At 74.5% G+C, this 56,149-nt stretch carries 50 protein-coding genes and 7 tRNA genes (1 of these 57 running past the window's edge); 31 read left to right on the top strand and 26 right to left on the bottom strand.

Translation table 11 applies throughout. The features are described 5' to 3' along the window. A protein-coding gene (dxs, locus tag ABRQ22_RS09820) for a 1-deoxy-D-xylulose-5-phosphate synthase (RefSeq protein ID WP_353709383.1) crosses the window boundary here: on the top strand, positions 1-326 show its end. 1,588 nt of this gene lie to the left of the window's left edge; only the last 326 of its 1,914 coding nucleotides appear in the window; its start codon lies beyond the left edge, outside the window; the stop codon is at positions 324-326. A 70-nt stretch (positions 327-396) separates the two neighbouring features. Then, positions 397-1,059: an HAD family hydrolase gene (locus ABRQ22_RS09815; RefSeq protein WP_353709382.1), complete on the top strand. Its 663-nt coding sequence runs from the start codon at positions 397-399 to the stop codon at positions 1,057-1,059. A 40-nt stretch (positions 1,060-1,099) separates the two neighbouring features. Here the strand turns inward: ABRQ22_RS09815 and ABRQ22_RS09810 are convergent, their stop codons facing one another. Beyond that, on the bottom strand, positions 1,100-2,197 hold the full coding sequence (locus ABRQ22_RS09810) for a glutamate--cysteine ligase (protein WP_253049152.1): 1,098 nt from the start codon (positions 2,195-2,197) through the stop codon (positions 1,100-1,102). A 380-nt stretch (positions 2,198-2,577) separates the two neighbouring features. Here ABRQ22_RS09810 and pflB point away from each other — a divergent pair, with 380 nt between their 5' ends. From pflB to ABRQ22_RS09780, 6 genes are all read left to right on the top strand, one after another. Beyond that, on the top strand, positions 2,578-4,890 hold the full coding sequence (gene pflB / locus ABRQ22_RS09805; protein ID WP_353709381.1) for a formate C-acetyltransferase: 2,313 nt from the start codon (positions 2,578-2,580) through the stop codon (positions 4,888-4,890). 20 nt (positions 4,891-4,910) lie between these two features. Beyond that, positions 4,911-5,903 (top strand): pyruvate formate-lyase-activating protein, encoded by a 993-nt coding sequence (gene pflA, locus ABRQ22_RS09800; protein ID WP_353709380.1) that lies wholly within the window; start codon positions 4,911-4,913, stop codon positions 5,901-5,903. A gap of 170 nt (positions 5,904-6,073) precedes the next feature. Next, positions 6,074-6,277 carry a ribbon-helix-helix protein, CopG family gene (locus ABRQ22_RS09795; protein ID WP_087471916.1) on the top strand — a complete coding sequence of 68 codons (204 nt, stop codon included), beginning with the start codon at positions 6,074-6,076 and terminating at the stop codon, positions 6,275-6,277. A gap of 1 nt (position 6,278) precedes the next feature. Next, positions 6,279-6,668 carry a type II toxin-antitoxin system death-on-curing family toxin gene (locus ABRQ22_RS09790; protein WP_353709379.1) on the top strand — a complete coding sequence of 130 codons (390 nt, stop codon included), beginning with the start codon at positions 6,279-6,281 and terminating at the stop codon, positions 6,666-6,668. Further along, positions 6,665-8,878 carry a DEAD/DEAH box helicase gene (locus tag ABRQ22_RS09785; protein WP_353709378.1) on the top strand — a complete coding sequence of 738 codons (2,214 nt, stop codon included), beginning with the start codon at positions 6,665-6,667 and terminating at the stop codon, positions 8,876-8,878. The genes ABRQ22_RS09790 and ABRQ22_RS09785 overlap by 4 nt, the downstream gene beginning before the upstream one ends. Before the next feature lie 48 nt (positions 8,879-8,926). Next, positions 8,927-9,697, top strand: a complete 771-nt coding sequence (locus ABRQ22_RS09780) for a PIG-L deacetylase family protein (RefSeq protein WP_353709377.1) — start codon at positions 8,927-8,929, stop codon at positions 9,695-9,697. Between the two features lies 1 nt (position 9,698). On the opposite strand, the gene ABRQ22_RS09775 is transcribed toward ABRQ22_RS09780, so the two are convergent. The 6 genes from ABRQ22_RS09775 to ABRQ22_RS09750 form a co-directional block, all read right to left on the bottom strand. After that, the gene (locus tag ABRQ22_RS09775; protein WP_353709376.1) at positions 9,699-10,271 is read right to left on the bottom strand and encodes a hypothetical protein; all 573 of its coding nucleotides are present in this window, start codon (positions 10,269-10,271) and stop codon (positions 9,699-9,701) included. Between the two features lie 116 nt (positions 10,272-10,387). Continuing rightward, the gene (locus ABRQ22_RS09770) at positions 10,388-12,550 is read right to left on the bottom strand and encodes a 3-hydroxyacyl-CoA dehydrogenase NAD-binding domain-containing protein (protein ID WP_353709375.1); all 2,163 of its coding nucleotides are present in this window, start codon (positions 12,548-12,550) and stop codon (positions 10,388-10,390) included. Between the two features lie 2 nt (positions 12,551-12,552). Next, positions 12,553-13,848 (bottom strand): thiolase family protein, encoded by a 1,296-nt coding sequence (locus ABRQ22_RS09765; RefSeq protein WP_353709374.1) that lies wholly within the window; start codon positions 13,846-13,848, stop codon positions 12,553-12,555. A 190-nt stretch (positions 13,849-14,038) separates the two neighbouring features. Further along, positions 14,039-15,082, bottom strand: coding sequence for a peptidoglycan bridge formation glycyltransferase FemA/FemB family protein (locus ABRQ22_RS09760; protein ID WP_353709373.1), 1,044 nt, complete (start codon positions 15,080-15,082; stop codon positions 14,039-14,041). Positions 15,083-15,103: 21 nt separating this feature from the next. Then, a complete protein-coding gene (locus tag ABRQ22_RS09755) occupies positions 15,104-16,390 on the bottom strand; it encodes a ribonuclease D (RefSeq protein ID WP_353709372.1) in 1,287 nt (428 codons plus the stop codon). Then, positions 16,387-17,010 (bottom strand): DUF3000 domain-containing protein, encoded by a 624-nt coding sequence (locus ABRQ22_RS09750; protein ID WP_308202237.1) that lies wholly within the window; start codon positions 17,008-17,010, stop codon positions 16,387-16,389. Before ABRQ22_RS09750 ends, ABRQ22_RS09755 begins: the two co-directional genes overlap by 4 nt. Before the next feature lie 264 nt (positions 17,011-17,274). Here ABRQ22_RS09750 and gndA point away from each other — a divergent pair, with 264 nt between their 5' ends. Both gndA and ABRQ22_RS09740 read left to right on the top strand, forming a co-directional pair. Continuing rightward, positions 17,275-18,711 (top strand): NADP-dependent phosphogluconate dehydrogenase, encoded by a 1,437-nt coding sequence (gene gndA, locus ABRQ22_RS09745; RefSeq protein ID WP_353709371.1) that lies wholly within the window; start codon positions 17,275-17,277, stop codon positions 18,709-18,711. A gap of 202 nt (positions 18,712-18,913) precedes the next feature. Next, a complete protein-coding gene (locus tag ABRQ22_RS09740; protein WP_353709370.1) occupies positions 18,914-20,083 on the top strand; it encodes a DegT/DnrJ/EryC1/StrS family aminotransferase in 1,170 nt (389 codons plus the stop codon). A gap of 93 nt (positions 20,084-20,176) precedes the next feature. Here ABRQ22_RS09740 and ABRQ22_RS09735 read toward each other — a convergent pair whose 3' ends face one another. Both ABRQ22_RS09735 and ABRQ22_RS09730 read right to left on the bottom strand, forming a co-directional pair. Continuing rightward, positions 20,177-21,409, bottom strand: coding sequence for a hypothetical protein (locus ABRQ22_RS09735; protein ID WP_353709369.1), 1,233 nt, complete (start codon positions 21,407-21,409; stop codon positions 20,177-20,179). A 48-nt stretch (positions 21,410-21,457) separates the two neighbouring features. Next, positions 21,458-22,144 (bottom strand): HAD family phosphatase, encoded by a 687-nt coding sequence (locus ABRQ22_RS09730; RefSeq protein WP_353709368.1) that lies wholly within the window; start codon positions 22,142-22,144, stop codon positions 21,458-21,460. A gap of 83 nt (positions 22,145-22,227) precedes the next feature. On the opposite strand from ABRQ22_RS09730, the gene ABRQ22_RS09725 reads away from it, so the two are divergent. Next, positions 22,228-22,968: an amino acid racemase gene (locus ABRQ22_RS09725; RefSeq protein WP_353709367.1), complete on the top strand. Its 741-nt coding sequence runs from the start codon at positions 22,228-22,230 to the stop codon at positions 22,966-22,968. Between the two features lie 60 nt (positions 22,969-23,028). On the opposite strand, the gene ABRQ22_RS09720 is transcribed toward ABRQ22_RS09725, so the two are convergent. Both ABRQ22_RS09720 and ABRQ22_RS09715 read right to left on the bottom strand, forming a co-directional pair. After that, entirely contained in the window at positions 23,029-23,514 is a 486-nt protein-coding gene (locus ABRQ22_RS09720; protein WP_253049193.1) for a hypothetical protein, read from the bottom strand. Positions 23,515-23,519: 5 nt separating this feature from the next. Next, the gene (locus ABRQ22_RS09715) at positions 23,520-24,398 is read right to left on the bottom strand and encodes a dihydrofolate reductase family protein (protein WP_353709366.1); all 879 of its coding nucleotides are present in this window, start codon (positions 24,396-24,398) and stop codon (positions 23,520-23,522) included. 37 nt (positions 24,399-24,435) lie between these two features. Here ABRQ22_RS09715 and zapE point away from each other — a divergent pair, with 37 nt between their 5' ends. Beyond that, a complete protein-coding gene (gene zapE / locus ABRQ22_RS09710; RefSeq protein ID WP_353709365.1) occupies positions 24,436-25,563 on the top strand; it encodes a cell division protein ZapE in 1,128 nt (375 codons plus the stop codon). A 37-nt stretch (positions 25,564-25,600) separates the two neighbouring features. Here the strand turns inward: zapE and ABRQ22_RS09705 are convergent, their stop codons facing one another. The 4 genes from ABRQ22_RS09705 to glgX all read right to left on the bottom strand — a co-directional run bounded on the left by ABRQ22_RS09705 (position 25,601) and on the right by glgX (position 33,277). Continuing rightward, on the bottom strand, positions 25,601-26,527 hold the full coding sequence (locus ABRQ22_RS09705; RefSeq protein WP_353709364.1) for a PPK2 family polyphosphate kinase: 927 nt from the start codon (positions 26,525-26,527) through the stop codon (positions 25,601-25,603). 14 nt (positions 26,528-26,541) lie between these two features. Then, positions 26,542-28,380 carry a malto-oligosyltrehalose trehalohydrolase gene (gene treZ / locus ABRQ22_RS09700; RefSeq protein WP_353709363.1) on the bottom strand — a complete coding sequence of 613 codons (1,839 nt, stop codon included), beginning with the start codon at positions 28,378-28,380 and terminating at the stop codon, positions 26,542-26,544. A gap of 68 nt (positions 28,381-28,448) precedes the next feature. Beyond that, positions 28,449-31,085 (bottom strand): malto-oligosyltrehalose synthase, encoded by a 2,637-nt coding sequence (gene treY, locus ABRQ22_RS09695; RefSeq protein ID WP_353709362.1) that lies wholly within the window; start codon positions 31,083-31,085, stop codon positions 28,449-28,451. Next, positions 31,082-33,277 carry a glycogen debranching protein GlgX gene (glgX, locus tag ABRQ22_RS09690; RefSeq protein WP_353709361.1) on the bottom strand — a complete coding sequence of 732 codons (2,196 nt, stop codon included), beginning with the start codon at positions 33,275-33,277 and terminating at the stop codon, positions 31,082-31,084. The genes treY and glgX overlap by 4 nt, the downstream gene beginning before the upstream one ends. A gap of 218 nt (positions 33,278-33,495) precedes the next feature. Between glgX and ABRQ22_RS09685 the strand changes: the two genes are divergently transcribed. After that, the gene (locus ABRQ22_RS09685) at positions 33,496-33,711 is read left to right on the top strand and encodes a hypothetical protein (protein WP_087471935.1); all 216 of its coding nucleotides are present in this window, start codon (positions 33,496-33,498) and stop codon (positions 33,709-33,711) included. Positions 33,712-33,714: 3 nt separating this feature from the next. Here the strand turns inward: ABRQ22_RS09685 and ABRQ22_RS09680 are convergent, their stop codons facing one another. From ABRQ22_RS09680 to ABRQ22_RS09640, 9 genes are all read right to left on the bottom strand, one after another. Then, positions 33,715-34,032, bottom strand: a complete 318-nt coding sequence (locus tag ABRQ22_RS09680; protein ID WP_253049208.1) for a hypothetical protein — start codon at positions 34,030-34,032, stop codon at positions 33,715-33,717. A gap of 87 nt (positions 34,033-34,119) precedes the next feature. Continuing rightward, positions 34,120-34,443 (bottom strand): DUF2277 domain-containing protein, encoded by a 324-nt coding sequence (locus ABRQ22_RS09675; RefSeq protein WP_253049210.1) that lies wholly within the window; start codon positions 34,441-34,443, stop codon positions 34,120-34,122. A 47-nt stretch (positions 34,444-34,490) separates the two neighbouring features. Beyond that, positions 34,491-35,384, bottom strand: a complete 894-nt coding sequence (locus ABRQ22_RS09670; RefSeq protein WP_353709360.1) for a hypothetical protein — start codon at positions 35,382-35,384, stop codon at positions 34,491-34,493. Between the two features lie 60 nt (positions 35,385-35,444). Continuing rightward, a tRNA-Val gene (locus ABRQ22_RS09665) sits at positions 35,445-35,516 on the bottom strand. A gap of 19 nt (positions 35,517-35,535) precedes the next feature. Further along, a tRNA-Cys gene (locus ABRQ22_RS09660) sits at positions 35,536-35,606 on the bottom strand. A gap of 54 nt (positions 35,607-35,660) precedes the next feature. Further along, a tRNA-Gly gene (locus ABRQ22_RS09655) sits at positions 35,661-35,733 on the bottom strand. Positions 35,734-35,892: 159 nt separating this feature from the next. Beyond that, positions 35,893-35,964: transfer RNA gene (locus tag ABRQ22_RS09650), tRNA-Val, on the bottom strand. 19 nt (positions 35,965-35,983) lie between these two features. After that, a tRNA-Cys gene (locus tag ABRQ22_RS09645) sits at positions 35,984-36,054 on the bottom strand. 48 nt (positions 36,055-36,102) lie between these two features. Next, positions 36,103-36,175 (bottom strand) — tRNA-Gly (locus ABRQ22_RS09640). Between the two features lie 176 nt (positions 36,176-36,351). Between ABRQ22_RS09640 and ABRQ22_RS09635 the strand changes: the two genes are divergently transcribed. The 6 genes from ABRQ22_RS09635 (at position 36,352) to ABRQ22_RS09610 (ending at position 39,911) form a co-directional block, all read left to right on the top strand. Next, entirely contained in the window at positions 36,352-37,449 is a 1,098-nt protein-coding gene (locus tag ABRQ22_RS09635) for an anthranilate synthase component I family protein (RefSeq protein ID WP_253049214.1), read from the top strand. Beyond that, entirely contained in the window at positions 37,446-38,366 is a 921-nt protein-coding gene (locus ABRQ22_RS09630; protein ID WP_253049215.1) for an aminotransferase class IV, read from the top strand. Before ABRQ22_RS09635 ends, ABRQ22_RS09630 begins: the two co-directional genes overlap by 4 nt. A 54-nt stretch (positions 38,367-38,420) precedes the next feature. Beyond that, positions 38,421-38,492 (top strand) — tRNA-Val (locus tag ABRQ22_RS09625). A gap of 204 nt (positions 38,493-38,696) precedes the next feature. Continuing rightward, positions 38,697-39,215 carry a TrmH family RNA methyltransferase gene (locus ABRQ22_RS09620; protein ID WP_253049216.1) on the top strand — a complete coding sequence of 173 codons (519 nt, stop codon included), beginning with the start codon at positions 38,697-38,699 and terminating at the stop codon, positions 39,213-39,215. Positions 39,216-39,266: 51 nt separating this feature from the next. Beyond that, positions 39,267-39,557, top strand: coding sequence for a helix-turn-helix domain-containing protein (locus tag ABRQ22_RS09615; protein WP_253049218.1), 291 nt, complete (start codon positions 39,267-39,269; stop codon positions 39,555-39,557). 168 nt (positions 39,558-39,725) lie between these two features. Then, positions 39,726-39,911, top strand: coding sequence for a hypothetical protein (locus ABRQ22_RS09610; protein WP_253049220.1), 186 nt, complete (start codon positions 39,726-39,728; stop codon positions 39,909-39,911). 47 nt (positions 39,912-39,958) lie between these two features. Here ABRQ22_RS09610 and ABRQ22_RS09605 read toward each other — a convergent pair whose 3' ends face one another. Further along, a complete protein-coding gene (locus tag ABRQ22_RS09605; protein WP_253049222.1) occupies positions 39,959-40,504 on the bottom strand; it encodes a low molecular weight phosphatase family protein in 546 nt (181 codons plus the stop codon). Positions 40,505-40,748: 244 nt separating this feature from the next. On the opposite strand from ABRQ22_RS09605, the gene ABRQ22_RS09600 reads away from it, so the two are divergent. The 8 genes from ABRQ22_RS09600 (at position 40,749) to ABRQ22_RS09565 (ending at position 50,334) form a co-directional block, all read left to right on the top strand. Next, the gene (locus tag ABRQ22_RS09600) at positions 40,749-42,509 is read left to right on the top strand and encodes a DUF4012 domain-containing protein (RefSeq protein WP_353709359.1); all 1,761 of its coding nucleotides are present in this window, start codon (positions 40,749-40,751) and stop codon (positions 42,507-42,509) included. A 95-nt stretch (positions 42,510-42,604) separates the two neighbouring features. Next, entirely contained in the window at positions 42,605-43,159 is a 555-nt protein-coding gene (locus ABRQ22_RS09595) for a peptidase (protein ID WP_353709358.1), read from the top strand. A 202-nt stretch (positions 43,160-43,361) separates the two neighbouring features. Beyond that, positions 43,362-44,885, top strand: a complete 1,524-nt coding sequence (locus tag ABRQ22_RS09590; RefSeq protein WP_353709357.1) for a sugar transferase — start codon at positions 43,362-43,364, stop codon at positions 44,883-44,885. A 12-nt stretch (positions 44,886-44,897) separates the two neighbouring features. After that, a complete protein-coding gene (locus ABRQ22_RS09585) occupies positions 44,898-46,154 on the top strand; it encodes a lipopolysaccharide biosynthesis protein (RefSeq protein WP_353709356.1) in 1,257 nt (418 codons plus the stop codon). Beyond that, positions 46,151-47,191: a polysaccharide pyruvyl transferase family protein gene (locus ABRQ22_RS09580; RefSeq protein ID WP_353709355.1), complete on the top strand. Its 1,041-nt coding sequence runs from the start codon at positions 46,151-46,153 to the stop codon at positions 47,189-47,191. The genes ABRQ22_RS09585 and ABRQ22_RS09580 overlap by 4 nt, the downstream gene beginning before the upstream one ends. 19 nt (positions 47,192-47,210) lie before the next feature. Then, on the top strand, positions 47,211-48,656 hold the full coding sequence (locus ABRQ22_RS09575; RefSeq protein ID WP_353709354.1) for a hypothetical protein: 1,446 nt from the start codon (positions 47,211-47,213) through the stop codon (positions 48,654-48,656). After that, a complete protein-coding gene (locus ABRQ22_RS09570) occupies positions 48,653-49,750 on the top strand; it encodes a glycosyltransferase family 4 protein (protein ID WP_353709353.1) in 1,098 nt (365 codons plus the stop codon). The genes ABRQ22_RS09575 and ABRQ22_RS09570 overlap by 4 nt, the downstream gene beginning before the upstream one ends. Then, positions 49,747-50,334, top strand: a complete 588-nt coding sequence (locus tag ABRQ22_RS09565; protein WP_353709352.1) for a DapH/DapD/GlmU-related protein — start codon at positions 49,747-49,749, stop codon at positions 50,332-50,334. The genes ABRQ22_RS09570 and ABRQ22_RS09565 overlap by 4 nt, the downstream gene beginning before the upstream one ends. Positions 50,335-50,351: 17 nt before the next feature. On the opposite strand, the gene ABRQ22_RS09560 is transcribed toward ABRQ22_RS09565, so the two are convergent. Further along, complete coding sequence (locus ABRQ22_RS09560; protein ID WP_353709351.1) at positions 50,352-50,921, bottom strand: acetyltransferase; 570 nt, start codon at positions 50,919-50,921, stop codon at positions 50,352-50,354. A 54-nt stretch (positions 50,922-50,975) separates the two neighbouring features. On the opposite strand from ABRQ22_RS09560, the gene ABRQ22_RS09555 reads away from it, so the two are divergent. The 4 genes from ABRQ22_RS09555 to ABRQ22_RS09540 all read left to right on the top strand — a co-directional run bounded on the left by ABRQ22_RS09555 (position 50,976) and on the right by ABRQ22_RS09540 (position 56,086). Next, the gene (locus tag ABRQ22_RS09555) at positions 50,976-52,301 is read left to right on the top strand and encodes a glycosyltransferase (protein WP_353709350.1); all 1,326 of its coding nucleotides are present in this window, start codon (positions 50,976-50,978) and stop codon (positions 52,299-52,301) included. Further along, the gene (gene gmd, locus ABRQ22_RS09550; protein WP_353709349.1) at positions 52,298-53,329 is read left to right on the top strand and encodes a GDP-mannose 4,6-dehydratase; all 1,032 of its coding nucleotides are present in this window, start codon (positions 52,298-52,300) and stop codon (positions 53,327-53,329) included. The genes ABRQ22_RS09555 and gmd overlap by 4 nt, the downstream gene beginning before the upstream one ends. After that, positions 53,326-54,315 (top strand): GDP-L-fucose synthase, encoded by a 990-nt coding sequence (locus ABRQ22_RS09545; protein WP_253049249.1) that lies wholly within the window; start codon positions 53,326-53,328, stop codon positions 54,313-54,315. Before gmd ends, ABRQ22_RS09545 begins: the two co-directional genes overlap by 4 nt. Positions 54,316-54,424: 109 nt before the next feature. Then, positions 54,425-56,086, top strand: coding sequence for a polysaccharide biosynthesis tyrosine autokinase (locus ABRQ22_RS09540; RefSeq protein WP_253049252.1), 1,662 nt, complete (start codon positions 54,425-54,427; stop codon positions 56,084-56,086). Positions 56,087-56,149 lie beyond the last annotated feature (63 nt).

Below are 56,149 nucleotides of genomic sequence, written 5' to 3'. Positions count from 1 at the left end.
CGCAGACGCTCACGGCCCACGGCGTCGACGTCACCGTCGCGTCCCCCACGTGGGTCCTGCCGATGCCGAGCGCGCTCGTCAAGCTCGCCGGCGAGCACGACCTCGTCGTGAGCGTCGAGGACGGCGTCGCCGACGGCGGCGTGGGCGCGCTCCTCGCGCAGCGCTCGCTCGAGGGCGGCGTCCGCACGCCCGTGCACGCGCTCGGCCTGCCCGCGCAGTTCCTCGACCACGCGACGCGGGACCAGGTGGCCTCGGCGTACCGGCTCACGCCGGCCGACGTCGCGCGCGACGTGCTGGACGCGCTCGCGGCACTCACCCGCGGCTGAGCCGTCGGAGCGAGGGCGCTCGTCGCGGACGCCTCAGCGGTGCGGGGGTCGTCCGGGCTAGGGTCCAGGCGTGATCTGGCTCCTCGACCTCGACAACACGCTCGTCGGCCGCGACGACGCGTTCGCCGCCTGGGCGGCCGACGCCGTCGCCCACGCCGGTCGTGACGCGTCCGACCTCGCGGCGATCGTCGCGGCCGACCAGGGCGGGTTCGCCGTCAAGACCGACGTGGCGCGCGTCATCGTCGACCGCCTCGGCTGGGACGAGGACCTGCCCGCCGCGGTCGACCGCTTCCGCGCCGGCATCCTCGACCACGTGCGCGCGTACGACGGCGTGCTCGACCTCCTCGACGCCCTGCGCGCCGACGGCGACCTGGTGGTCGTGGTGACGAACGGGACGTCCCCCCAGCAGCGCGGCAAGCTCGCCCGCTGCGGGGTCGGGGCGCACGTCGACGCCGTCGTCGTGTCCGGCGAGGAGGGCGTCGACAAGCCCGACCCGCGGCTCCTCGAGATCGCGCTGGACCGCGTCGGTGCGGCCGACGCGGACCGCGCACAGGTCTGGATGGTCGGGGACGCGGCGCACGCCGACGTCGCCGCCGGCCGGGCCGCCGGCACGCGCACCGGCTGGGTCTCCCACGGGCGCCCATGGACGGACGGGCCGCTGCCGGACGTCCTGGGGGCGACGGTGCACGACGTCGTCGCCCGCGCCCGCGCGGCGGCCCTCACCGCACCGTAGCGAGCGCCGGGCACCCGGCCACCGGCGCCGCGGCGGGGCGTCAGGAGTGCGTGACCTCGACCGCCTGCTCGACGACCGCACGCAGGTCCCCGCCGGACGCCGCGTGCCACGCGCGCTGGCGCTGGGCGCCGTTCCCGCCGGACCAGAGGCGTCCGAGGAGCTCCGTCACGGCGTCGAGATCGCCCGCGTCGACGAGGGCGTCCCGCACGTGCGCGACGAGCTGTCCGACGACGTCGTGCGCCGGGGCGGGACGCCAGGTGAGCGGCGAGACGAGGTCCTCCTCGAGGCCCGAGCGCCCGGCGCGCCACGACGCGGTCCGCAGGATCTCGGGGCGGAGCTCCGGGGGCGCGACGCCGTCCGCGGCCTCGCGCGCCGCGGTCTCGACGAGGCCGCGGCTGAGGGCCGCGAGGAGCGTCGCCGTGTCGGGGTCGAGGCACACGTCGGCGACGCGGATCTCGACGGTCGGGTAGCGCGACGAGAGCCGCGCGTCGAAGTAGACCATGTTCTCGTCGAGGATCGTCCCGGTCGCGACGAGGCCGTCGACCGCCGCGCGGTACGCCTCGGGCGTCCCGAACGCGCGGGTCGGGCCCGACGTCGGCCAGCGGGACCAGACCTGGGACCGGAAGCTCGCGTACCCGCTGTCCTGGCCCTGCCAGAACGGGGAGTTGGTGCTCAGCGCGAGGAGCGTGGAGAGCCACGGCCCGATGCGGTCGAGGACGGTGACCCCCTCGGCGTCGTCCGCGACGGCGACGTGCACGTGGCACCCGCTCGTGAGCTGCTCGCGCGCCGTGAGGCCGAACGCGGCGCGGGCCTCGAGATAGCGCAGGCGGGAGACGGTGGTGCCCTCGAAGGGCAGGGGCGAGGTGGAGAGCGCCGCGACCCGGGCGCCGACGCGGTCCGCGGCCTCCTGGGCGCGCTGCCGTCCCGCGCGGATCTCCGTCGCGAGGTCGTCGAGCTCGCGACGCGGGTGGGTCGCGGTCTCGAGCTGCTCCTCCATGAACTCCGACTCGAGCGAGCCGGTCCCGCCGCCCTTCTCGTCGGTGCCCGACGCCTCCAGGGCCTCCGCGGCCCGGGCGACCGGATGGCCGTCGTCGCCGACGAGCAGGAACTCTTCCTCGACCCCTACGGTGCGCTTCACCCGGGCAGTCTCACACGGAAGCCGCGAGCACGTCGGGCGGGCGTGTGACGTGCGTCCGTGTCGTGCGTCACGGGCGCGTGCCGCCTCGGTCGCGCCCGGGTCCCGAGGGCTTGTGAAGGTCATCACAAGGGGTGGTTCCGACAGGGTGCGAGGGGCGAGAGAACCGCGAGATCCCGCGGTTCCTGCGGGGTCCCGCCCGGCTCGGGACCTAGGTCCCCGGACGGCCCGAAACCCCTCCGCGCGACGCCGCGCGAACCTAGCCTGGAGGTGGCGAAGGAGCCCGTCGGAACCTCGACCGAGGGCCTCCACCCGAGGCCCCCGCGAGGCCGGCGGGTCCGGCCGGCGCGCGGACCCGCGCGTCAGGCACGAGGGAGGTCCAGATGACCAGCGTTTCCGAGGCACCCGGCACGACGAGCGGCGGCCGTGCGGTGGAGGGCGGCGTCGACCCGCAGCACGACACCGCGCACGTCCCCGCGTGGGAGGGCTTCACCGACGGCCCGTGGCGCGACACGGTCGACGTGCGCGACTTCATCCAGCGCAACTACCGCCCGTACACGGGCGACGCGTCGTTCCTCGCCGGGCCCACGGAGCGCACGACGGGGATCTGGGACACGCTGTCCGCGATGTTCCCCGAGGAGCGCGAGATGGGGATCTACGACGTCGACCCCCACACGCCCGCGGGGATCACGGCGCACGCCCCGGGCTACATCGACAAGGCGCACGAGGTGATCGTCGGCCTGCAGACCGACGCCCCGCTCAAGCGCGCGATCATGCCGAACGGGGGCTGGCGCATGGTCGAGGGCGCGCTCCAGACCTACGGCTACGAGGTCGACGAGACGCTGAAGAAGGTCTTCACCGAGTACCGCAAGACGCACAACCAGGGCGTGTTCGACGTCTACCCGCCGAACGTGCGCGCGGCCCGCAGCTCGCACATCATCACGGGCCTGCCCGACGCCTACGGCCGCGGCCGGATCATCGGCGACTACCGCCGCGTCGCGCTCTACGGCGTCGACGCCCTGATCGCCGCGAAGAAGCTCGACAAGCTCGGTCTCGACACGCAGCCGTTCAGCGAGCAGGTCGTGCGCGAGCGCGAGGAGCACGCCGAGCAGATCCGCGCGCTGGGCGAGCTCAAGGAGATGGCGGCCGAGTACGGCTACGACATCTCCGGCCCCGCGACGTCGGCGCGCGAGGCCGTCCAGTGGCTCTACTTCGCCTACCTCGCCGCGGTGAAGGAGCAGAACGGCGCCGCGATGTCGCTCGGCCGCACGTCGACCTTCCTCGACGTGTTCATCGACCGCGACCTCGAGGCCGGACGCATCACGGAGTCCGAGGCGCAGGAGATCATCGACGACTTCGTCATCAAGCTGCGCATCGTGCGGTTCCTGCGCACGCCCGAGTACGACTCCCTGTTCTCCGGCGACCCGACGTGGGTCACCGAGACGATCGGCGGCATGGGCGAGGACGGGCGCCCGCTCGTCACGAAGAACTCGTTCCGGTTCCTCCAGACGCTCTACAACCTCGGCCCGGCCCCCGAGCCGAACATGACGGTCTTCTGGAGCCCGGCGCTGCCGCAGGGCTTCAAGGACTACTGCGCGCAGGTGTCGATCGACACCTCGGCCGTGCAGTACGAGTCGGACGAGCTCATCCGCCAGCACTGGGGCGACGACGCGGCGATCGCGTGCTGCGTGTCCCCGATGCGCGTCGGCAAGCAGATGCAGTTCTTCGGCGCTCGCGTGAACCTCGCCAAGACGCTGCTCTACGCGATCAACGGCGGGCGCGACGAGATCTCCGGCAAGCAGGTCTCGCCGGTGGCGGCTCCCGTCGAGGGCGACGTGCTCGACTTCGACGACGTCATGGCGAAGTTCGACGCGACGATGGACTGGCTCGCCGAGACGTACGTCGAGGCGCTCAACTGCATCCACTGGTCGCACGACAAGTACGCGTACGAGCGCATCGAGATGGCGCTGCACGACAAGGACGTGCTGCGGACCATGGCGTGCGGCATCGCGGGCCTGTCCGTCGCGGCGGACTCGCTGTCGGCGATCAAGCACGCGAAGGTCTCCGTCGTCCGCGACGAGCGCGGCCTCGTCGTCGACTACGTGACCGAGGGCGAGTACCCCACGTACGGCAACGACGACGACCGGGCCGACGCGATCGCCGTCGACCTCGTCGAGCGGTTCATGGCGAAGGTGCGCACGCACCCGACGTACCGCGACGCCGTGCCGACGCAGTCGGTCCTGACGATCACGTCGAACGTCGTGTACGGGAAGGCGACGGGCAACACGCCCGACGGCCGCCGCGCCGGCGAGCCGTTCGCCCCGGGTGCCAACCCGATGAACGGGCGCGACACGCACGGCATGCTCGCCTCGGCGCTGTCGGTGGCCAAGCTGCCGTACGACGAGGCGCAGGACGGCATCTCGCTGACCAACACGGTCGTACCGAGCGGCCTCGGGCGCACCCAGGAGGAGCAGGTGACCAACCTCGCCGGCCTCCTGGACGCCTACATCGGGTCCGAGGGGTACCACATGAACGTCAACGTGCTGAACCGCGAGACGCTCCTGGACGCCATGGACCACCCGGAGAACTACCCGCAGCTGACGATCCGCGTGTCCGGGTACGCGGTGAACTTCGTCCGCCTCACGCGCGAGCAGCAGCTGGACGTGCTCTCGCGCACCTTCCACGGCGCGCTCTGACGAGCGCTGAGGAGCCAGCCATGACCGTCACCCTTCCCGGCCCCGCCGTCCGCCCGTCGCGCGGGTGCGGCGTCGCCGGGGGCACCCTGCCCGACGACGCCACGCGCCTCGACGTCCCGGGCGTCCCGACCTCCGCGGCCGAGCCCGCGGCGTCGGGCACGCCCGTGGGCCACGCGCGCCGGGCCGGCGCGGGCCTGGACGGGCTGACGGTCGCGGACGTGGACCGGGCCGACAAGCTCGCGGCGATGCGTGCGGGCGAGCTCGGCTCGGTCCACTCCTGGGAGCTCGTCACCGCCGTGGACGGGCCGGGGACCCGGCTCACCGTGTTCCTCAACGGGTGCCCGCTGCGGTGCCTGTACTGCCACAACCCCGACACGTTCGCGATGAAGGACGGCAGGCCCGTTACCGCGGACGAGCTCCTCGGGCGCGTCCGGCGCTACCTGCCCGTCTTCCGGGCCACCCACGGCGGGCTCACGCTCTCCGGCGGCGAGGTGCTCATGCAGCCTGCGTTCGCCGCCCGCGTGCTGCGCGGGGCCAAGGCGATGGACGTGCACACCGCGCTTGACACGTCGGGCTTCCTCGGCGCGAACGCCACCGACGCGATGCTCGACGACACGGACCTCGTGCTGCTCGACGTGAAGTCGGGCGACCCCGACACGTACACGAAGGTCACGAGCCGCGACCTCGAGCCGACGCTGCGGTTCGGGCGGCGGATCGCCGAGCGCGGCCTCACCGGCCACGCGCCCGAGGTGTGGGTGCGCTTCGTGCTCGTCCCGGGCCTCACCGACGACGTGGACAACGTGGAGAAGGTTGCGGAGTACGCGGCCTCGCTCAACGCGATCCGCCCCGGCACGGTGACGCGCGTCGAGGTGCTGCCCTTCCACCAGATGGGCCGCGACAAGTGGGACGCCCTCGGGCGCACCTACGAGCTCGACGACACGCCCGCGCCGTCGGCCGAGCTCACCGAGCGCGTGCGCGACCAGTTCCGCGCCCACGGCCTGACGACGTACTGACGGGCGACCACGCGCCGAGACGAGAGAAGTGGCCCCGGACCGACGTGTTGCTGGGGCCACTTCTCACGTCTCGACGGGACTGCCCCCGAGGCGGATCTCGGTGCCCGCGACGGCGGGACCTAGGCTCCCGGGAGCGATACTGTGGTGATACCACGACGGGAGGTGCGGGGATGAGCGGCAAGCAGATGGTCGTGCGTTTCACCGAGGACGAGAAGCGGGTTCTCGAGGCGGCCGCGGAGCGCGAGGGACGGTCCCAGAACGAGATCGTTCGCGACGCCGTGCGGCGGTACGGCGCTGAACGCGACGCACTGCGTGACCGGCTGATCGCCGATGCGATCCGCGAGTACGGTCCCGTGCTCGACAAGCTCGCCTGACGTGACCGCGTCGCGAGACGTCGAGTACCTCGAGGTCGGCGATCTGCTCGCGGCGGCGCGCGCGCTGCTCGGGGCGGAGCCGGTCGTCCGCGACTGGGGAGCGCTCGACTCGGCCGTGCACCGTCCGCGCGCCTCGATGTTCGGCGAGGAGGCGTATCCGTCGCTCGACCTGAAGGCGGCCGCGCTGATGCTCTCCGTCGTCCAGAACCACGCGCTCGTCGACGGCAACAAGCGGCTCGGTCTGGTCGCCGTCGTCGTGTTCTACGGCATGAACGGTGTCGCGCTGCGTGCTCCCCACGACGACGTGTACGAGCTGACGATGTCGATCGCCGACGGCTCGACGCAGGACGTCGCGCACGTCGCCGAGAGTCTCGCCCTCTGGCACACGTGATCGAGCCGCGCCCGGTGCGACCCGACGCCGCTACGGCCCGGGCGGTCGTCGCGGAGGGGGACGCCCTCGCTGGGCTGCTCGCGGCGTTCGCGGCTGCACCCGGGACGGCGCGCGAGCAGGTGCGTGGTGCGTTCGGCGACAGCCGCGAGGAGAAGGTCCTGGCGCGCCTCGACACCGTCGACGTCGCGTCGCTGCGCGACGTCACGCGCGAGCGCCTACGGCTCGGGGCGCTCGCGGACGCGGGCGTGCGGACGGTCGGGGCGGTCGCGCGGCTCGGGCGCGACGGTCTGGAGCGGGTCCCGGACATCGGCCCGCAGACGGCGACGCATCTGCTCGCGGCCGCCGAGCAGGTGGCGCGTGCCGTGCGCGAGAGCCTGCGCTTCCGGATCGACCTCACGCCGACCGACCCGGTCGCGACCGCGCTCGTCCAGGCGCTGCACACGCTCGACCAGGCCGACGCCGCCGTCGCGCGGTACGGCGACCAGGTGCGCGCCGCGCTCGCCGAGCACGAGCGCGTGCGCGACGACGCGCGGGTCGCCGCGAGCGGAGCGCGTCGCCTCCTCGCCTGGGGCGAGCGCCGGCGTCGGGCGTTCGCGGCGGTGACGACGCTCGCCGGGGTCGCGGAGCGGGCGCGGGAGACAGGGCTGGGCGAGGAGGCCCGGCGCGTCACCGCGCTGCTCGTGGAGCCCGCGCGCCCCTACGACGCCTGGGCGGACTTCCGGCGCCGGTCCGCGGCGTACTACGCGCTGCTCGACGGCGTGGCCCCCACCGGGCGCGACGTCGTCGCTGCCGCCGGCCACCTGCCCGCGGAGCTCGTCGACCGCGTGCAGACGCAGGCGCTCGACGAGACCCTGCTGCGGGTGTCGTTGCGCGGGTACCAGGCGTTCGGGGCGCGCTTCGCGCTCGCCCAGCGGCGCGTCGTCCTCGGCGACGAGATGGGGCTCGGCAAGACCGTGCAGGCGATCGCCGTCGTCGCGCACCTCCTCGCGCGCGGCGCGACGCACGCGCTCGTCGTGTGCCCCGCGAGCGTCCTGGAGAACTGGGTGCGCGAGCTGCGGACGCACGCGGACGTCGCCGTGCACGTCGTCCACGGCGAGGAACGGGACGACGCGGCGGAGGCGTGGCGTGCGTCCGGTGGTGTCGCCGTCGTGACGTTCGCGGGCCTGCGCCGCGCGGGGACCGAGGCGTTCGCGGCGGCGGCACCGGCCGTGCTCGTCGTGGACGAGGCCCACTACGTGAAGAACCCGCTCGCGAAGCGGTCCGCGGCCGTCGCGGCCCTCGCGCGGGGGACCGAGCACGTGCTCCTGCTCACGGGCACGCCCATGGAGAACCGGGTCGAGGAGTTCCGCACCCTGCTGGGCTACCTCCAGCCCGCGCTCGCCGCACGCCTTGACGCGGCCCACGGCGCGGCGGGCCCCGACGCGTTCCGGCACGCCGTCGCGCCCGCCTACCTGCGGCGCAACGCCGAGGACGTGCTCGAGGAGCTGCCGGAGCTCGTGCAGGTCGACGAGTGGGAACGGCTCGGGGCGGTCGACGGCGCGGCGTACCGCGAGGCGGTCGCGGCGGGGTCGTTCATGGCGATGCGACGAGCGGCGTTCGCGGTCGACCACCCGGAGGACTCGGCGAAGCTCCGCCGACTCGTGGAGCTCGCGCGCGAGGCGGCCGAGAACGGACGCAAGGTCGTGGTGTTCTCGTACTTCCGCGACGTGGTGGACACGGTCGTGCGCGCGCTCGGCGACCTCGCGCTCGCTCCGCTGACCGGCTCCGTGCCCGCCCGGACGCGCCAGACGATCGTCGACGACTTCACGGCGGCCGAGGTCCCGCGCGTGCTCGTGAGCCAGATCGACGTCGGGGGAGTGGGCCTCAACCTCCAGGCGGCCTCCGTGGTCATCCTGTGCGAGCCCCAGACCAAGCCCACGACCGAGGCGCAGGCCGTCGCGCGCGCCCACCGCATGGGGCAGGTCGAGACCGTCCAGGTGCACCGCCTGCTCACGGTCGACAGCGTCGACGAGCACCTCGTGCGCCTGCTCGGGACGAAGGCGCGGCTGTTCGACGCGTACGCGCGGCGCAGCGCGCTCGCCGAGGAGGTCGCGGGCGCGGTCGACGTGTCCGAGGCGTCGCTCGCGCGCGCCGTGGTCGACGCCGAGCGGGCGCGGCTCTTCGTCGACCCCGCCGTCACGTCGGTCGAGGACGCGGTCACCGAGGACTGAGCGACGGTCCGGACGCGCCGGTGCGCCTGACGGCCTAGCGTCTGTCGTATGACCGACGACACCGGCACGTCCGCGATCCCCGCCCCGCCCCTGACCCCGCTGCCCGAGGACTGGTCCACGGCGCTCGCCGTGGTCGCCCATCCCGACGACATGGAGTTCGGCGGGGCCGCCGCCGTCGCGCGATGGACGGGGCAGGGCAAGCGGGTCGTGTACTGCATGGTCACGAGCGGCGAAGCCGGCATCGACGGCATGGACCCGGACGAGGCGCGACGCGTGCGCGAGGCGGAGGAGGTCGAGTCCGGTCGGGTCGTCGGCGTCGAGGAGGTCGAGTTCCTCGGGCTGCCCGACGGCGTGCTCGAGTACGGCCTGCCGCTGCGGCGGGCGATCGCGGGCGCGATCCGGCGCCACCGGCCCGACGTCGTGATCACCGGGAACTACCGCGAGACGTTCCCCGGCGGGATGCTCAACCAGGCGGACCACATCGCGACGGGACGGGCCGTCGTCGACGCCGTGCGCGACGCGGGGAACAGGTGGGTGTTCCGCGAGCAGGTCGAGACCGACGGGGTCGAGCCCTGGGGCGGCGTGCGCCAGGTCTGGGTCGCGGGCTCGCCCGACGCCGCGCACGGCGTCGACGTCAGCGCGACCTTCGACGCGGGGGTCGCGTCGCTGCGCGCGCACGCCGCCTACCTCGACGGGCTGGGGTGGGAGGACTTCGACCCCGCGGCGTTCCTCGCGTCCATGAGCGCGCCCACGGGGGAGCGCATGGGGGTCGCGCACGCGGTCGCGTTCGAGGTGCTGCGCATGGGCTGGGAGGACTGACTCACGCCCGGTCGGGCTGCTCCTCGATCGTGACGACCTTGAGCTCGGGCGCGAACCCGTAGAGCCTGCCGTCCTGCGCGCCGACCCACCACTTCCCGCACATCGCGGTCGCGCCCTGCTCGGTGCCCGCCTCCCACCAGGCGGCCTCGAGCGTCGCAGCGGTGCGGTAGTCGTCCGCGGTCAGGTCGCCGCGCTCGGGCCGGGGCTCCAGGGGGTGCTCCGACGAGACTGCGGTGCAGCTCGCGGGCAGCGCCCCCAGGTCGGCGGTCATCGAGAGGATCCGCTCGTCGCCCGTCGTGCGGACCACCTCGCGCACGTCCGTGGCCGAGTCGGGCACCCAGTCGGGCAGGACGCCGTCCGCCTTGCCGGCCTCGCCCGTCGCGAACTCGTAGGTCTTGGTGTGGCCCGCACGGTTCTCCGCGACGGCCTCGCCGATGCTGCCGCACGCGGAGAGCAGGAGGGCAGCGCCGGCGGCGAGCGTGAGGGCGCCGAGCAGCCGGCGCTCGGTCGTGCCGCGGGGTGTGGTGGTCAGAGGGAGGTCGGTGGCGGGCTGGGCGGGGGTGCGGTTCGTCATGGCCACGACGCTACGGAGCGCGTGGCGTCGGCGGATCGGGCCGCGAGCGGAACCTCCGCGCGGTCGTCGTACGACCACGGGAGGGCGCTCGCGGCCCGGCGTCCGACCCCGGTCGGTCAGGCGCGCGACGCCGCCGGGACGTTCGCGACGCCGTCGGGCAGGAAGCGGCGGCCCAGGACCTTCTCGCTGTACCCCGTGCGGTCGAGGTACGGCGTGATGCCGCCCAGGTGGAAGCCCCACCCCGCGCCGAGGATCATGCACAGGTCGATCTGCGACGGGCTCGCGACCACGCCCTCGTCGAGCATGAGCCCGATCTCCTGCGTGAGCGCCGTGAGCACGGAGTCGAGGACGCCGGCCTCGTCCAGCGCCCCGTCGCCGCCTGCCTCACCCGTGCCGAAGACCCGCTGGATCGCCGGGTCGACGGGCTTGGGCAGGCCCTTCGGCGCGTCGAGGACGACGGGGATCTGCTCGTCCACGATGCGCTGCAGGCCGGGCGACTCGGGGAACCGGTCGCCCAGGTCCTCGCGCAGCGACGTGAGGACGTGCAGGCCGACGGCCGGGCCGACGAGGTCGAACAGCGCGAACGGCGGCATCGGCAGGCCGAGCGGCGCGACGGCGCGGTCCGCGACCTCGACCGACGTGCCGTTCTCGACCGCCTCGACGATCTTGCCCATGAGCAGGATGAGCAGTCGGTTCACGACGAACCCGGGCCGGTCGGCGACGAGCACGGCCGTCTTGCGGAGCTTCTTCGTCATGGCGAACGCCGTCGCGAGGGCCGCGTCGTCGGTCTTCGCCGCCTGGATGATCTCGACGAGAGGCATCTGGGCGACGGGGTTGAAGAAGTGCATCCCGACGACGCGCTCGGGGTGCTGCAGGTCGGCCGCCATCTCCGTGATCGACAGCGCGGACGTGTTCGTCAGCAGCACGGCCTCGGGCGACAGGACGCCCTCGAGCTCGGCGAAGACCTTCTTCTTGAGCCCGAGGATCTCCGTGACCGCCTCGATGACGACGTCGCAGCCCGCGAAGTCGCCGAGCTCGGTCGTGCCGTGCACGGAGCCGACGATGCGCGCGCCGGTGTCCGCGGACATGCGGCCCGAGCGCACGAGCTTCTCCACGGTGGAGCGGACGTAGCCGAGGCCCTTGTCGACGCGCTCCTGGTCGAGGTCGCGCATGACGACCGGCACCTGGAGGCGCTGGGCGAACAGCAGCGCGATCTGCGCGGCCATGAGGCCCGCGCCGACGATCCCGACGCGGGTGACGGGGCGGGCGAGCTTGGCGTCGGGCGCGCCCTGGGGTCGCTTGCCCTTCGAGACGAGCTGGAACGCGTAGACGCTCGCGCGCATCTCGTCGCTCATGATGAGGTCGGCCAGGGCCTCGTCCTCGGCGGCGAACGCCTCCTCGCGCGACGCGGTGCGCGCGGCGGCGACGAGGTCGAGCGCGCGGTACGGGGCGGGGCGCGAGCCCGCGACCACGGCGTCCAGGCGCTGGCGCGTCCCGGCGACGACGGCGTCCCACACGGGCTGCGGGTCGAGCTCGCGCCGCTCGACGACGATCTCGCCGCGCAGCACGGCCTCGGCCCAGCGCAGCGAGGACTCGAGGAAGTCGGGCGCCTCGAAGAGCGCGTCGACGAGCCCGATCTCGTACGCCTCCTTGGCCTTGAACGGCTTGTTCGCGGCCGGGCGGGCGAGGATGACGTCCATCGCCTTCTCGACGCCGAGCAGGCGCGGCACGAGGTAGGCGCCGCCCCAGCCGGGGACCAGGCCCAGGCCGACCTCGGGCAGCGCGAGCGCGCCGGCGTCGGACGCGACGGTCCGGTACGTGCAGTTCAGCGCGACCTCGAGGCCGCCGCCGAGCGCGACGCCGTTGACGAACGCGAACGTCGGCACGCCCATGTCCTGGAGCAGCGTGTACGCGGCGTGCCCGGCGCGCCCGAGGGCGAGCGCGTCGTCGCGCACCTGGACGGCCGCGGCCTGCGTGAGGTCCGCGCCCGCGGCAAGGAAGTAGGGCTTGCCGGTGATCGCGACGGCGACGATCTCGCCGTCCGCGGCCCGGCGCCGCAGCGTCTCGAGGGCCGCGTGCAGCTCGGCGAGGCCCTCGGGGCCGAGCGTCGTCGGCTTGGTGTGGTCGAGCCCGTTGTCGAGCGTGACGAGGGCGAGCGTGCCCGTCCCGCCGGGGAGCGCGACGTCGCGCACGAGCGAGTGCGTGACGCGCTCCCCGCGCGCGGCGTCCTTCGTCGCGTCCGCGGAGATGGTGGGCGTGGTGTCGGTCGGTGCGCTCATCGTCAGTTCTCCGCGGTCTCGAAGGTGTGGCCGGAGTAGTCGGCGTGGTGCGGGTTCTCCCAGATCACGGTGCCGCCCATGCCGAGGCCGACGCACATGGTCGTCAGGCCGTAGCGCACCTCGGGGTGCTGCTCGAACTGGCGCGCGAGCTGCGTCATGAGGCGCACGCCCGACGACGCGAGCGGGTGGCCCATGGCGATGGCGCCGCCGTACTGGTTGACGCGCTCGTCGTCGTCCGCGATGCCGAAGTGGTCGAGGAACGCGAGCACCTGGACCGCGAACGCCTCGTTGATCTCGAACAGGCCGATGTCGTCGATCGTCAGGCCCGCGGACGCGAGCGCGCGCTCGGTCGCGGGGACCGGCCCAATGCCCATGACCTCGGGGTCGACGCCCGCGTACGCGTACGCGACGAGGCGCATGCGCGCCGGGAGCCCGAGCTCGTCGGCGACGTCGCCCGCGGCGAGCAGGCACGCCGTCGCGCCGTCGGTCAGCGGCGAGGCGTTGCCCGCGGTGACCTTCCCGCCGGGGCGGAACGGCGTCTTGAGGTCGCGGATCGAGTCGACCGTGGTGCCGGGGCGGGGCAGCTCGTCGGCCGTGGCCAGGCCCCAGCCGAGCTCGGTCGACCGGGTCGCGATCGGCACGAGGTCGGGGGAGATGTCGCCGTTCGCGAGGGCCTTGGCGTACTTGGCCTGGCTCGCGACGGCGTACGCGTCGGCACGCTCCTTGGTGAGGTGCGGGTACCGGTCGTGCAGGTTCTCGGCCGTCGCGCCCATGACGAGCGCGGAGGAGTCGACGAGGCGCTCGGCGACGAACCGCGGGTTCGGGTCCGACCCCTCGCCCATGGGGTGGTGGCCCATGTGCTCGACGCCGCCCGCGACGACGACGTCCTGCGCGCCCACGGCGACGTTCGCCGCCGTGGTCGTGACCGCGGTCATCGCGCCCGCGCACATGCGGTCGATCGCGAAGCCGGGCACCGACTTGGGCAGCCCCGCGAGCACGGCGACGCTGCGGCCGAGGGTGAGGCCCTGGTCACCCGTCTGCGTGGTCGCGGCGAGCGCGAGCTCGTCGATGCGCTCGGCGGGCAGCTCGGGGCGGCGGCGCAGGAGCTCGCGGACCGTCTTCACGGCGAGGTCGTCCGCGCGGGTCTCGGCGTAGATCCCGTCGGGGCGCGCCTTGCCGAACGGGCTGCGGACGCCCTCGACGAAGACGACGTCGCGCACGGGGCGTCGGCGCGAGCGCTGGGTAGCCGCCTGGGTGGGTGCCGAGGTGGGAGAGGGGGCCTCGTTGGCCACGGTCATGGCATCTCCATCCGATGCAGATGGTCGGGACGGCGGTGTCCGGAGCGGCACCGCTCGGGGGTCGTACGTGCGATACACGCTACCGCGGGTATCGGGAAAGCACGAGACCGATGCTACGACATGAAGAGACCCGGTATCGCATCGCGCGATACCGGGTCTCTCCGGGGTTCGGGGCGGTCGGGAGCCCGCGTCAGCGGCTCCCGCGGAGCTTGCGCACGACCTTCTTCGCGGTGGGCAGGCCCTTGTTCCAGGCGGAGTACCACATCGAGAACGGCACGTCGACGCTGTGCACGAGCTCGTCGTCGTGCTGCGCGAAGCTGCGCTTGAACTCGCTGATGCCGTCGTTGAGCAGCCCGTTCATGTCGTACCGGACCAGACCGGCCTGCTGCGCGAGCGTGATCGCGTGCCACTTCACCGGCGCGTTCGCGCGGAGCTTGCGGCCCGCGTCGTTGATGCCGCCGTAGAGCTCGAACGACGTCGTCGCCGACGACACGCACCACACGAACGACACCGGGGCGCCCTCGGAGAACGCGGCGACGAGCACCGAGTGCTCGCCGAGCTCGCGGTGGATCGCGAGGTAGTACTCGTCGTCGTGCAGCGCGAAGCCCGCGCGCTCCGCCGTCTCGTGGTAGACGTCGAGAACCTGGCGGACCTCGCCCTCGTCCGTCACGCGCCGCACCTCGAGCCCGGTGCGCGCCGCCTTGCGGATGTCGTACCGCGTCGACTTGCCCATGGCCTTCGTCAGCTCGTCCTCGGACTTCGTGAGGTCGAGGATCAGCGTGACCGGGTAGAGGATCGGGTTCGCCGCGGGGCGGGCGTCGGGCAGCGCGAGGTGCGTCCCGACCGGCCAGTCGGGCTCGATCGTGACGCCCACGCCGCCCACGCTCGACTTGCACCACGCGACGACCGCACGGGTCACGGCGTCGCGCGTCGCGTCGTCGCCCACGCCCGGGCCGACGCCCCAGCCGTCTCCCGCCGGCGCGATCACGGGCCCGCGGGGCACGTGGCACAGCGCCTTGAACTGCGCGGGCAGCGAGCGCACGAGCACCTGCGCCAGACCGCGGACGCGGCCGTCGGCGTCCACCGCCTCCACGCGGTGCGGGGTCCACGCCCCGGTGGCCTTGACCTCGCCCCAGCCCCAGAGCTGGAGGGGGTGGCCGCCGAGCTCGTTCACCCGGGCGTCCCAGGAGGCGCGGTCGGTGACTGTCCGGATCGTCAGGTTCGCGTCGTGCACGCGGACGACCCTACCCGCTCGCTACGCCCCGGCGATGCTCGCGAACGCCTCAGCGAGGGGCTGGGCGACCAGCGCCACCTGCCAGTCGCGAGCACCCCGCCCGTGGAGGAACGCGGAGATCGCCGCCGCGTCCAACGGGTCCGGCGGCGTCCAGCACAGACGGCGCAGCGCGTCCGGCTGGAGCACGTTCTCCACCGGGACCGCGTAGCGCTCGGAGAGGCCCTGGACGACCGCGCGCGCCGCGTCGAGACGGGCGGCCGCGCCGGGGTCGCGATCGGCCCACGCGCGCGGCGGCGGCGGGGCGTCCGTGCGTGGACCGCGGGTGGTCGGCAGCGCGCTCGCGGGCAGCGCGAGCGCGGAGTCGATGGCGCGCTGCCAGTACGCCGCCCGGCGGCGCGTGCCCTTGCCCGCGAAGGGCGGCAGGTCGACGAGCTGCCCGGCCGTCCGGGGCAGGGCCTCCGCCGCGGCGACGATCGCACGGTCGGGCAGCACCCGGCCCGGCGCGATGTCCCGCGCGCGGGCAGTCGCGTCGCGGGCCTCCCACAGGCTCCGCACGACGGCCAGGCGCCGCGGGTCCCGGAGCGTGTGCGTGCCGGACGTGCGCCGCCACGGTTCGGGGCGCGGCGCGGGCGGGCCCGCGGTCCGCACCGCCTCGAACTCCTCCGCCGCCCAGCCGGCCTTCCCCGCCTCCTCGAGCCGCTCGCCGAGCACGCGGCGCAGCGGGACGAGCACCTCGACGTCGAGCGCGGCGTACCGCAGCCAGTCGTCCGGGAGCGGTCGGGTCGACCAGTCGACGGCGGAGTGCTCCTTCGCGAGGCCCAGGCCGAGCACGTCGGCGACGACGGCCGCGAGGCCGACGCGCTCCATGCCGAGCAAGCGCGCCGCGAGCTCGGTGTCGAACACGCTCGCCGGGACCACGCCGTGCTCGGCGAGGCCCGGCAGGTCCTGCGACGCGGCGTGCAGAACCCACTCCGCGTCCCCGACCGCCTCGCGCAGCGGTGACAGGTCGGGCACCGCGACGGGGTCGACGAGCGCGGTCCCCGCGCCCTCGCGGCGGACCTGGACGAGGTAGGTGCGCTGCCCGTAGCGGTAGCCCGACGCGCGCTCCGCGTCGGCGGCGACCGGGCCGGTCGCGGCGGCGAACGCCTCGACGACGCACGCGAACGCGGCGGGGGTGTCGACGACGGGCCCGAGCCCGTCGGACGGCTCCGTCAGCGGGGTGACGACGGGCCCGGGCCCGTCGCCGGCCACTCCGGTCGCAGGGGTCGGGTCGAGCGGCGGGGGTGCGGGTGCTGCGGTCGAGCTCATGGGTTCACGGTATTGCGTCGGGTGGCCGGTCGAGCACCGAGGGGCGTCACGCCGTCGGGCAGGGGCGGCAGCCCGGCGGCCGTGCACAGCAGCTGCGCCCAGGCGGCGAGGTGGTCGCCGAGGTCCGCGGCGCCCGCGGGTCCCGCGGCCACGGGGGTCCACGACGCGCGCATCTCGAGCTCCACGTCGTTGTGCTTGCCGGCGAGGGCGCCGAAGCTCTGGGACAGGACGCGCGTCACCGTGCCGCCCTCCGCGCGCACGGCCGCGCCCGTGTCGTGGAGCGCGTCCTCGAGCCAGGTCCACGCGACCTCGGCGAGCATCTCCTCGGACGCCATCTCCGGCTCCAGCGTCGCGCGCACCATCGTCACCACGCGGAAGCTGCCCTGCCACGCCTCCTGGCCCTCGGGGTCGTGGAGCACGATGAACCGCCCCGACGCGAGGTCGGGGTCCTCGGACCGTGCCGCCTCGACCTCGCCCGTGAGCGCGACCGACCACGGCGCGATCCGGCGGGGGGCGGGGACCTCGCGCAACGTCACCTCGGGTCGGAGCCGCCGCGCGCCGAGGGCGTCGAGGACGGCACGGAACGCCGGGGGAGCGTCGGTCCCGTGAGCGGTGATCACTCTCGGCACACTACGAGCCGACCGGACGAACCGGACGCGCGCCGCGCGGCTGTCATCGAATCGTGATCCCGACTTCGTCAAGAACGCTGCGGGTGACCGGATCGTGGCCCCTCGGGAGCGGTGCGGCGCACGAGGACTAGGCTGGCGCCGTATCCATCACCGGTGCACCCGGCCGCGCGCCCGCGCCCGGCCCGGAACGGCTCCGCGCCCTCCCGCGCGCGGCCGTCGTGCGCCGGGACCGACCCTCGAGGAGCAGGGAAGCAGATGTCAGCACGCGCACAGATCGGTGTGACCGGACTCGCCGTCATGGGTCGCAACCTGGCCCGCAACTTCGCCCGGCACGGCTACACGGTCGCGGTGCACAACCGCTCGTACGCCAAGACCGAGTCCCTGATCGCCGAGGCGGGCAGCGAGGGCGACTTCGTCCCGTCCGAGTCGATGGCCGACTTCGTGGCGTCGCTCGAGCGCCCGCGCAAGGTCGTCGTCATGGTCAAGGCGGGCGCGGCCACCGACGCCGTCATCGACGAGCTCGTGCCGCTGCTGGAGGAGGGCGACATCGTCGTCGACGCCGGCAACGCGCACTTCCCCGACACGATCCGCCGGGAGAAGGCGCTCGCGGCCCAGGGCCTGCACTTCGTCGGCACCGGCGTCTCGGGCGGCGAGGAGGGCGCGCTCAACGGTCCGTCGATCATGCCGGGCGGCACGCGCGAGTCCTACCAGAGCCTCGGCCCGATCCTCGAGGACATCTCGGCGAAGGTCGACGGCACGCCGTGCTGCACCTACGTCGGCCCCGACGGCGCCGGCCACTTCGTCAAGATGGTGCACAACGGCATCGAGTACGCCGACATGCAGCTCATCGCCGAGGCGTACGACCTGCTCAAGCAGGGCCTCGGCGCGTCCGCGCAGGAGATCGGCGAGATCTTCGCGCAGTGGAACACGGGCGACCTCGAGTCGTTCCTCATCGAGATCACCGCGGACGTGCTCCAGCACGTGGACGCGGAGACCGGCAAGGCGTTCGTCGACGTCGTGCTCGACCAGGCGGAGCAGAAGGGCACCGGCCGCTGGACGGTGCAGAACGGCCTCGACCTCGGCGTGCCGATCACCGGCATCGCGGAGGCGACGTTCGCCCGCGCGCTGTCCGGCTCGGTCCCGCAGCGCGAGGCGGGTCGCGCCGCGCTGCCCGCCGACGCCGCGGCGTGGGACGTGCAGGACCGCGACGCGTTCGTCGAGGACGTGCGCCTCGCGCTCTACGCGTCGAAGGTCGTCGCGTACTCGCAGGGCTTCGACCAGATCGCGGCGGCGTCCGCCGAGTACGGCTGGGACATCGACCGCGGCGCGATGGCCCGCATCTGGCGCGGCGGCTGCATCATCCGTGCGCGCTTCCTCAACCGCATCACCGAGGCGTACGAGCGCGACGCGCAGCTCCCGCTGCTCCTCGCGGACGAGTACTTCACCGCCGCGGTGGGCAACGGCCTCGCGGCCTGGCGCCGCGTGGTCTCGCAGGCCGCCCTCAACGGCGTCCCGACGCCGGCGTTCTCGTCGTCGCTCGCCTACTACGACGGCGTCCGGGCCGAGCGCCTGCCCGCCGCGCTCATCCAGGCGCAGCGCGACTTCTTCGGCGCGCACACCTACCGCCGCGTCGACAAGCCGGGCACGTTCCACACCGAGTGGTCGGGCGACCGGACCGAGTCCGACGCCTGACGGCTCACCACCGCACGCACCGACGGCGGTCGTCGCGCTCCGGCGCGGCGGCCGCCGTCGCGTGTCCGCCCCTCCCGGGTCGGGGCCCGACGCCGCACGCGCGGACCGGGCCCGTCGGGTGACGTGGCAGGCTAGGCCCGGCGGGCCGCTGCGTCGGCTCGACCTGTCTGACCCCCTCTGACGCCGGACGACACGGAGAACGATGAGCCGCCACCCCCAGGACGCGACCGCGACGAGGATGCTCGCCGACCGGACGGGCACCGACCCGGCCGACTGGTTCCTCGTCTTCAAGGCCCGCTACGGGATGGAGGTCGTGTTCCGGGCGCTCGCCGAGGTGCGCGGCGCGGGCGACGTGGTCACCCAGGTGTTCACGTGCTCGACGGCCGTCGACCCCGTCCTCGTCGCGGGCCTGCGGCCCGTCTACGCCGAGGTCTCCCCGGCGACCGTCGCGATCGACCCCGACCGGCTCGCGGTCGGGCCGGCCACGCGCGCCGTCGTGCTGCAGAACACGTTCGGCATCGTCGACGACGCGGCCGCGCTCCGGCTGCGCGCCGCGGCGCGCTCGGTCGGGGCGCTCCTCGTGGAGGACAGCGCGCACTGCGTCACGCGCCTCGCGCGCGACGCCGACGGGTCGCCGGTCGCGGACGTCTCGTTCCACTCGTTCGGCGTGGAGAAGATGCTGCCGACGCGGTTCGGCGGTGCCGTGTGGGTGAGCCCCGCGCTCGACCCGGCGCTGCGCGCCGCGATCGTGTCGGCGCTCGATGCGCTGCCGGTCGTCGGGGCCCGGCTCGACCTCGCCGCGCGCAGCTTCCGGACGCAGGTGCGGGTGCTCAACCGACTCCCGGGCGGCGCCGCGGGAAAGGTGCGCGGCGCGCTCACCGCCGTCGGCGCGTACGAGCCGGCGATCGCCCCCGTGGAGAACCGAGGCGGCCTCGCGCACCCGCCGCAGCGCCCGTCGTCGTGGGTCACGGGCCGGATGGTCGACGCGCTGCGGTCGAGCGGCGACGTCGAGGCGCGTCGCGCGGACACCGTGGCGGAGTACGTGCGCGGGCTGTCCGACGTCGTCGAGGTGCCGGCGGGGGTCGGCGGGCGCGCGCCGCTGGTGCGGTTCCCCTTCTTCGCGCCCGACGCGCCGACCGCCGACCGGCTCGTGCGGGAGCTCACGGCGGCCGGGTTCTACGTCGGCAAGTGGTACCGCCCCGCGCTGTTCCCCGGCCCGGACGACCCGGCGGTCTACGGGTACACGCCGGGCGACCCCGCGCTCGCGACGACGGAGGACCTCGTGGCCCGCGTCGTCAACCTGCCGACGACGGTCGGGGTCGCGACGGCGCGCCGCATCGTCGAGGCCGTGCGGTCGGCACTGGGCGCCTGAGCCTCTCGACCAGGCGATCCCCGCGGGCCGACCAGGCGATCCCTGCGCGTCAGCGATGCTGGACGCGCCGAGACCGCCTGGTCGGCGGGAGGGTCATGCCGACGGGCGGGAGCGCGCGAACTTCACGTAGTCGACCGTGTGGCGCAGGTCGACGCGCCACACGTCGAGGCGGCGGCGCAGGCTGCGGTCGGGCGCGTAGCGCAGCGTGTGCCAGACGCCGTGCTTGCGGGCCTTCTTCACGCGGTGGCGCAGCGACACCGGCACGAGCGCCCGGACGACCGGGTAGGGCACGTTGACCCACAGGCGCGCCTCCGACGTGATCTGCTCGGGCAGCTCGCGCCCGTGGACCAGGTCCTCGACGTAGCAGCGCGCGAGGTTGCCGCCCGCGGCCATCGTGTAGAAGCTCGCCGCGCCCTGGCGCAGGTTCACCTCGAGGATCTTGCTCGTGCCCGTGCGGCGGTCGTACATGACGTCGAGGTTCGCCGCGCCCACGTAGCCGAGGCTGTCGAGCAGGTGCCGGACCGACTCGGTGAGCCTGTCGTCCTTCATCGTGACGACGGCGTTGTAGTTCCCGACGAGCTTCGGGTCGTACTCACCGAGCACGATCTGCGCCGCGGAGAGGAAGCGCAGGCGGCCGTGCCGGTCGGAGTACGTGTTGACCACGCGCATGACCGACTCGTCGCCCGCGAGGTACTCCTGGACGATGAGGTCGTCCGCGTACCCCGCGGCGTAGATGCGGCGCGCGACGTCGCGCAGCTCGGCGGCGTCCTGGACGAGGTAGACCTTCTTCTTGCCCTCGAACCGCAGGCGCGGGTACGTGTCCGTGTCCGACGGCTTGAGGATGAGCGGGTACGGGAACGGCAGGTCCTCGCCGAAGCCCGGCGCGTCGACGTCCGCCGCCGTCGCGATCACCGTCTCCGGGTGCGGCACGCCCAGCTCCGCGCAGGTGCGGTAGAAGTCCGTCTTGTTCATGAGGCGCGCGGCCAGCTCCTGGCCGACGAGCGGGATGACGTACAGGTCCTGGAGCTCGGCGCGGTGCGCGATCACGACGTTCGTGTAGAACTCGATGTTCGCGATGAGCAGGCGCTTGCGGCCCGGGAACTCCTCGGCGAGCTCGCGCAGGACCGCGACGATGCGCTCCGGGTCGTCGAAGTCGCGGTAGGTGCGCACGTCGACGATGCGGGAGTCCGCCGTCTCGCGCAGCGGGAAGCGGCCCAGGGCCAGCGTGCGGACGCCGTACGCCTCGTGCAACGACCTCGCGATGTTGTAGGTGTTGAGGTTGGTCCCCAGGACGATGGGGAGGAACTCGGCGTTGCCGTACGTCATCGCGGAGGGTCGTCCGTTTCTCTGTGTGGTCGGCGGGCGTCCGCCATCCTACGGGCCGGGTACGGCCGCGCCCGGGCCGAGGCCCTCGCCTGCGACACCCACGCCCGTGGGGTCCTGACCGGCGCGGACGACGACGCCGTGCCCGGCCAGCACGCGCACGAGCTCGTCGTGGCCCCGTGAGACGTCCCAGTGCACGCCCACCATGCCGGCGGCGCGCGCGCCCTCGACGTTGCGCGCGGTGTCGTCGACGAACAGCACCTCGTCCGGGTCCGCGCCGATGCGGCGGGCGGCCTCGGCGAAGAACCGCGGGTCGGGCTTGGCGATCCCGAGCTCGCACGAGTACCAGCTCGTGTCGAACTCCGCGTCGTAGCCGAGGGTCCGGCGCATGAACGGCACGCGACGGCTCTCCTGGTTGGTGCCGAGGTGCACGCCGTAGCCGCTCGCGCGCAGCGCCCGCACGAGGTCGAACGACGCGTCCACGACCTCGAGCGCGTCGAACCAGATCGCGCGGTACACGTCCTCCGCCGGCTCCGTCACGCCGTAGCGCTCGAGCCCGGCAGCCAGCACAGGGAGATAGTCGCCCTCGCCGACGAGCATGGGCAGCTCCTCGCTCCAGGTCTCGAGCAGGAACTCCCGGGTCCGGTCCCCGAGGTAGCGCTCGACCGCCGCGTACCAGCCGTCGGGGATGTGCTGGAGCACGCCGTCGGCGTCGAACAGGACGTGGCGTACGGTCATGGCCGCCACCCTAGCGGCGGGGTCGTCAGGCCGGGACCTGTGACCGTGGCGGCCGGTGGGGCGGGTCGCCGTAGGATCCACGGGTGACGTCGCGACCGGACCAGGACCACGCCCAGCCCCTCGTCGGAGTGCTCGGAGGGGTCGGGCCCCTCGCCACGGCGTACTTCCTCCAGCTCCTCGTCGAGCTCACGGAGGCGGACCGCGACCAGGACCACGTGGACGCCGTCGTGCTCAACCACGCGACGATCCCCGACCGCACGGCGTTCATCCTCGGCCGCTCGGACGCGGACCCGGGTCCGGTGCTCGCGCGCGACGCGGGACGGCTCGAGCGCTTCGGGGCGGACTTCCTCGTCATGCCCTGCAACACGGCGCACTACTTCACCCAGCAGGTGCTCGACGCGATCAGCGTCCCGTTCGTGTCCATCATCGACACGACGGTCGACGCCGCCCGGGCGCGGGTCGCGGACCTGCGCGCGGTGGGGCTGCTCGCGACGGCGGGGACCGCGGCGTCGGGCGTCTACCAGGACGCCTTCGCGCGTCACGGCGTCGACGCGCTCGTCCCGGACGAGGCCGACCAGGCGCTCGTCTCGCAGATCATCTACGAGCAGGTCAAGGCCGGCCGGCCGGTCGACATCGAGACGTTCCGCGCCGTCGCGGGGCGGCTCGTCGAGCGGGGTGCCCAGGTGATCGTGCTGGGTTGCACGGAGCTGTCGGTCGTCGCCGTCGACCACGACCTGCTCGCCGACCCGCTCTACCTCGACTCGACCGACCAGCTCGCCCGCGCGACCATCCGTCGCGCGGGGCACCGCGTGCGCGAGGGCTGACCAGGCCTCTCTCCCTCGGCGGACCGGGTCTCTCCCTCGGCAGAGGGGTTCGGAGCCGGGTCAGCCGAGCTCGCTCGTGCCCGAGTACAGGTGCAGCACCGGGACGTGGAGCTCCTCGCGCGCGCGGGACGCCCAGTCGGTGTGGAACGTGTCCTCGACCGCGTGCGGGTAGGTCACGACGACGATCTCGCGCACGCCGTCCGCGGCGACGGCCTTGTGCAGCGCGGGCAGCGGGTCGTCGTCGACGACGGCGCCGTCGGCCTCGCGGCCCGCCGCGCGCAGCTCCGCGACGCTGCGCTCGAGCTGCTCGCCCGCCGTCGCCGTGGCCTGGACCGGCGAGGGCTCGCGACCGAGGACCTCGTCCCATGCCTCCTTGAGCTCGCCCACGCTGAGGTGGTCGATGATCCCGGAGATCACGTTGCGCTCCGTGTCCGCGGGCACGAGCACCCGGTAGGCGAGCTGCTCGCCCTCGTGCAGCGACAGGATGTGCTGCACGTCGGCCGGGTTCAGCGTGTCTTCGGTCAGGACGAGGATCGTGTCGGTCACGCGGGTCAGCCTATCGGCAGGAGCCAGCGCGCGGCGGTCGTACCGGCGGGGGAGCCGGGCCGGTCCTCGGGGCTGTGCAGCAGGTGCGCGAGGCGGGCGCCCCGGGGCGGGAGCGCCGTCGTGCCCGACGGCGGCGCCCCGGCCACGATGCGGCCCGGGCCCTGCCCGACGACGCTCGGCGTCGTGGTGACGCACAGCTCGTCGACGAGGTCCGCCGCGAGCAGGTCGCCCAGCAGCGTCGGCCCGCCCTCGGTGAGCACGCGGGCCAGCCCGCGCTCGGCGAGCGCGGCGAGCCCCGCGGCGAGATCGACGGCGGCTCCCGGCGCGTGCCCGTCCCGCGTGCCCGCGGCGTCCTGCCCGACGACGAGCACCCGGTCCGCGGGCACGTCGCCCGTCGCCGTGGCCGCCCCGGCGGGGCCGGTCAGCACGAGGGGCGGCCGGTCGCCGCGGGCGAGGGCCTCGGGGACGCGGCCGGTCCGCGTCACGATCGCGAGCTCGAGCGGCGCGTCGTGCAGGTGCCGCAGCCCGCGCGGCCGGTCGAGCGCGGTGTACCCCTCGGCACGGGCCGTCCCTGCGCCGACGAGCACGACGTCGGCGAGCGCGCGCAGGACCCGGAAGACGCGCCAGTCCGCGTCGTCGTTGATCGATCCCGAGCGGTGGTCCGGACCCCACGCCGCGCCGTCGACGCTCGCGACCATGTTGGCGCGCACGACGTGCGCCCCCCGCGCGGGCGGGCCGTACGCGTAGAGCGCCGCGAGGCGTTCCTCGCGCGGGTCGGGCGGCAGGTGCTCCGCGGCGGGCAGGAGCACGTCGAGCGGGGGCAGGTCCGTGCGTCCCGCGGGTGCCGCAGGGGGCTCGTCGGAGGGTGCCGTGGTGGAGGTCACAGCGGCCAGGCTAGCCGCAGGCGTAGGCTGGATCCTCGTGACTGCGCCCGTCGCCGGTGGCGCCTCGGCCCCGGCAGCCCTCCCCGGCACCGCCCGCGCGTCGGCCCCCGACGCGACTCCCGACGCGCCCGGACGCACGCGCGCCCTCGCGGACGTTCGACCGTCCGTCCCGCCCGCGCGACTCCTGGCCGACCTGCTGCCGCCGCGGCACTTCGCCGACGCCCGCTTCTCGACCTACCGCGCGAACCCCGCGTACCCGAGCCAGGCGCGCACCGTCGCGCGGCTCGAGGAGGTCGCGGCCGCCGTCGCCAAGCCCGCGCGCAAGGGGCTCTTCGGCACCCGGAAGCAGACCGCGCCCGCGGTGTACATGGACGGCGGCTTCGGCGTCGGCAAGACCCACCTCCTCACGTCGCTCGCGCACGCCGTGGGCCTCGACGTGAGCGCATACGGCACGTTCGTCGAGTACACGAACCTGGTGGGCGCGCTCGGATTCCAGGCGACGGTGGACGCGCTCGCGACGAAGAAGCTCGTGTGCATCGACGAGTTCGAGCTCGACGACCCGGGCGACACCGTGCTCATGTCGCGCCTCCTGCGCGAGCTCGCCGACCGCGGCGTCGCGCTGGCGGCGACGTCGAACACGCTGCCCGAGGCGCTCGGCGAGGGCCGCTTCGCGGCGGAGGACTTCCTGCGCGAGATCCAGGCGCTCGCGGCCCGGTTCGAGGTGCTGCGCGTCGACGGCGAGGACTACCGCCACCGTGCGGTCGTCACCGACTCGGCCCCGCTGCCCGAGGACGCCGTTCGGGCCGCGGCCGTGGGTCGCCCCGGCACGACGCTCGACGCGTTCGACGACCTGCTGGCGCACCTCTCGCACGTGCACCCCAGCCGTTACCGCGCGCTGCTCGACGGCGTCGAGGTCGTCGCGCTCACCGGCGTGCACACCGTGACCGAGCAGTCCGCCGCCCTGCGCCTCGTCGTCCTCGTCGACCGCCTCTACGATCGCGACGTGCCCGTGCTGCTCGCCGGGTCGGGCGACTACACGGGGGAGCGGAGCCTGTTCACGGAGGAGATGCTGCGCGGCGGGTACCGCAAGAAGTACTACCGCGCGCTCTCGCGCCTCGGCGCGCTCGCCGAGGACGGCCGCGCGGTCGCGCGCGCCTCCGCCTGACGGCCGGCCCGAGCGGGCACGTCGCCGCCGGGGCGGCTCATGTCGCGGCGAGGCGCTTCTTCTCGACCTCGATGTCGAAGTCGGCCGGGGGCCAGCCGAGGTCGAGGCGGCGCAGCGCGTCGAGCAGCAGCTCGCTCACCGCGAGGCGCGCGAACCACTTGCGGTCGGCCGGGACGACGTGCCACGGCGCGACCTCGGTGCTCGTCCGGTCCAGGACGGCCTGGTAGGCCTCCTGGTACGCGGGCCACTTCTGGCGCGAGTCGACGTCGTTCGGGTTGTACTTCCAGTACTTGTCCGGACGCTCGAGGCGCTCCATGAGCCGCGCCCGCTGCTCCTCGTAGGACACGAGCAGCGCGACCTTGACGATGGTCGTGCCCGCCGCGACGACCTCCTCCTCGAACCGGTTGATCTCGTCGTACCGCGCCTCCCAGACGTCCGGCGGCACGAGCGCGTCCACGCGCGCGACGAGCACGTCCTCGTAGTGCGAGCGGTCGAAGACGCCGATGTACCCGGGCGCGGGCAGCGCCCTGCGGATCCGCCACAGGTAGTCGTGCTCGCGCTCCTCGGGCGTCGGGACGCCGAACGACCGGTGGGCGACGCCCTGCGGGTCGACGAGCCCGACGACGTGCCGCACGATGCCGCCCTTGCCCGCGGTGTCCATGCCCTGCAGCACGAGCAGGACCGAGCGCGACCCGCCCGAGCGGCCCTCGGCGAACAGGCGCTCCTGCAGCTCGGAGAGCTCGTCCGCGTGCCGCGCGACGAGCGCCTGGCCGGCCGCCTTGTCGCCGGCGAACCCCGGCGTGGACCCGCGGTCGAACGCCGCGAGGTCGAAGCCGGCGGGCACGCGCAACGACTCCGTGGGGGCGACCTCCCAGTCGGCGTCGAGCGCCGGCACGGACCCGGATCCTGAGCCGGACCGCGTGCCCTTGGCGTGCTTCTTCTTCGGCTTCTTCGTCGTCGACATGGGCGTGAGCGTAGTCACACCCAGGACAGGACGGCGACCGAACGCGCGGGCAGGTCGACGTGGCGCCGGTGCACGGTCGTCTCCGGGTCCCACGTCGCGAGCAGGCGCGGCGTGCCGCCGAGCGCGAGCCGGAGCCGACGGCGCTCCTCGCCGAGGTTGACCGCGACAGCGACGGTCCGACGGTCCACGACGAACGCGGGACCGCCGCGCGGCGCAGACGCCGACGCCGTCTCCTCGCCCGAGGCGTCGTCGTCCACGCCCCCGGGGCCGTGCACGCGCACGACCGAGAGGTCGCCCGAGCGGACGTCGGGCCGCGACCGCAGCGCCACCAGCGTCCGGTACCAGGCGAGCAGCCGTGCGTGCTCGCCGCGGTCGCGCTCGGACCAGTCGAGGACGCTCGCGTCGCGGGTCGCCGGGTCCTGCGGGTCGGGCACGGGCGCGCCGTCGCCCCACCCGTGGTCGGCGAACTCCGCGGCCCGCCCGCGCCGGACCGCCTCGGCGAGCTCCGGCTCGGCGTGGTCGGTGAAGAACTGCCACGGCGTCGACGCGCCCCACTCCTCGCCCATGAAGAGCAGCGGGGTGAAGGGGGAGACCAGGACGAGCGCCGCGGCCACGGCGAGCCCGCCGCCGTCGAGCGTGGCCGACGTCCGGTCCCCGGACGCGCGGTTGCCGACCTGGTCGTGGTTCTGGGAGCTCACGACGAACGCGTGCCCGTCGGTCCCCGCCGGGACGGGGTGGCCCCAGGAGCGACCGCGGAAGGTGGAGAACGTGCCGTCGTGCACGAACACGCCCGTGAGCGCCTTGCGCAGCACCGCGACGGAGCCGAAGTCCACGTAGTAGCCCCGCCGCTCGCCCGTGAGGAGCGCGTGCACGGCGTGGTGGACGTCGTCGGCCCACTGGGCGCGCATCCCGCGGCCGCCCTGCTCCACGCCCGTCACGGTCGCCGGGTCGTTCTCGTCCGACTCGGCGACGAGCGTGAGCGGGCGCCCCAGCTCCTGCTCCACGCGGTCCACGCGCCGCGCGAGCTCCGCGAGCAGGTGCGTGGGGGAGTCGTCGACGAGGGCGTGCACGGCGTCGAGGCGCAGCGCGTCGACGTGGAACTCGACGAACCACCGCTCGGCGTTGTCGATCACCCACTCGCGCACCTCCCGGCTGCCCGGCCGGTCGAGGTTCACCGCCGCGCCCCAGGGGGTCGTGTGCGCGTCGGTGAAGTACGGGCCGAACTCCGGCAGGTAGTTCCCCGACGGCCCGAGGTGGTTGTAGACGACGTCGAGCACGACCGCGAGGCCCCGGGCGTGGGCGGCGTCCACGAACCGCTGCAGGGCGCGGGGGCCCCCGTACGGCTCGTGCACCGCGTACAGGTGCACGCCGTCGTAGCCCCAGCCCCGCTCGCCGCCGAACGCCGCGACCGGCAGGAGCTCGACCGCGCCGACGCCCAGGGCGACGAGGTGGTCGAGCCGGTCGATCGCGGCGTCGAGCGTGCCCTGCGGCGTGAACGTGCCCACGTGCAGCTCGTAGACGACCTCGCCCCGCACGTCGCGGCCCGCCCACGCGTCGTCGGTCCACGCGTACGTCGCGTCGAACGTGCGGCTCGGACCGTGCACGCCGTAGGGCTGCCACGGGCTGCGGGGGTCGGGCCGGCCCGGTCCGCCGTCGACCGCGTAGCCGTAGTCCGTGCCCCACGGCAGCTCGTGGTCGTAGCCCCACCACCCGGGCACGTGCGCGCCCACGAGGCGCAGCGGCAGCCGCTGCGCGCCCTCGAACGTCCCGGAGCCCGGCTCGGGCAGGAGCAGCTCGACGCTGCGCGCCGTCGGCGCCCACACGACCGGCCGCGGCCCGGGCACGGAGAGCATGGGGGTCGACCGCGGTGGGGGGACCCGGGGCGGCGGGATCCCGGGCGCCTGGCTCGTCGGGTCGGTCGTCACGGCGCGTCCCCCGCTGGCTCCCGGGTCTCGCCCGGGCTCGCGACGGCGGCGGCCGCCGCGTCGTCCTGGTCGACGAGGAGCGCGACCGGCAGGTCGGCGAGCAGGTCGGCCACGCGCACCGTGCCGGACGCGTGCTCCCGCCCGGTGAGCACGTCGACCCATGCCCCCGCGCCCGGGGGGAGCGCGACGACGTGGTCGCGCCACCCGCCCAGCCGGTCGACCGTGCCGGCCAGCCGCGTGGCGACGGTCACGACGCGCGCGACGTCCGCCTCCCCGCGGCCCCGCGTGGTGCGCGCGAACGCGAGCGCGCACGGCGTCGACGACGCGACGGGCGTATACCCGGCGCCGTCGCCCACGAACGCGTCGGCCAGGGCGCGGCGCACCCGCAGCGCGCGCGCCGTGACGAGCAGCTTCTCGTCCGCGAGCGTCCGTGCGGGCGCCCCGCCGTCGAGCCGCGCGAGCCGCTCGATCAGCGCGTCGACGTCCACCGGTCGGCGGTTGTCGGGGTCCACGAGGGTCGGCGCGTACGACTCCGCGCCCTGGTACACGTCCGCGACCCCGGGCGCCGTGAGCCGCACGAGCGTGATCCCGAGGCTCGCGGCGCGCAGTTCCTCGCGGTGGTCGCGGGACCACCGGGCGAACGCGCCGGTCACCGCGGGGTCGGCGAGCGCGCGCCGCGCGAGGTCCGCGACGGCCTCCTCGTAGGCGTCGTCCGGGCTCGTCCACGACGTCGCGACCTTCGCCTCGCGCAGCGCCTTGCGCAGGTAGTCGACGAGGCGGTCGGGCGCGATCGACGCGCCAGACGGGCCGTCCGACGCGCCGTCGGCCGGGTCGGCCCCGGCGCCCGCGTCGGGCAGCCACGTCCCCGCGACCGTCTGCCACAGCAGGTTCTCCGCGAGGCCGTCCACGAGCGCCCCGCGGTACGGGGCCGTCGCCGCGCGGACCTCGTCGACGAGCCGCGACCAGCCCGCCGCGTCCTCGGACAGCACTCCGAGCGCCGCGCGCGTGTCCTCACCGCGCTTGGTGTCGTGCGTCGACCCCGCCGTGAGGGCGTGCGGCGTGAGCGCGGCGAACCGCTGCGCGAACGCGTGCCAGTCGTGCACGCCGAGGCTGAACCGGTCCGGCTCGCCCCCCACCTCGCACAGGCTCACGAGCTCGGTCCACCGGTAGAACGCGGTGTCCTCCACCCCCTTCGCCGTCACCGCGCCGCAGACCTGCTGGAACCGCACCACGAGCTCGTCGCGGCGCGCCTCGCGGCGCCGACCCGCGCTCCCGACCTCCCGGCCCAGCACGAGGTCGACCACCACGTCGAGCGTCTCCGCGCGCTGCGGGTCGAGGCGGGCCCGGGCGCGCGCGGCGGCGTCCTCGACCGCACGGACCGCCTCGTGCCGTGGCGGGGTGCCCGGCACCACGTAGGCCCGGTACCGGTCGAACGCGACGAGCAGCTCGCGCAGGCACTGGTGCAGTCCGCGCCACGTGTGGTCGCGCAGGCGCGGGTCGTCGTGGCAGACGGCGGCGGCGAGGTCGGTCAGGCGGTGCAGCTCCGCGTAGAGCGGGCCCGCGACGACCTCGCGCTTCGCCTCCTCGACGAGCGCCCCCAGCCCGCCCGGCACGGCGCCCGTGAGGCGGGTCATCACCGCGTCCAGACCGGACCGGCCGCCGGGGTCGACGAAGAGCTGCTGCAGCCGCCACGCGACGTCGTAGCCCGTCGTCCCGACCGTCGCCCAGTCCGGGGGCACCTGCTCCTCGCCCGCGAGGATCTTCTCCACGACGACCCACGCGCCGTCGGTACGGTCGGCGAGACGCCGGAGGTACTGCGCCGGGTCGGCGAGGCCGTCCGGGTGGTCGATGCGCAGGCCGTCGACCGTGCCGTCCGTGACGAGGCCGAGCACGAGCGCGTGCGTCGCGTCGAACACCTCCTCGTCCTCGACCCGGACCGCGACGAGCGACCCGACGTCGAAGAAGCGCCGGTAGTTGAGCTCCTCGTCGCCCACGCGCCAGTACGCCAGCCGGTAGTGCTGACGCTCCACCAGCTCGGTGAGCGGCAGGTCCTCGGTGCCTGCCCGCACCGGGAAGACGTGGTCGTAGTACCGCAGCACGCGCCGCGGCCCCGGCGACCCGGGGACCTCGACCTCGTCGACCGTGATCTCGCCCGCCGCGAGCACGTCGCCCAGGCGCGCGCCGAGGACCGGCATGAGCACCGCGCCCTCGCCCGCCGACCAGTCGACGTCGAACCACCGGGCGTACGGCGAGTCGGCGCCGTCCTCGAGGACCGACCACAGCGCGTGGTTGTGCCACGCGGGCGTCGGCACCGCCATGTGGTTCGGCACGACGTCGAGCACCAGGCCCAGGCCCGCCGCCCGGGCGCTCGCGGCCAGGCGCCCCAGGCCCTCGCGCCCGCCGAGCTCTGCGCTCACGCGCGTGTGGTCGACGACGTCGTAGCCGTGGGTCGAGCCGGGCGCGGCCTGGAGCACGGGGGAGAGGTAGAGGTGCGTGACCCCGAGGGACGCGAGGTACGGCACCTGGCGCGCGGCGTCGTCGAACGTGAGGCCGGGGCCGAGCTGCAGGCGGTACGTCGAGACGGGGACGCGGGGCGGCGCGCCGGGCGTGCCGACGTCGGGCGTGGCCGTCATCGCAGCGGGGGCCGGGTCAGGACGATGACGCTGCGGCCCGTCACGGAGACCGTGTCGCCCGGGCGCAGGGCGTCGCCGACGTCCACCGTGCCGTCGGTGTCCAGCACGACGTCCCAGCCCTCGCCGTACCGCGCGGGCGGCACGGTGAACTCGAGCGCGTCGGAGTGGGCGTTGAGCAGCAGGAGGAACGAGTCGTCGACGATCGGCTCGCCGCGCCGGTCCTTCTCGGGGATCGCGTCGCCGTTGAGGAACACCATGACGGTGCGCGCGTAGGCGTGGTCCCAGTCCTGCTGGTCCATGCGCGAGCCGGTGATGTCGAGCCACTCGATGTCCGGCAGCTCGTCGTCGACGGTCCCGGAGCCGCCGCGGCCCAGGAAGAAGCGCCGCCGGTGCAGCACGGGGTGGTCGCGCCGCAGCCACACCACGCGGCGGGCGAAGTCGAGCAGCGCGGCCCGCTCGTCATCGAGGCCCTCCTCGCCGCCCCAGTCCATCCACGTGATCGCGTTGTCCTGGCAGTAGCCGTTGTTGTTGCCGCCCTGCGTGCGCGCGATCTCGTCGCCGTGCGCGAGCATGGGCACGCCCTGGGAGAGCAGGAGGGTCGCGAGGAAGTTGCGGCGCTGGCGCGCGCGGAGCGCCCGCACCTCGGGGTCGTCGGTCGGCCCCTCCGCCCCGCAGTTCCAGGACCGGTTGTGGCTCTCGCCGTCGTTGTTGTCCTCGCCGTTCGCCTCGTTGTGCTTCTCGTCGTAGGACACGAGGTCGTTGAGCGTGAAGCCGTCGTGCGCGGTGACGAAGTTGATCGACGCGATGGGCTTGCGACCGCTGTGCTCGTAGAGGTCGGACGAGCCGGTGAGGCGGCTCGCGAGCTCGGGCAGCGTGGAGGGCTCGCCGCGCCAGAAGTCGCGCACGGTGTCCCGGTACTGCCCGTTCCACTCGGTCCACAGCGGCGGGAAGCCGCCCACCTGGTAGCCGCCGTCGCCGAGGTCCCACGGCTCGGCGATGAGCTTGACCTGGGAGATCACCGGGTCCTGCTGGACGATGTCGAAGAAGGCCGAGAGGCGGTCGACCTCGTGGAACTGCCGGGCCAGGGTCGCCGCGAGGTCGAAGCGGAACCCGTCCACGTGCATCTCGGTCACCCAGTACCGCAGCGAGTCCATGATGAGCTGGAGCACGTGCGGCGAGCGCATGAGCAGCGAGTTGCCCGTGCCCGTGGTGTCGAAGTAGTGGGCCTCGTCGCCGTCGACCAGGCGGTAGTACGCCTTGTTGTCGATGCCGCGGAAGCTCAGCGTCGGGCCGAGGTGGTTGCCCTCCGCGGTGTGGTTGTAGACGACGTCGAGGATGACCTCGATGCCCGCCTCGTGCAGGGCCTTGACCATGGTCTTGAACTCCATGACCTGCTGCCCGCGCGTGCCGTACGCCGCGTACCCGTTGTGGGGCGCGAAGAAGCCGATGGTGTTGTAGCCCCAGTAGTTCGACAGGCCCTTCTCGACGAGCGTGGGGTCGTTGACGAACTGGTGCACCGGCATGAGCTCGACCGCCGTGACGCCGAGCGTCACGAGGTGCTCGACGACGGCCGGGTGGGCCATGCCGGCGTACGTGCCGCGCAGGTCGTCCGGCACGTCCGGGTGGAGCATCGTCATGCCCTTGACGTGCGCCTCGTAGATCACGCTGTCGTGGTAGTCCCGGTTCGGCGGGCGGTCGTGGCCCCAGTCGAAGTACGGGTTGATGACGACCGAGACCATCGTGTGCCCGGCCGAGTCGTCGTCGTTGAGCGGGGGAGCGGCGGGCGGGGGCGCGTCCGCGTCGTCGCCCTCGGGTGCCTCGTCCGCCGGTGCCGCGTCGCCGGCGTCGGCGAAGCGGTAGGAGAACAGCGACTCGTCGCCGTCGACCTGCCCCTCGATCGCCTTCGCGTACGGGTCGAGGAGCAGCTTGGCCGGGTTGCACCGGTGACCGTTCGCCGGGTCGTACGGCCCGTGCACGCGGTAGCCGTAGCGCGTGCCGGGGCCCTTCCCGGGCAGGTAGACGTGCCAGACGTGCGCGTCCACCTCCTCGAGGTCGACGCGCGTCTCGGTGCCGTCGTCGCCGAGGAGGCAGAGCTCCACGCGCTCCGCGACCTCGGAGAACAGGGCGAAGTTCGTCCCCGTCCCGTCGTAGGTGGCGCCGAGCGGGTAGGGGTGGCCGGGCCAGGTCTGCATGCCCCTGAGGATTCCACGCACCCCGGGTCGCTGTCGTCGCAGACGACGCCCGACGCCGGGTGACGACGGACACTCGCCATCAAATAGTGTGCCAAGCGCCCATGGGTCCCGCGGCTCGGCCGGCGCTCGTCTCACCGCCCCAGCCCGGAACGGGTCTCCACGACGACGCGGCCGCGGACGGTCGTGCATCGGGGCGTCGGACCTGGTAGACCCGTGCCATGAGCACCCACGCAGACCACCGGGACGACCTCAACGAGTCGGACGTCGCCTCCGCACGACTGTCCCCGCGCCGCGAGGAGGAGGGGGAGGCCGTGGGCGACGTGCTGACCGGTGGGGACGCGACCAAGGCCCCGCAGTCGCTGTCGGAGAACGAGCGCCGGCCGATCGACGGTGCGTCGTCGGGCACGTCCTGGGACGACCCCGACGAGCTCTGAGCGTCAATCGACGCGCGGCAGCCGGTCGGCGTCGACCGGGATGAGGCGGGGCATCCCGGCGGGGGCGACCGCGCTGAGCGCGAGGTAGCGGGCCTCCGCCCGATGGAGGCGGATGTGCTCGTCGACGGTCCAGTCCGGGCCGTTCGTGAGCGACATGCCGCACGAGCAGTCGATCGCCACCCGCCCGGCCCCCTCCTCGCGGACCTGCCCGATCGTGACGTGCGCGGACCGCGCGTCCGCCTTCGCGCGGCGCATGCTCGCGCTGACGGGTTCGGGGCGCGTGGCCTCCGGCGACGGGTTCGGGGCGGGTGCGGCACTCACAGGTCCCGAGCCTAGACGGCCTCGTCGCGCTGCCGCGCACGCACGGTCGCCGCGCTCCGACCGTGCGGGCGCCGGACCTGCTCCCGCTCAGTGGGTGTGCGCGATCCCCAGGGCGTGCGCCCGCTCGTGCTCCCGCTCGGCGGCCTCGCGCGCGGCGATGCGCGCCCGGACCTCCTCGCGACGGAGCGGAGGCACGGTCGACGGCGGGTTGCGGCGCTCCGGCAGCTCGCCGAGCAGCCGCGCGACGACGGCCGTGACCTCGTCGACCGCGCGCTCGAACGGCTCCTGGGTCGCGGCGCTGGTCCGCTGGATCCCGGTGACCTTCCGGACGAACTGGCGTGCGGCCGCCTCGATCTCCTCGTCCGTGGCAGGGGGCTCGAGGCCGCGCAGGGTCGTGATGTTCCGGCACATGCCCTCGACGCTACGTGCGAGCGAGGAGCATCACAAGGGCGGCCCCGTCAGGCGAAGCGTGCGGTGACGGCGAGCGTCTCCCCGACGTCGACGCGGACGTCCGCGAGCCGCACGCCCGGGGGCAGGTCGGACACGAGGTCGACCCGGTGCCCCTCCGCCTTGGCGAGCTCGCCGCGCGCGGCCAGGAGCAGCGCCGCGACGACGGGGTTGCGGCTCGACAGCTCGAGGTCCCGGACGGTGAGCACCATGTGCGCGTCGACCTCGGCGGTCCCTGCCGCGCGCACGCTCGCGGAGAGGATGCCCTTGCGGACCCGGGCGAACCCGCGGAGCGTCACGCTGCGAGGCCCCGCGGACTCGAGGTCGACGTCGAGCGACGCCAGCGTGAGGCCGAGGTTCTGGAGCTCCGTCGCCACGAGGCGCCGGGCGGTCTCGACGAGGGCGTCGCGGGGTGCGGCGACGCGGACGTGGCCGCTGAGAGGCGCGGCGTCGTCCGGCTCGACGGGCTCGATCCCCAGACCGCCGGCGGTGTCCTCGACCCAGCGGAACCGGAGGCCCTCGGCCTCCGCGACGACGTCGACCGGTACGTCCTCGACGAGGAGGGGGTGCGCGTCGACGCGCACCCGGCGCAGGACCGCGTCCTCGCGCGCCCGCACGTCCTCGACGTCGCGGGTCTCGTGCCCGTCGGTCGAGGCGCGCTCCGCGCCCGGAGCGGCTCCCTGGCCTCCGACGCGCACGCGGACCCCTGTCAGGTCGACGTCGAGCCGGGAGACGTCGGGGCCGTCGAGCTCGGCGTCGAGGCGGGCCCGGTCGGCACCCTCGACGGTCGGCCCGAGCAGGTCGAGCAGGGCGGGGCGCAGCCGGGCGCGGAGGTCGACGGAGGTCGTGGGTCGCGGGGCGGCGCCGAACGGCAGCACGTCGTGGGCGGGGTTCAGGTCGGGCATGGGCCGAGGGTAGTGGACGACGAAGGCCGCCCCGGGGAACCGGGGCGGCCTTCGAGCCGGTGGGCGATACTGGGATCGAACCAGTGACCTCTTCCGTGTCAGGGAAGCGCGCTACCGCTGCGCCAATCGCCCGGGGTGCTGCACTGCTGCGAGGTGGAGATGGGATTCGAACCCACGTATACGGCTTTGCAGGCCGCTGCCTCGCCTCTCGGCCACTCCACCTTGAGACGCGTCCTCTCACGCTCCCGGAGGAGCAGGCCAGAGAGTGGGCCTCCGAGCGGATGACGGGACTCGAACCCGCGACCCTCACCTTGGCAAGGTGATGCTCTACCAACTGAGCCACATCCGCGCGGCCGGTCCTGCGAGAGCTCTCGCGAGCCCTCCGGTGTTCCGGCGCGAAGCACATACTAGCCGACTTCCGACCTGAACCGTGCATCCGGTCCGGGAGGCAGTCGGCACGCGAGAGGCCGCTCCGGACGGTGCCGGGGCGGCCTCTCGCAGGTGCTCGTGGGCGATACTGGGATCGAACCAGTGACCTCTTCCGTGTCAGGGAAGCGCGCTACCGCTGCGCCAATCGCCCAAAGGGTGGTGCTGTTGCGAGGTGGAGATGGGATTCGAACCCACGTATACGGCTTTGCAGGCCGCTGCCTCGCCTCTCGGCCACTCCACCGCGACCTGCCCTCCGCCGCCGCGAGGGCGGACGGAGAGTGGGCCTCCGAGCGGATGACGGGACTCGAACCCGCGACCCTCACCTTGGCAAGGTGATGCTCTACCAACTGAGCCACATCCGCGCGGCCGGTCTCTGGAAGGTGTCGAGGAATCGCTTCCTGCTGCCCTCCGGCGTTCCGGCGCGTCCCAGACATTAGTCCACGTTCGCGCCCGGCGTCCAACCGGCGCCGTCCCGTGCGCGTCGAGGTCGACCCGGGCGCCGGGCGAGCGGCGCACTGGCGGTCGGTAGCGTGGTCCCGTGCCAGGACCTGGGAGAACGTCGTCGAGGCCGGGGCTCGCCCTCTTCGCGGACCGCGCCGCCACCGGCGCCGTGGAGGTCGTCGACCTGTGGCGCGAGCCGGAGCGGCTCGCCGACGACGGGCCGTGGTTCGTCGTGGCGGACTTCGACGCGCCGGCCCGCGGCGGGCGGGCGCGCGCGTGGCGGTTCGCCGAGCGCGTCGACCCGGCCGCGCTCTCCCGGGACGGCGGGGGCGCGTGGCGCGGACCTGCGCCGTCGGGCTGGACGAGCTCGATGGACCGGGCCGCGTACGAGGCCGCGGTCGCCCGGGTGCGCGACGAGGTCCGCGAGGGCGAGGTCTACCAGGCCAACGTCTGCCGTGTGCTGTCCGCCCCGCTCGTCGACCCGGACGCGGGCGAGCCGGACGCCCTGGCCCTCGGGCGGCGTCTGGCCCGGGGGAACCCGGCGCCGTACGGGGGCGTCCTGCACGTCCCGGCGAGCTCCGGCGTCGACCCGGTGTGGGTCGTGACGGCGTCGCCCGAGCTCTTCCTCCGCGTCGCAGGCGGGACGGTCACCTCCGGCCCCATCAAGGGGACGGCCCCCGCCCCGGACGGGCTCACCGCCAAGGACCGGGCGGAGAACGTCATGATCACCGACCTCGTGCGCAACGACCTGCAGCGCGTGTGCGACCCGGGCACCGTCGAGGTCACGGACCTGCTCGCGGTCGAACCCCACCCCGGCCTGGTGCACCTCGTGAGCACGGTCACCGGCCGCCTGCGTCCCGGGTTACGCTCCGGCGCGTCGCTGTGGCCGGCGCTGCTCGACGCCACGTTCCCGCCCGCGTCGGTGTCCGGTGCCCCGAAGTCGTCGGCGCTCCGGATCATCGACGCGCTCGAGCCCGTCCCACGCGGCCCGTACTGCGGCGCGGTCGGCTGGGTCGACGGCGACGAGGCGGTGCTCGCGGTCGGGATCCGGACCTTCTGGTGGGCCGACGGCGTGCTCCGGTTCGGCACGGGGGCCGGGATCACGTGGGGGAGCGACCCGGCGCGGGAGTGGGAGGAGACCGAGCTCAAGGCGCGGCGCCTCGTCGGCCTCGCCTCCGGCACACTGGACCCATGAGCCCCGCTGCCGCCACGACGCCGACGTCCGACCGCCCGTCCGGGAACCTCGTGATCTGGGCCGACGGACGTCTCGTCCGCCCGGGCGAGGAGGCGCTGAGCGCCGTGGACCACGGCCTGACGGTCGGGGACGGCGTGTTCGAGACGTGCGCCGTGTTCGACGGGCGGGCCTTCGCGCTCACCCGCCACCTGCGCCGGCTCGCGCGGTCCGCCGCGGGTCTCGGCCTCGACGCGCCGGACGAGCAGCGCGTGCTGGACGGCGTCGCGGCCGTCCTCGCCGAGGCCGACGCCCGGACGCGCACGGGGGCGGGCGACGTCGGCCGCCTGCGCATCACCGTGACCGCGGGCATCGGCCCGCTCGGGTCCGGCCGGACTCCCGGCGCGCAGACGGTCGTCGTCGCCGCGGGACCCGCGACCATCAGCCCCACCGGCCGGGCCGTGCGCTCGCCGTGGACGCGCAACGAGCGGTCCGCCGTCGCCGGGCTCAAGACGACGTCGTACGCCGAGAACGTCGTCGCGCTCGCCGACGCCGTCGCGCGGGGCGGCGACGAGGCGCTCCTCGCCAACACCGCGGGCGACCTGTGCGAGGGCACGGGCGCGAACGTGTTCGTCGAGCGCGGGGGCGAGCTCGTCACGCCGCTCCTGGCGTCCGGGTGCCTCGCCGGGATCACGCGCGAGCTGCTGCTCGAGTGGGCCGCGGAGGACGGGCTGCCCGTGCGCGAGGCCCGCCCCGGAGAGCTGCCGTTCGCGGTGCTCGACGAGGTGACCGCAGGGGACGCCGCGCTGCTCCTCACCGGCTCGGTCCGCAACGTCCAGCCCGTGACCTGGCTCGACGGCGTCGACGTGGCGGCCGGGGAGCTGTCGCTCGCCGCGCGCGAGCTCTTCGAGCGGCGCCGTCGCGAGCGTCTCGACCCCTGATCCGGGCCGGTTTTTCGATACGGTCCGTTTCAGGCTAGTATCGACCACGCACTCGGGCGATTGGCGCAGTGGTAGCGCGCTTCGTTCACACCGAAGAGGTCACTGGTTCGAACCCAGTATCGCCCACCCGAGATCAAGGCCCGGAACCGTATGGTTCCGGGCCTTTGTCGTGTCGAGGACGTGCGTCAGGGCGGCCGGTGGACAGGCCGACGCGGTAGCCTGGCGCTCCGCACGACGACGCACCGTCGTCGTCCGACGATGGCCCGGCGCCGCCGCTGAAAGGCGCCTCACGATGAACGACCTCACCTGGGGAGCTCCCGTACCGCGCCGATGAGCGGCGCCAAGTCCACGCCGCGCGAGTTGCGCCGCGCCCGCCGGTCGTCCCGGCACGGTTGCTGGGGATACCTGGTCGTCGCGCCGTTGTGGGTCGCGTACGACGCCAACCTCGGAACCCTCCTGCGCACGTGCGACGCCGTGGGGGCGTGTCTCGCCGTGCCGCGCACGCCGCACTACCGGCGGGCGCTCGCCGTGGGCGACACGCTCAAGGGACGACGTCTGTGCCTCCACCGGGTCGCGCCGTCGAAGGAGGGGTGGCTCGACGCCGAGCAGGCCGCCGGGAAGCGGCTCGTCGCCGTCGAGCTCGCCGAGGGCGCGACGCCGCTGCCGCGGCTCGGTCCGGCGCGGGAGCCGACGGTGCTGCTGCTCGGGCACGAGCGGCACGGCGTGCCGGACGACGTCCTCGCGCGCGACGACGAGTGCGTCGAGATCCCGATGGCGGGCTGGGGCGCGAGCCTCAACGTCGCGGTCGCGGGCAGCCTGGTGCTGTACCGCCTGGCGGGCCTGGCGTGAGAGCCCGGGCGTGCGGTGCGAGCGGCGGGGAGGGCTCCTAGGGTTCCGAGCATGTCGAGCAGGGGGTCGTACGTCCTGGCGTCCGTGTCACGCGCGGTGCGCACCGTCGAGCTGGTCGCCGAGTCGGGGGCGATGCGCCTGGCCGAGCTGGCGTCGTGTCTCGGCGTGAGCCGCCCGGGGGCCTTCCGCATCGCGCAGACCCTCGTCGCGCACCGCTGGCTCGTCCAGGGCACGGACCGCCGTTACCGGATCGGACCCGCCGTGCGGGCCCTCCCCGTAGACCCGGGACCGGGTCCGGCGGAGGGTTCGGCGCGGCGTCCGGGACGCTCGACCGACGCCTGAGATGCCGAGGCCGTCTTGCCATCTGAGCCGAGGCGTCGGTGGGAGCGGGTGAATGTTCGCGACAAATCGCACGTGCATGCCGGAGATAGCGTCGATACCGGACGAAGCGGCCAGTTCTGGACAGATGTCCAGCCTGCGAGCCGCCCGGGTGCCGGGCAGGCTGCCCGCATGCTCTGGGTGACGGTCGGCTGGGTACTGGTCGTCCTCGGCGCAGCGACCGCGATCGTCCCCGCGGGACGTGCCCGTCGCCGTGGCGCGACGGGCGCCGAGGGCCTCGCCATCGGGTGCGGCGGAGGCCTCGCACTGTGGGGAGTGGTCGTGGTGGTGGTCGTCACGGTGCTCCAACGACCCTGACGGCGGCCGGTCCCCCTCCTTGTGCAGGGGGCAGGGAGGTGGACCGGTCACCCTCGCAGGGCGGCGACGAGCCGCCGCGCGTCGGCCTCGATGCGGTCGAGCACGCGGCGGTAGACGTCCTCCGACCGCCCGTAGGGGTCCTCGACGTCCGGGGCGTCGCGCTCCAGGTCGAGGCTCGCGCGCGCCCGGGGCGCGGCGGCGGCGACGTCGGCGAGCCGCGCGGCGTCGTCCGCCCCGGGTGCGCCAGCTCCCAGCCGTTCCGCGATCGACGCGAGCTCCGTGAAGAGGAAGGTCCGCCGGAGCGCCGACGGCGCCAGCTCGAGGACCGCGGCCCGGTGCTGGCGCGTCATCGTGAGCACGAGGTCCCCGGAGCGGACCAGGTCCTCGGTGAGCGAGCGGGCGACGAAGCCCGACGGGTCGAGGCCGCGGTCCGACAGGAGACGGGCCATGACGGGCGCGACGGGTGCGCCGACCACGGCGCCCGTCCCGGCGCTGGCCACGACCACGGAGTCGTCCAGCGCGGCACCAAGCACGAGCTGTGCCGCGGGCGACCGACAGATGTTCCCGGTGCAGACGACGAGGACGGAGAGCACGCTTCAGACCTCCTGGCGACCGCGGGTCTGGGTAATGTAGCGCGAGCGGCGGCCCGCACCGGAGCCGTCGCGTCGGGGGCGAGTCGCGGGGGGCGGCATGGTGCACGACGGGTGGGGTCCACGGTGGGCAGGGGCCGCGACGCTGGTCGCGCCCTCCGCACGACCGGAGCCAGGACGAGGTCGTCCTGCGGCACGGCGACCGTCCCGCCGAGCGCCCTCTCCGCGGCGGCGCAGGCGCGTCGCCGTGGCCGGCGGGATCGCCCTCGTCGTGGCGCTGGCGTGGTCCGCGTGGCTGGTCACGGACGTCCTGCGCGCGCGTGCCGCACTCCAGGACGTGGCCTCCACCCTGCCCGCCGTGCAGGAGCACGTGCGGACGGGCCGGGACGCCGGGGCGGCGATCGACGACGTCCGTCGGTCCGCACGCGTCGCGGCGTCCGCGACGCACGGCCCGCACTGGACGGTCGCCCGCGCGCTGCCGTTCGTCGGCGACGACGCGCGAGCCCTCGGGGAGGCCACTGGCGCTGTCGACCGGGTCGCTCAGGACGCGCTCCCGCGCCTCGCGGACGCCGTCACCGTCGCGTCCCCGTCCGCCCTCGCGCCGACGGCCGGGGCCGTCGACCTGGGACCTCTCCGCGCGGCGCGCGACGACGTCGTCGCCGCGGACCGCGCGGTCGTGACGTCGTACGAGACCGTCGCGAGGATCGACACCTCCACCCTCGTGAGCCCGCTGGCCGCAGCGGTGGACGACCTGCGCGAGCAGCTCGGCGGCGTCGCCGCCCAGACGGCGACCGCGGCACGCGCGGTCCAGCTCGTCCCGCCGATGCTCGGCGCCGACGGCGTGCGGGACTACCTCGTGCTCGTCCAGAACAACGCCGAGCCGCGCGCGACGGGCGGGATCGCCGGCTCGGTGCTCCACCTCCGGGCGGAGTCGGGCGCCGTCGAGCTCGTGGAGGTCCGTCCGGGCAGCGCGCTCGGTGCGTTCCCGGAGAGCGTGGTCGACCTGAGCGGCTCCGAGGCCGCGCTGTTCGGTGACGACCTCGGCAGGTACATGCTCAACGTCACGTCCACCCCCGACTTCCCGCGCGCCGCACGCGTGGCGCGCGAGGCCTGGCTGCGGCAGACGGGTGCGGAGGTCGACGGCGTGGTCGCCGTCGACCCCGTGGCCCTCGCGGGGGTGCTCGGCGGCGTCGGGCCGGTCGAGGTCGCGACGCCGGGCGGCGGGACGCTCCGGCTCACGACGCAGGACGCGGCCGCCTACCTGCTCCACGGCGTCTACGTCGACCACGCGGACCCGGCGGAGCAGGACGCCGTGCTGGCCCTGGTCGCCCGCGAGGTGCTCGGCTCGCTGACCACGGGGGAGGGGGACGCCGCGGCGCTCGTCGACGCGCTCGCCCGGTCGGCCCGGGACGGTCGTCTGCTCGTGTGGTCCGCCCGGGCCGCGGAGCAGGACCTCCTGGCGGGCACGGTCCTCTCCGGCGAGCTCGAGGGCCGCCGCACCGACCCCGCGGGCGGTCCGACGTCTCCTGTCGTCGGGGTCTACCTCAACGCGACGACCGCGTCCAAGACCGGCTACTACCTCGACTCCACCGTGGCGGTCGACGACGTGACGTGCCGTCCCGACGGCTCGCAGGCCTTCACGGTGCATGTGACGCTCGCCTCCACGCTCACCCGCGCGGAGGCGTCAGAGCTGCCCGAGTACGTCCTCGGAGCCGGAGGGGACGGCACGATACGGACCAACCTGCTCGTCTACGCGCCGCGGGGTGGAGGGATCCGCGGGGCGTCGACGGGCGAGGGCGAGCCCGGGCTCTTCGCCCAGGTGCACGACGGGCTCGTCGTCGGAGCGCGGTCGGTCGAGCTCGCGCTAGGGGAGTCCGCGACGTACGAGTACGAGGTCGTCAGCGGCAAGAACCAGCGAGGCAGTGTTTCCGTGAGGAAAACTCCAGGTGCCAGGAACGAGACGACGGCCCTCCCGGCTGTCGGGTGCGGCACGGGTGTGTTCTCCTGAGGGAGCACGGCGGGGGCACGTGCGACGACCGACGTCCGTGACGTCGGCCGACCGTAGGCCCCCGCGCCCGACGACGAAGGCAGGGGGCCTTTGACATGAAGCTTCGACGCGCAGCGACCACGCTGCTCCTCGCCGCGGCGCTCGCCGCGGCACCGGCCGTCGCGTCCGCCTACGAGGCGGACGAGTACGAGGTCGGCGTCTCCACCGCGACGCCCGAGGTCGGCGAGACGTTCACCGTCACGGTGGGCGGACCGGCCGGGAACCCGACGATCACGCTGACGATCTCGTCGCCCGACGTCCCGGACGGCGCCATCTCGATCGCCGGGACGAAGGCGCTGACCAAGGACACCGTCGACGGCTTCGCGTCGTTCGCGGTGACGCTCTCCGAGCCGGGGACCTTCTCCCTGGTGGCGACCGACGCCGACGGGACCGTGCTGTCGAGCCAGCAGATCGTCTCCGTCCCCGCCTCCGACGGGGCCGGTGGCACGGGCTCGGCCGACGGCGCGGGCGACGGGACCTCGGGCGGCCTCGCCGAGACCGGGTCCGACGACGTGCTGCTGCTCGGCGGCGCCGTCCTGCTCGTCGCGGGTGGCGCGACGGCCGTCCTGGTCGCGCGCAGCCGACGCCGCTCGGCGGGGACCAAGGCCTGAGCCGGGCACCCGTCCTCGACGACGGGTGCAGCGCAGGCACACCGGTCGCCCGGCGACCGGCCGCCGCCGTGACGACGACGTCCGGACCCGCGGCGGAGAGCTCGGCAGACCGTCGGTGACGGCGGCGTCCGGCACGCCCTGAGGGGCGGTCGCGCGCCGGCGGACCGTCGGGGCTGCGTCCACGGACGTCGCAGGGGGCGCCATGACGTTGGAGAAGGATCACGAGGTCGACGCCGTCGATCTCGAACGGACGGGACGGCCGGTCACGACGCCGTCCTTCGACACCGGACAGCTCGTCCGTATCGCCCTCGGCGCCTATCGGCGCCCGGGCTGGAAGCCGCGGCTCGCGCGGCGTGTCGCCGCCGTCGACGCGCTGGCGGTGGGCGCCGCCATCGCGACGGCGTACCTCGTCCGGTTCGACGGGATCGGCGGGACCGTCCTGGACGCCCGGTACGTCGCCATCTCGGTCGGCCTGCTCGTGATCTGGTGGTGCGCGCTGCGGGTGGCGTTCTCGCGCGACAGCCGGAGCCTGGGCTCCGGCGCGCCCGAGTACGCGCGCGTCGTCAACACGACGATCGGGGTGTTCGGGATGGTCGCGATCGCGGCGTACCTCGTCCGGTACGACCTGGCCCGAGGGTACGTCGCCGTCGCGCTGCCCGTCGGCCTCGTCCTCCTCCTGCTGGGGCGGTGGGCGGTGCGGCGCCGACTGGTCCGCCTCCGCAGGCGCGGCCGTTGCCGGTCGCGGACGCTCGTCGTCGGCGGTCGCGACGGGGCCGCGCACCTCGTGGAGAGGCTGCGCGAGGCGGCGGACAGCGGCTACCAGGTCGTCGGCGCGTGCGTCCCGGGAGGCGCGGTCGAGCCGCACGAGACGGTGGCGGGCGTGCCGGTGGTCGGCGAGGTGAGCGACACCGCGCGCCTCGTCGAGCCGCTGCGGGCCGACACCGTGATGGTCACGGGGTCCGACCTCGTGACGCCCCGGACCGTCAAGCGGCTCGCGTGGGACCTCGAGCCGTGGGGAGCCGACCTCGTCCTCGCGCCCGCGCTGACCGACGTGGCGGGACCACGCATCCGGACCCGGCCGGTGGCGGGGCTGCCGCTCCTGCACGTCGAGGCGCCCGGGTACTCGGGCCCCCAGCACGTGCTCAAGCGCGCGTTCGACGTGGTCGGCGCGCTCGGCCTCCTCGTGCTCTTCTGCGTCCCGCTCCTCGTGACGGCGCTCGCGGTGCGGCTCACGAGCCACGGTCCGGTCCTGTTCGCGCAGGAGCGCGTCGGGCTGCGCGGCGAGCCGTTCACCGTCCTCAAGTTCCGCTCGATGGTCGTCGACGCGGAGTCCCGGCTCGAGGACGTCCTCGGCGCGGGCAACGTCGGCGTGTTCTACAAGCCCAAGCAGGATCCTCGGGTCACCCGGGTGGGTGCGTTCATCCGCCGCTACTCGATCGACGAGCTCCCGCAGCTCTTCAACGTGCTCGGGGGCTCGATGAGCCTCGTCGGACCTCGTCCGCAGGTCTCGCTCGAGGTCGACCAGTACGACGACGAGATCGGCCGGCGGCTGCTGGTCAAGCCCGGGCTCACCGGGCTGTGGCAGGTCTCGGGCCGCAACAACCTCACGCTCGAGGAGAGCGTGCGGCTGGACCTGTACTACGTCGAGAACTGGACCGTGACCGGGGACCTCCTCATCCTGTTGCGGACGCTGCGAGCGGTGGTGGGGCGTGACGGCGCGTACTGATCGTGGGGCGCCGTGATCGGCGCGTTCGCCTGGCTCACCACCGGCCGGCTCGTGGCCGCGGCGCTGCAGGCGGTGACGTTCGGAGCGCTCGCCGTGCTCGTCGGGCCGAGCGAGCTGGGCGTCGTGGGGTCGGTGGTCGCCACGCTCACGGTCCTGCAGGCGGTCTGGGACCTCGGCCTGTCGACGTACCTCGTGCGGACGCGCGCCGAGGCCCCGGACGACGGACGCGTGCGGTCGGCAGTCGTGCTCAGCCGGCTGACGACGGGGCCGCTGCTCGTCTCGGGCGCGCTCGCGGGTTGGCTCGTCCTGGCCGTCCTCGACGGTGGCAGCCTGGCGCCGGTCCTCCCGCTCGCCGTGTGGGCCGCCGCCGAGCGCAACGCCGAGACCGTCGCAGGCATCGCGATCGCCGACGGACGGGCGCCCCTCGCGACGGCCAACCTCGTGGTACGCCGCGCGGTGGCCGCGGTGGGGTTCGCCGCGCTGTGCGCCGGGGGCACCGAGCCGGTCCTCGCGTACGGGACGGCGATGGCGACGGGCGCGCTGCTGTCGGTCGTCTGGCTCAACGCGGCGAACCGCCGCCGGCTCCCGGACGGCCACCGGGCGCCGCTCTCCCAGGTGGTCCGCGAGGCGCGGCCTTTCTGGGTGAACACCGTCGCGGTGCAGGCACGGAACCTGGACGTCCCGATCGTCGCCCTGACCGGCGGCGCGACGGCCGGGGGCCTGTACTCGCTGGCGAGCCGGACGACCGTCCCGCTGCGGCTCGTCCCCACCTCGCTCGCCGTCGCCCTGCTCCCGCACGCGACGCGAGCCTCCGACACCGCTGCGCGCAGGCGCGTGCTGTCGCACCTCGCCTGGCTCGTGTCCGGCGTGGCCGCCGTCTACGTGCTGCTCGCAGCGTGCGTCCCGGTGCTCGTCGAGGCGCTGCCCGTGCTGCACGAGTACCGCCCCGCCGTCCTCTCGGTGCAGATCATGCTCCTCGCGCTGCCGTTCGGCGCGGTCGCCTCGGTCTGCACGTCGCTCCTCCAGGGGTATGGCGACGCCGGGTTCGTCTCGCGCGCCGCGGTGACGATGTCGGCGGTCGCGCTCGTCGGGGCCGGGTTCGGGGCGCTGGTCGCGGGCGCGGCCGGGGCGGCGGTGGCCTACGGGGTGGCGCTCCTCCTTCAGGCGGCCCTGCTGGCCCGGAGGCTGGTCGGGCACCACCGCGCGGCACCGAGCGTGCGCGCGACGCCGGTGAGCACCACCCCGCGGGCCGAGGAGGCGCGGCCATGACCGTCGTGGGCTTCTGCTCGATCCTGGCCCAGGAGGACAACCTGGGGGACGTCGTCATCCGGCAGGAGATGCTGCACGTCCTGCGGGAGTGCTGCGACGAGGTCGTGGTGTTCGCGGGAGGGGCGGGCCGTTCCTACCGGGCCTCGTACGACCTGGACGGGACGACGGTGGTCACGCGCCCCTCGCGCTTCCAGGCGCGGCTCCTGCGGGCGGTCGTGGGCCGCGAGCGCCCGCTCCTCGTCTTCGCGCCCGGACCGGCGCGTCTGGACGGGCGTCCTCGTGCGCTCCTCAAGAGCCTCGTCAACCTCGCCAACGTCGTGCTCGTGCGCCTCGGTCGGGGGGAGGCGCTGACGCTCGGCCGTGCGGTGCGCGGCGACAGCCGGGCCGGTCGGTTCGTCGAGTCGGCCAGCGTCCGCCTGCAGTCCCTGTACGTGGCGCGCGACGAGGTGACCCGGGGGATCCTGGGGCCGCGCGTCCGGGTCGGGCCGGACCTCGCCCTCGCGCGCGACGACGGCCCGTCGTCGCCGGGCGGGGCGAAGGACGCGATGGTGCTCTCCTTCCGCGGCGACCGGCCGGTCGACGACGCGCTCGTCCGGGACGCGCTGGAGGCGGCGCGGCGCACCGGGACGCGCCCGGTGCTGGTGACCCAGGTCCGTCGCGACGGCGCGCAGCACGCCCGCCTCGCCCAGGTCCACGGGATCGACCACGTCGCGTGGGCCGGGGACCACCGGGAGCAGCTCGCCCGGGTGACCCGGGCGATGCTCTCGGCCCGGGTGGTGGTGAGCGACCGGCTCCACGCGCTGCTGCTCGGGGCGCGCAACGGGGCGGTCGTGGTGCCCGTGAGCACGCCGACGAGCGACAAGCTGTCGACGACCCTCGCCGTGCTCCCCACGAGGGAGCCACCCGGCGACGTCGGTGCGCTCCTGGCACCGCTGGGCGACCCGGTCGCGGTCGACCGCCGGGCAGCCCGGGCGGCGGTCGAGGAGGTGCGGGCGCTCGTCGTCGCGCGCGCCGAAGGTCTGAAGGGCGGCTCCTGAGATGTCACCCACCGTCCCTGTGCTGACCACCGTCCTCGGGGCGGTGCTCCTCCTCGCGCTCGGGGGGACCCGGCGCGGGGTGCTCGTCGGCCCGCTCGGGCTCACGGTGTTCATGCTCGTCGCGATCTACGGGTTGCGCCCGTTGCTCATGATCGACCGCGCTGCCTACGACTTCTACGGCCTGCGCGTCACTGACGGGTTCCAGCAGGCGACGTGGGTCGGGCTGGTCGCCGTGGTCTCCCTCTTCGTGGGGTACGCGGCGCGCGCCGCGCGGCGCGTCCCGGCGCCGGGGCGCGGGGCGGTGCCGCACGACGGCGACGACGGACGGGCCGGGGTGGCGGATGCCCTCGCGCGCGTGCCGCTCCCGGGTGCCGCGGCGTTCTGCGTGGCGACGGTCCTGCTCTGGTTCGCGGCGATCGCCGCCTACGGGGGCGGCGCGGGCTTCCTCTCGCTCATGTTCTTGGGGCGGTCGGCCGCGGTCGACGCGCGGCTCGAGGGCATGCCGGCGATCGTCATGGCGCTGCCGGTCATGGGCGCGCTGGCGCTCGCGGCGGTCCGCGTCGTGCGCGACCGGCGCGTGCGACCCACGACCGGCGAGCGCCTGCTCTTCTGGGCGGCGGTGGCGTTCGCGGTCGTGCCGACCACGGCTCTCGGCACCCGCCGCTTCCTGCTCCCGGTGGTCCTCCTGGCCGTCGTCGCGGCGTCCGCGAGGGTGTGGGACCGCCGGGTACGGCCGCGCCACGTCGCGCTGGCCGTCGTCGGTCTCCTCGCGCTCGCGATCGTCCCGTTCGTGCGCAGCGCCGGGTCGCGGTCGGAAGGGGCGTCGTTGGGGACGGCGATGCAGGAGTTCTACGAGGTCGAAGGCACCCGGGGGATCGCGGAGAGCTTCCTGCTGTCCTACGACACGGAGATGTTCTCCTACGTCGCGTACGCGGCGCCGCGTCTGGGCGGAGACTTGCCGGTCGGGTGGGGGCGCGGGACGGTGCTGGAGCTGGTGCTCGCACCGTTGCCGGCTGGCGTCCTCGGCACGGAGTCCTGGAGCAACTCGCGGCTGCGCGCCATGTTCGGCGGTTCGTGCGCCGAGTACCTGTGTCCGGTGCCGAGCCTGCCGGGGGCCCTCTACCTCGATTTCGCGTTCGCGGGGGTCGTGCTGGGCATGCTCGTCTTCGGGTGGTTCGTGCACGCGAGCCAGGCGGCGCTGCCCTCGGCGCGGGGCGCGAGGCTCGTCCTGACCCTCGGATTCATCTCCTTCGTCCCGAACGTCGTCCGCGGCAACCCGGCCGCGCAGCTCGCCATCCTCGCCCAGGTCGTGGTCCTCACGATCGTCGGCCTCTGGCTGCTGCGGCTCCTCCTGGGCACGGGACCGCCCCGGTCCCGTCGCGCGGACCCGCCCGGCGCGAGCGACGCAACCCCGCCGCCCGCCCCGTCCCGAGTACCCGACCACCTGACGAAGGGTGTGCCATGAGAGAGAGCGCAGGCTTCTACCTCGCTGTGATGCCGCGCTACCGGCGCGCGTGCACGGAGATCGTCCGGGAGAGCTATCCCGGCGACCTCTCCGTGTGGGTGAGCGAGGCGCACCAGGACCCGAGCGTGCGGACCGACACGGGCGTCGGGTGGTACGAGCGGGTGCGCATGGTCCGGGTGCGTCGCCCCGCCGTCTTCCTCCAGGTGGGGCACTGGCGCGACGCGTGGCGCCAGGGCACGACCGTCGTCGACCTGAACCCGCGCAGCGTGACCGCGTGGCTGCTGCTCGGTCTGCGGCGCGCGACGGGGCGCCGGGTGCTGGTGTGGGGCCACGTGCATCCCCGGGCGGGGCAGGACGCGCGGACCGCACCGGTTCGCCGCCTCATGCGCCGCCTCGCGCACGGCACGATCTCCTACACCGTCGCCGACGCCGCCGACGCGCGGGCCGAGCTGCCCGGCTCGCCCGTCTGGGTCGCGACGAACGCGCTCTACCCTCGCGACGCGATCCGGGTGTCCCCGGACGCGGGCGATGTCCGGGACGAGCTCGTGTACGTGGGCCGGTTCGTCCGGGCCAAGAAGGTCGACCTGCTCGTGCGGGCGTTCGCCGTCGCGCACCGTCGGCGGCCCGGGATGCGGCTCACGCTGGTCGGCGACGGCGAGCAGAAGGCCGAGCTGGAACGGCTCGTCCGCGGCGAGGGGCTGGACGACGTGGTGACGTTCGCGGGATGGGTCGACGAGGTCGAGGCGCTCCGGGCGGTGTACGCGCGCGCCTTCGCGGCCGTCTCCCCGGGCTTCGCCGGTCTGTCCCTCACCCAGGCTGCGGGGTTCGGTGTCCCGACCCTCGTGTCGCGCGACGAGCCGCACTCGCCGGAGATCGAGCTGGCCGACCACGGTGCGGTCCGGTGGTTCCCGACCGACTCGGTCGAGGGTCTCGCGCAGGCTGCGCTCGACGCGTGGGACGAGCGGGAGCAGGTCCCCGACCGCGAGCTGTCCGCGTGGGTCCGCGAGGCCTACTCCGCGGAGTCGATGGCGCGGGGCCTGGTCGACGCGCTCGGCGCGGGCGTCGCGCGGACGCAGGAGGTGACGGTCGCGTGACGAGCAGCACGACGCCGGTGTACGGCACCCGCACCCAGCTGTCCCCGCTCCTCGTGCGGCCGGTCCGCGCCGTGATGCGCCGCCTCGCGGTGCGGCAGCACGTGACCTACGGCCGGGGCCTGAGGCTCGGCCGGTTCGCCGTGGTCAGCGCACCCCATCGGCTCGTCCTCGGGGACGACGTGTCCATCGGCCCGTGGTCGATCGTCGAGGTCGACGGCGAGATCGGCGACTTCGCGCTCATCGGCCAGGGTGTCCAGGTCGTCGGTCGTGACGATCACGCGTTCGACGAGGTGGGGACCCCGGTCTCCGAGTCGACCTGGTCCGGGGACCGGCCCGCGACGCCGCGCGACGCGGTGCGCATCGGGCGCGACGTGTGGGTCGGAGGGGGGTCGGTCGTGCTCAGCGGCGTCTCGATCGGGGAGGGCAGCATCGTGGGCGCGGGTTCCGTCGTCACCGAGGACGTCCCGCCGTACTCGATCGCCGTGGGCTCGCCCGCGCGGGTCGTGCGCCAGCGCTTCGACGCCGCGGACGCGGCCCGGCACAGCAGGGCGCTCGACGAACGAGCACGGAGGAGGCAGCGATGACCCCGCGGGCCGACCGGTCAGAACCTGCGGCGCTCGGTGAGCGCCCGGCCCTCCCAGACACGGCCGTCCGGGACCTGGCCGCGCACGACGGAGGCCGGGGCGACGAGCGCGGAGCGGCCGATGTCCGTGCCGCCGAGGACGACGCAGCGCGCCGTCACCCAGGAGCCGTCACGGATCCGGACGGGGGCGGTGACGAGCCCCATGTCCGTGCGGTGCCGGTGGCTGCCCGTCGTGACGAAGGTTTCCTGGGAGACGACCACGTCGCGACCGACGTCCACGAGGTCCTGGTTGTGAAACCAGACGCCCTCGCCGATCCACGAGCCGTCGCCGACGCGCAGCTTCCACGGGAAGCGGACGCGGGTGCGGGGCCGGATGATCACGCCCTCCCCGATGCGGGCGCCGAAGGCCCGCAGCGCCGCGACGCGAAGGCGCGAGCTGACCTGCCAGGGGTTCGTCACGAGCAAGAGCTCGACGACGCCCCACAAGTACACGACGGCGGCGGGCCGGTCCCACGCCTGCCGCTCGCCGGGCGCCCGCCGCAGCGGGACGACGGGCACGTCGTGGTCGTTCCGGTCGGTCGTCAACACAGCCCCCGGGGTCGAGACGATCGGTCTGCCGCTGCCGACACTACGGCGTCGAGGATGCGCGTGCTCGTGATCGGCGCGAACTACGCGCCCGAGCCGTCGGGCAACGCCCCGTACACGTCGGCCCTCGCGCGTCGGCTCGCCGAGCGGAGGCACGACGTCCAGGTCATCACCACCCACCCGCACTATCCCGAGTGGCGCGTGCGCGCCGGCTACGGCGCCTGGTCCTCGCGCGAGGTCGTCGACGGGGTGCCGGTCCGGCGCCTGCGGCACTACGTGCCGCGCGTGCCGACCCCCGGTCGCCGGCTGGTCGCCGAGACGACGTTCGGTCTCCGCTCGGCCGCGGTGCGCTGGCCGGCGAGCGACGTCGTCCTGCTCGTCTCGCCGTCCCTCTTCGCGGCGGCCGCCGCCCTGGCCCGCGCACGGCTCTCGCGCGTCGTAGGACGCGAGCACCGGGTCGTGCTCTGGACGCAGGACCTGTACTCCCTCGGGGTCGAGGAGACCGGGACCGCGACCGGTGCCGTCGCGCGGGTCGTCCAGGCCGTGGAGCGCGCGGTGACGCGCGGGTCCGACGCGGTCGTCGCGATCCACGACCGGTTCGCCGCGCACCTCGTAAGCGTCCTGGGCGTGCCGCCGGAGCGCGTCACGACGGTCCGCAACTGGACCCACCTGCCGGAGCGCGCGCCCGTCGACCGCGCCGCGGCACGGCGCGCGCTCGGCTGGCGCGACGACGAGGTCGTCGTGCTCCACGCGGGCAACCAGGGCGCGAAGCAGGGGCTCGAGAACGTCGTCGAGGCCGGGCGGCTGGTCGACCGGCGCGGGCTGCGGGTCCGGTTCGTGCTGCTGGGCGACGGCAGCCGGCGTCGCGAGCTCGAGGCGGCGGCGGGCGGGGTCACGTCGGTCCAGTTCGTCGACCCGCTGCCCGACGGGGGCTTCGTCGCGGCGATGGCGGCGGCCGACGTCCTCCTGGTCAACGAGCTGGCCGGGCTGTCGCAGATGTCCGTGCCGAGCAAGCTGACCTCCTACTTCGACGCCGGCCGGCCGGTGCTCGCCGCGACCGCCGCCGGGTCGACGACCGCGGAGGAGCTCGCGGCCGCCGGCGCGGGCCTGCGCGTGGAGCCGGAGGACCCGGGAGCGCTCGTCGACGCGGTCGTGCGGCTCGCGGACGACCCGGCGGGCGCGGACCGGCTCGGGGCCGCCGGGCGGCGGTACCGCCGCTCCGTCCTCTCCGAGGACGCGGCGGTGGCGCGCTTCGAGCGATGGCTGTCGCGCTGGCGTGCGGGAGGGCCGGGATACCAACCGCCCGGGCCCGAGCGGGACGACGAGGAGAGGGTGCTCACCGGTCCGGGTGGGCTCGCGGAGAGCAAGGGGGAGACGGCATGACGAAGAAGGCACTGATCTCGGGGATCACGGGGCAGGACGGCTCGTACCTCGCGGAGCTCCTGCTCCGCAAGGGGTACGAGGTGCACGGGCTGATCCGCCGCGCCTCGACGTTCAACACGGCGCGGATCGACCACCTCTACCAGGACCCGCACGAGGAGGACGCGCGGCTCTTCCTGCACTACGCGGACCTGTCCGACGGCGCGCGCCTCGTGTCGCTCATCGCGCAGATCTGCCCGGACGAGGTCTACAACCTCGCGGCGCAGTCCCACGTGCGGGTCTCGTTCGACGAGCCCGAGCACACGGCGGACACTACGGGGACGGGGGCGATCCGCCTGCTCGAGGCGGTGCGCCTGGCGGGCGTGGAGACGCGCTACTACCAGGCGTCGTCGTCCGAGCTCTACGGCGCCACCCCGCCGCCGCAGAACGAGACGACGCCGTTCCACCCGCGCTCGCCCTACGCGGCGGCCAAGCTCTACGCATACTGGATCACGAAGAACTACCGCGAGGCCTACGACATGTTCGCGGTCAACGGGATCCTCTTCAACCACGAGAGCCCGCGCCGCGGCGAGACGTTCGTGACCCGCAAGATCACGCGCGCCGTGGCGGCCATCCAGGCCGGTCGTCAGGAGCACCTGTACCTGGGCAACCTCGACGCCGTCCGTGACTGGGGGTACGCGGCCGAGTACGTCGAGGGCATGTGGCGGATGCTGCAGGCCGAGCGGCCGGACGACTACGTCCTCGCCACGGGGATCGGGCTGTCGGTACGCGACTTCCTCCAGGAGGCGTTCGCCCACGCGGGGCTCGACTGGGAGCGGCACGTGCGGTTCGACGAGCGCTACCTGCGCCCGACGGAGGTCGACGCCCTCGTCGGCGACCCCAGCCGGGCGCACGTCGACCTCGGGTGGAAGCCGACCGTCGACGGGCGCGAGCTCGCGCGCATCATGGTCGACGCGGACGTCGAGGCCCTGAGCCACGCCGGGTCGCCGTGGATCGACCGGGTCGCGCTCGCGACGTGGGACGCGGCATGACGACGCCCGACGAGCGCGACCTCGTCCGCCACGAAACGGCGCCGCTCGACCGGGACGCCGTCTTCTACGTCGCCGGCCACCGCGGCCTGGTCGGCTCGGCGATCTGGCGCCGGCTGGAACGGGCGGGGTTCTCCCGGCTCGTGGGGCAGACCTCCGCGGAGCTCGACCTCACCGACCGCGACGCCGTGCACGACTTCTTCCGTGCGCACCGCCCGCGCTACGTCGTCCTCGCGGCGGCGAAGGTCGGCGGGATCATGGCGAACGCGGCGTACCCGGTCGACTTCCTCAGCGAGAACGTCCGCATCCAGGTGAACGTCCTCGACGCCGCGCGGACGTCCGAGGTCGAGCGGCTGCTGTTCCTGGGCTCGTCGTGCATCTACCCGCGGCTCGCGCCGCAGCCCATCGTCGAGGAGGCGCTGCTGACGGGGCCCCTCGAACCGACCAACGACGCCTACGCGATCGCGAAGATCACCGGCATCCTGCAGGTCCAGGCGGTCCGCCGCCAGGACGGGCTGCCGTGGATCTCGGCCATGCCGACGAACCTCTACGGACCCGGCGACAACTTCTCGCCGACCGGGTCGCACGTGCTGCCCGCGCTGATCCGGCGCTACGACGAGGCCGTGCGGACCGGCGCCCGGGAGGTGACGAACTGGGGGACGGGGTCGCCACGGCGAGAGCTCCTGCACAGCGACGACATGGCCGACGCGTGCCTGCACCTCCTGGAGCACTACGACGGCCCCGTCCAGGTCAACGTCGGCACCGGGCAGGACGTCACCGTCCGCGAGCTCGCCGAGACGGTCGCCGACGTCGTCGGGTACGACGGCGCGACGCGCTGGGACACGTCGCGGCCGGACGGCACGCCGCAGAAGCTGCTCGACGTGTCCCGGCTGCGCGCGAGCGGCTGGGAGGCGAGGACGGGGCTGCGCGAGGGGATCGAGCGGACCGTGGCGTGGTACCGCGAGCAGGCCGGGCGGGTCCGCGCGTGACCCCGGTGCGGGTGGAGGTGCCCAGGCTCGCGACGTGCGGTGCCCTGTGCGAGATTGAGGCGGTCGTGGGTGGACGCTCAGGGGGAGCGGCCCGGTGAGGGGGACGACGATGGAGCTCAGGGACTACCTCGTCCTGCTGCGCAAGAGGTGGGTCACGATCGTGGTCGTCGGGGCGCTCGGGCTGGCGCTCGCGGGCGCGTACTCGCTCCTGACGACGCCGACGTACTCCGCCCGGTCCCAGGTGTACGTGTCCGTGCAGGGCTCCGACTCCACGACGGACCTGCTGCAGGGGTCGAACTTCACCGTGCGCCAGGTCAAGTCGTACATCGAGCTCGTGACGAGCCCGCGCGTCCTGGACCCCGTGATCGAGGAGCTCGGCCTCGCGGACGACGCCGGGTCGCTCGCGCAGCGGGTCCGCGCCGACTCGCCGCTCGACACGGCGCTCATCAACGTCACGGCGACCGACGAGTCGCCGCAGCTCGCCGCCGAGATCGCGAACGCGACGGCCCGGTCGCTCGCGGCGGTCGTGGGGGAGCTCGAGACCCCGGTCGGGGGCGGCGACTCGCCCGTGCAGATCAGCACGGTCCGCGCGGCGTCGGTGCCGACCTCCGCCGCGTCGCCGAACGTCCGGCTGAACCTGGCGCTGGGGCTCGTCGTCGGCCTCGTGCTCGGCGTCTCGGTGGCGGTCGTGCGCGAGCTCCTGGACACGCGCGTCCGGTCCACGTCGGACGTCGAGGACGTGACGGACGCCCCGGTGCTGGGCGTCGTCGGGTACGACGAGGAGGCGCCGGAGCACCCGCTCATCGTCCAGGAGTCGCCCCAGGCCGTCCGGGCGGAGGCCTTCCGCAGGCTGCGCACCAACCTGCAGTTCCTCGAGCTCGGCCCGGCCGCGCGCACGTACCTCATGACGTCGGCGCTCCCCGGCGAGGGCAAGACCACCACCAGCATCAACCTGGCCATCACGCTCGCGGACGCGGGTCAGCGCGTCGTCCTCGTCGACGCGGACCTCCGGCGGCCGTCGGTCGCCCGGTACCTGGGGGTCGAGGGCTCGGTCGGGCTGACGACGATCCTCATCGGGAAGGTGGGCGTCGAGGACGCCCTGCAGCCCTGGGGCAACGCCAACCTCGACGTCATCGCCTCCGGGCAGATCCCGCCGAACCCGAGCGAGCTGCTCGGGGCGGCCCCGATGACGCAGCTCCTGGACCGGCTGCGGGCCGACTACGACGTGATCGTGATCGACACGCCCCCGCTCCTCCCGGTCACCGACGCGGCGATCCTCGCGAAGGGGGTCGGCGGCGCGATCGTCGTGGTCGGTGCCGGCACCGTGCACCGGGACCAGCTGGAGACCGCGCTCTCTGCTCTGGTCACCGTGGGCGTCCCCCCGCTGGGGATCGTCGTCAACCGCGTGCCGGTGCGGGGCCCCGGTGCGGGCGCGTACGAGTACGCCTACCAGGAGTACACCGCGGACGAGCCCGGCGCGTCCGCGGGCACGACGCGCCGCGGGGCCCGGGGTCGCGCGGGCGGGGCGCGTCGGCACGCGCGTCGGCCGACGCCGCAGGGCGCCACCGCGCCGGCCGTCCCGGGTGCGTGGGCGCGCGTCGGCGCCGAGGAGCCGGGACGGGTCGCCCCGTCCGACGGTGCGGCAGACGGTGCGGCACCGGACGCCGCACGAGGGGACCGGGACGCCGCGGACGAGCCGGCGGTCTCGGTCGGCCGTCGCGTCCGTGCGGGGACCTTCGACGAGGTGGTGCTGCCGAGCGAGCGGCAGTGAGGAGGGCGGCGCTGCCCCGGTTCGCCGGTCGCACGCAGCGCCACGGACGGGACGCCGGGTGGC

It is taken from the genome of Cellulosimicrobium sp. ES-005, from assembly GCF_040448685.1.
Lineage (GTDB): Bacteria > Actinomycetota > Actinomycetes > Actinomycetales > Cellulomonadaceae > Cellulosimicrobium > Cellulosimicrobium cellulans_G.
Note: the sequence above shows the minus strand (reverse complement) of the source record. Positions and strands in the feature narration are given on the sequence as shown.

What these genes read in the sequence shown, in the direction of transcription:
- pflB (WP_353709381.1), top strand. Translation starts at nt 2,578, where the DNA reads ATGACCAGCGTTTCCGAGGCACCCGGCACGACGAGCGGCGGCCGTGCG.
- pflA (WP_353709380.1), top strand. Translation starts at nt 4,911, where the DNA reads ATGACCGTCACCCTTCCCGGCCCCGCCGTCCGCCCGTCGCGCGGGTGC.
- ABRQ22_RS09795 (WP_087471916.1), top strand. Translation starts at nt 6,074, where the DNA reads ATGAGCGGCAAGCAGATGGTCGTGCGTTTCACCGAGGACGAGAAGCGG.
- ABRQ22_RS09780 (WP_353709377.1), top strand. Translation starts at nt 8,927, where the DNA reads ATGACCGACGACACCGGCACGTCCGCGATCCCCGCCCCGCCCCTGACC.
- ABRQ22_RS09775 (WP_353709376.1), bottom strand. Translation starts at nt 10,271, where the DNA reads ATGACGAACCGCACCCCCGCCCAGCCCGCCACCGACCTCCCTCTGACC.
- ABRQ22_RS09770 (WP_353709375.1), bottom strand. Translation starts at nt 12,550, where the DNA reads ATGAGCGCACCGACCGACACCACGCCCACCATCTCCGCGGACGCGACG.
- ABRQ22_RS09765 (WP_353709374.1), bottom strand. Translation starts at nt 13,848, where the DNA reads ATGACCGTGGCCAACGAGGCCCCCTCTCCCACCTCGGCACCCACCCAG.
- ABRQ22_RS09755 (WP_353709372.1), bottom strand. Translation starts at nt 16,390, where the DNA reads ATGAGCTCGACCGCAGCACCCGCACCCCCGCCGCTCGACCCGACCCCT.
- gndA (WP_353709371.1), top strand. Translation starts at nt 17,275, where the DNA reads ATGTCAGCACGCGCACAGATCGGTGTGACCGGACTCGCCGTCATGGGT.
- ABRQ22_RS09740 (WP_353709370.1), top strand. Translation starts at nt 18,914, where the DNA reads ATGAGCCGCCACCCCCAGGACGCGACCGCGACGAGGATGCTCGCCGAC.
- ABRQ22_RS09735 (WP_353709369.1), bottom strand. Translation starts at nt 21,409, where the DNA reads ATGACGTACGGCAACGCCGAGTTCCTCCCCATCGTCCTGGGGACCAAC.
- ABRQ22_RS09730 (WP_353709368.1), bottom strand. Translation starts at nt 22,144, where the DNA reads ATGACCGTACGCCACGTCCTGTTCGACGCCGACGGCGTGCTCCAGCAC.
- ABRQ22_RS09705 (WP_353709364.1), bottom strand. Translation starts at nt 26,527, where the DNA reads ATGTCGACGACGAAGAAGCCGAAGAAGAAGCACGCCAAGGGCACGCGG.
- treZ (WP_353709363.1), bottom strand. Translation starts at nt 28,380, where the DNA reads ATGCTCTCCGTGCCCGGGCCGCGGCCGGTCGTGTGGGCGCCGACGGCG.
- treY (WP_353709362.1), bottom strand. Translation starts at nt 31,085, where the DNA reads ATGACGGCCACGCCCGACGTCGGCACGCCCGGCGCGCCGCCCCGCGTC.
- glgX (WP_353709361.1), bottom strand. Translation starts at nt 33,277, where the DNA reads ATGCAGACCTGGCCCGGCCACCCCTACCCGCTCGGCGCCACCTACGAC.
- ABRQ22_RS09685 (WP_087471935.1), top strand. Translation starts at nt 33,496, where the DNA reads ATGAGCACCCACGCAGACCACCGGGACGACCTCAACGAGTCGGACGTC.
- ABRQ22_RS09675 (WP_253049210.1), bottom strand. Translation starts at nt 34,443, where the DNA reads ATGTGCCGGAACATCACGACCCTGCGCGGCCTCGAGCCCCCTGCCACG.
- ABRQ22_RS09670 (WP_353709360.1), bottom strand. Translation starts at nt 35,384, where the DNA reads ATGCCCGACCTGAACCCCGCCCACGACGTGCTGCCGTTCGGCGCCGCC.
- ABRQ22_RS09630 (WP_253049215.1), top strand. Translation starts at nt 37,446, where the DNA reads ATGAGCCCCGCTGCCGCCACGACGCCGACGTCCGACCGCCCGTCCGGG.
- ABRQ22_RS09620 (WP_253049216.1), top strand. Translation starts at nt 38,697, where the DNA reads ATGAGCGGCGCCAAGTCCACGCCGCGCGAGTTGCGCCGCGCCCGCCGG.
- ABRQ22_RS09615 (WP_253049218.1), top strand. Translation starts at nt 39,267, where the DNA reads ATGTCGAGCAGGGGGTCGTACGTCCTGGCGTCCGTGTCACGCGCGGTG.
- ABRQ22_RS09610 (WP_253049220.1), top strand. Translation starts at nt 39,726, where the DNA reads ATGCTCTGGGTGACGGTCGGCTGGGTACTGGTCGTCCTCGGCGCAGCG.
- ABRQ22_RS09595 (WP_353709358.1), top strand. Translation starts at nt 42,605, where the DNA reads ATGAAGCTTCGACGCGCAGCGACCACGCTGCTCCTCGCCGCGGCGCTC.
- ABRQ22_RS09590 (WP_353709357.1), top strand. Translation starts at nt 43,362, where the DNA reads ATGACGTTGGAGAAGGATCACGAGGTCGACGCCGTCGATCTCGAACGG.
- ABRQ22_RS09580 (WP_353709355.1), top strand. Translation starts at nt 46,151, where the DNA reads ATGACCGTCGTGGGCTTCTGCTCGATCCTGGCCCAGGAGGACAACCTG.
- ABRQ22_RS09570 (WP_353709353.1), top strand. Translation starts at nt 48,653, where the DNA reads ATGAGAGAGAGCGCAGGCTTCTACCTCGCTGTGATGCCGCGCTACCGG.
- ABRQ22_RS09555 (WP_353709350.1), top strand. Translation starts at nt 50,976, where the DNA reads ATGCGCGTGCTCGTGATCGGCGCGAACTACGCGCCCGAGCCGTCGGGC.
- gmd (WP_353709349.1), top strand. Translation starts at nt 52,298, where the DNA reads ATGACGAAGAAGGCACTGATCTCGGGGATCACGGGGCAGGACGGCTCG.
- ABRQ22_RS09545 (WP_253049249.1), top strand. Translation starts at nt 53,326, where the DNA reads ATGACGACGCCCGACGAGCGCGACCTCGTCCGCCACGAAACGGCGCCG.
- ABRQ22_RS09540 (WP_253049252.1), top strand. Translation starts at nt 54,425, where the DNA reads ATGGAGCTCAGGGACTACCTCGTCCTGCTGCGCAAGAGGTGGGTCACG.